A 57,671-nucleotide genomic window follows, 5' to 3' on the forward strand; every position below is an offset into this window, starting at 1 on the left:
TTATAGTAACTAAAGTAACTGCAATGAATCCCGATAGCTATCGGGAGCAGGGTTTTAACCTTTAACTTGATAATAAAAATGCCATTTGTGCCTTTTGAATAAAGTGTCACAATTCGAGCAATTTCTGATTGAAAATTGCTCGAATTGCAATCAAATCAGGTTTTGGATTCAATGAATAAAAACATACAACAGATTAAAAAAATTTAATAAAACATCAAATTAAAATATTATGTATTTATACAACGGACATTTTTGGGGCATGCACCTAATATGGTGGATTATATGGATCATCCTTATTGCATGGATATTCTTTATCCCAGTGGATATTCCATATCAAAAAACAAAAAAGGACAGCCCACTGGACATTCTTAAAAAACGCTTTGCTAAAGGCGAAATATCCAAGGAAGAATTTGAAGAATCAAAAAAGATTTTAAACTCGGAAAAACAATAATTAAAAACCTAATAGTATGAATAACTTCGGCGGGATGCATTTTATATGGTGGATTATCTGGTTCATCTTTTTGGTCTGGATATTTTTCATTCCCACAGACATCCCTTATCAAAAAACAAAAAAGGACAGCCCACTGGACATTCTTAAAAAACGCTTTGCTAAAGGCGAAATATCCAAGGAAGAATTTGAAGAATCAAAAAAGATTTTAAACTCAAAAAATTAATTTTAAAACTAACAAATTATGTATCGATTAAACGTAAAAAAATTTGGTTTCGCCATGGGGCTTACGGGCGCTGTGATTTATCTGGGCTGTATGATCGTTATTGCTACCGCTGGACAAGAAGGTGCCATAACATTCTTTAACAGCCTGTTGCACGGATTGGATATTACAAATATCATCAGGATGGATGTTCCCCTATTGGAAGCGCTTATTGGCATCATACAGATTTTCATTTTGGGATGGCTTATAGGTGCCTGTATAGCGGCATTTTATAATGCACAACTAAAAAACAAATAAGTTATAACAGTTTAAAAGGGCCATGGCAAAAGTAAAGATCATATTCATTCATTTATTATTGGGAGCAGGCGTGTTCTATTTTCTGGTGCACCCATTTACCATGGTACTGTATTGGTTTGAATATAGCCATACGCCCTTTTCGACGTCACTTTTTTTAAAAATTTTAAGCAGGCGCTTTCTGGAATCATTCAGTTTTGATATGAGGGGAATGGGCGGCCTGCTCACCATTTTTGGAACTGTACTGGGGCTGTTCTCCGGATTGGTCTGGATCCATCTCAAAAAGAAAAATAGCCTTATTGGCACACAACGGCGCTTATTGCAAAAAGATATTGTCCATCTCATAGAAAATGGCGAAAATGAGCGGGTAGAATTCAAATCATCCATTCGCTATGATTATTTCAGAAAAACCACCAACCGCGATCTGGAGCTGGTCATTGCCAAAACCATTGTAGGCTTTATGAATGCAAAGGGCGGAAAATTAATTTTGGGCGTTGACGATGATGGGAATACCTTGGGGCTAGAAAACGATTTTAAAACACTCAAGCATAAAAACAAGGATGGCTACGAGCGTGAAATTTTCAGGATCATATCAACACAAATAGGTCACGACGCCTGTTTCAGCAATCATATTTCTTTTTATGTTGTTAATGAAAAGGAAATATGTGTCATAGACATTGAACCTTCAAAAGAACCGGTTTATGCAAATGATGGAACGAGCACGACCTTTTATGTGCGCACAGGCAATGCCACCTATCCGCTTACAGTAAAGGAAACCGTTGATTATTTAAAAACACAAAAAACATAAAATTATGCAATACGTTTGGTTTATTTGGTCCCTTATCATTCTCGCCCTTTGGGCAGTAATTTATTTGTACAAAAAAGGGTTTAGGAAAGAAATGCTCAAAATGAGCCTGATTACCATGCCCTTTGGTTTAACAGAGCCCTTGTTTGTACCGGAATATTGGTTGCCACCATCGCTGTTTGACTTGGCCGAAAAAACAAGGTTTGATATTGAGAGCCTTATCTTTTCATTTGCCATAGGCGGCATTGGTACGGTACTCTACAATATCATTTTTAAAAGGAGCCTTGCAGAAATACCCCATAGCGAACGCAGCCACCAAAGGCACCGTTTGCATATTTACATACTCTTTATACCAGTGCTCGTATTTATCATTCTGGCGCTTTTTACCTCGCTCAACCACATTTATTGTGGCATCATAGCTTTGTTCATTGGTGGCTTGGCAACACTTTACTGCCGTCCCGATCTTAATGGAAAGATTTGGGTTGGGGGAATCCTGTTCACGGTACTTTACTTCGTTTATTTCGGGAGCATCCTTCCGTTTTATCCCCAATATGTGGAGCTGTACTGGAACCTTGGCAACCTGACCCATATTCTTGTCTTGGGCATCCCCATTGAAGAACTGCTCTTTGCCTTCACTTTTGGAATGTACTGGTCTGGCTTGTACGAACATCTCTATTGGCGAAAACTCATAAAATTAAATAAAGCCCGTAATTAATGTAAAACTATATAAAATGGAACAAATCCCTTCAAACCAAAAAAACAGCAACGCACAAGTCGTTGCTATCAAAGACCCAGTGGAAAAAATTTACCGATTGTCAATTTTTGTATTGATGCTTTTATTGCTGTCGCTATCGCTACTATCCTGTTCAAACAAGAAAAAAGAACCTGCCGGAAGCGCATCGCAAGCAAACATTGAGGCATCCATAAATACAGATGGAGCAATGGCTTCTGCCCAAAACCATGAAATAGTTCCCAACAAAAAAGTGTGCATGGTAAACGACACGTTTATGGGCATAGACCAAATACCTATTGACGTCAACGGAATTACCTACTACGGTTGCTGTAAAGATTGTGTTGAAAAACTACAGAAAAATTTGGACAATGCCCGCTTCGGAAGCAATCCTCTTTCAGATGATAAGGTTGACAAGGCATCCGCTGTTATCGTACAAGACAAAAGCAACGGAAGTGTTTTTTATTTCGCTTCCAAAGAAGATGCCCAGACATTTATAAACAAGAATAAAGTATAGAACACCCTAATTATGAAACGGGCATCTTAAGAACCTTATCACTCCGAGGAATGATCAATTACGAACAGGCCCGAGGGATGACCATTAAAAAACAATAAATATCAAAGACATGAAACTTCCATAACGAATCCCGATAACTATCGGGACGATACCTAAGGGAATGATTATATGGAAGTCCCGATAGATCGGGATGACCGATAAAAAACAATAAACATAAAGACATGAAAATAGTATTAGCAATAGACGGCTCGGACTTTAGTAAAGTTGCCGTTAATGAACTTGGAAAACTGCCTTTACCGCCCAATTCTGAAGTGTGCGTTTTAAATGTATATGAATATCCTATAGTGTGGGCTCCAGACCTCCTTACGGCGGAAACCGTTAACACCTACTACCAAGAGACTATAACCAATGCGGATGAATGGGCAGAGAAATCGGCAGGGAAAATTGTTTCCGAAGCTGCTGATGCATTGAAAAACAAAAATGACACGCTTAAAATAACCACCAGCGTGATTAGTGGCCTTCCAAAAAGGACCATTTTAGAAAAAGCGGAATCTTTTGGCGCCGATTTAATTGTGGTAGGTTCTCAGGGACACGGGGCATTTACACGCTTTTTATTGGGTTCTGTGTCACAATATTTAGCAACACACGCCAACTGTTCAGTACTGATTGTGAAAGAAAAAAATGAGAACTAAGGTTTGGATGGCACCAACGCTCTAAAAAAAGTTATAAAATCTAAATTAAATATGGGAGATAACCACTTAAATAATAATATAACAGAATCTGATTGCAAGATAAACGATAAAATCTGCTTACTAGATTCTAAATTGCCGCGCGTGGTTATCATTGGTGGTGGTTTTGCGGGTTTAGCCTTAGTTGAAGGCTTAAAAAGAAAAGATGTTCAAGTAGTGCTTATAGATAAAAATAATTTTCACCAATTTCAACCATTACTTTATCAGGTTGCCACAAGTGGTCTGGAACCGGATAGCATTGCCTTCCCTTTTAGAAAACAGATTTCTGGCTATAAAAATGTTAGTTTTAGATTAGCAGAAGTAGAAGAAATCAATACGGAATCAAAAACCATTTATACCAATAAAGGGGCATTAACTTATGATTATTTAGTGTTAGCTACAGGAACAACTACCAACTTTTTTGGAATGAAAGCGGTAGAAGAAAATAGCTTGGGGATGAAAAATATTAGAGATTCTTTAAATATACGCCACATGATGCTTCAAAATTTGGAGCAAGCAACAATAACCTGTGATGATGATGAGCGCGATGCACTTACAAATTTTGTGATTGTAGGTGGTGGACCAGCTGGAGTGGAAATGGCGGGTGCATTAGCAGAATTTTGCAAACATATACTCCCAAAAGATTATCCTGAGTATCCAGCATCTATAATGAAAATTTATTTAGTGGAAGGATCAAATAAGTTAATAGCAGCCATGTCTGATAAAGCTTCAACACAAACCCTGAAATATTTAAAAGAACTAAATGTAAATGTGCTATTTAATGAAATTGTAACAGATTACGACGGAAAGGTAATTACCACCAAAAAAGGTACACAAATTCATGCCAAAAATTTAATTTGGACTGCAGGAGTTAAAGGTCAATTGCCCAAAGGAATTGATAAAGTACATGTAGTAAACGGTAATCGTTTAAAAACGAATGAAAATTTGCAGGTTGAAGGATTTAATAATGTTTTTGCAATGGGAGATATTGCTGCTGTTATAACCAACGAAACACCAAAAGGGCACCCACAAGTAGCCCAACCCGCAATTCAACAAGGAAGATATTTATCAAAAACGTTGATAAATATAATTAATAAAAAACCAATAAAGCCTTTTAAATACAAAGATAAAGGATCGCTTGCTACTGTAGGGAAAAGACGTGCAGTAGCCGATTTAGGTAAATTAAAATTCACAGGATATTCAGCTTGGTTATTATGGTCGTTTGTGCATTTAATGTCCATAAGTGGCTTCAGAAATAAATTGTTTGTGGGTCTTAACTGGACTATAAGTTATTTTAGTTATGAAAAAAGTAACAGACTAATTATAAGGAATTTTAAACAAAAACCTTCAACTGAAAACACGAAAAAATAGTTTAAAGATGAAAAATACCACAAGCAAAACCAATAAGCTTTCCCTAATAGGCTCCATATCCCTTGGTACCGGCGTAATGATCGGTGCCGGCATATTCGTCCTTATGGGGCAAATAGCGGAGTTGGTGGGCGATCTGTTCCCTATTGCCTTTATTGCAGGTGCCATTGTGGTAGGTTTCAGCTCATATTCCTATGTAAAATTCTCAAATGCTTTTCCATCCTCTGGAGGGGTTGTCAAATTTTTCAACAAATCTTACGGACCGGGAACCACAACCGGTGTCTTCTCCTTGTTGATGTATGTGTCAATGGTGGTCTCGGAAAGTTTGGTAGCGGGTACTTTTGGTGCCTATACGCTTCGGTTGTTCCCAGAAAGTTTTGCCGGTTATGCATCCATTCTCGGCATCCTACTGTTGGTAACGGCCTTTATCGTGAATGTTTTAGGCAACAAGGTTATTGGCGCAACGGCAACATTTACAGCAATCATCAAAGTGGCAGGTATTGCATTGCTAGCTATTGCTGGCCTTATAGCTTCCGGGTTTGCAGATATTACTGGAAAGTATATCCCTCAAAACACGGAAGCGTTACCACAGGGATTTGGATTTGTGGCCGCATTGGCATTGGCAATCCTTGCCTATAAAGGGTTTACAACCATCACGAATCAAGGTGGGGATATTAAAAACCCAAACAAAAACCTTGGGAAGTCCATTATTTTTTCCATTCTTATCTGCACGCTCATCTATGTGGCCCTGGCACTGGCCGTGGCAGGAGGTTTAAGCATCCCAGAAATAATCAAGGCAAAGGACTATGCTTTGGCGGCCGCTGCAAAACCCGTCTTCGGCGAATGGGGTTCCTGGATTACCATAGCAATAGCTATCGTAGCAACTTTTTCAGGTGTTATCGCCAGTGTGTTTTCGGCATCACGCTTATTGGCGATGTTAAGCAATATGAAACAGGTACCCTCTTTAAAAAGACTGGGGAATTTTAAAAATCCCGCGCTCATATTCACGGTTTCCCTCGCTATTTTACTGACCGTGCTGTTCGATTTAACCAGAATCGCTTCCATAGGCGCTATTTTTTACCTCATTATGGACATTGCGATCCATTGGGGGCTTTTCCGCCACCTAAAAAAAGAAGTGAAATTTCAACCCATCATTCCGTTAATAGCTATTGTAATGGATATTGCAGTACTTACCGCATTTCTTTATATAAAATATCTGAACGATCCATTGGTACTTATCGTAGCAGCAATTGGGATTGTTTTAATACTTGTTGCGGAACGTTTTTTTATGATCTCGCATACAGACGATGAAGGTAATATGCCCATGGGAATGGAAACCAAATCAAAGCAATAAAAAGTAAAAAACATGATAACACTAACAAAAACAATAGACAAGGCACTTGTAAAAGCCTTTTTGAAAAACATAAGCGATCAAACCTTTACGGTTGTGTTTTGGGACAAGGAATCCTATAAGTTTGGGGAAGGGGAATCCAAATTTGAAATCGTCATCCATAACTTTCCCCACAAGAAAGAACTGTTTGCCAACCCCAGCACCGCATTGGCCGAAGCCTATATGGCCGGTGATATAGAGCTGGTGGGCAACCTACAGGACATCGTGGAAAGCATCATGCGCCATAAAAACAGCTTCTTGAACGAAAGCAAATTGTTGACGATGTTGGGAAAATGCAGACCTGTTGGAAAAAGGACATCGGAACGTGACATTGCCCATCATTATGATATAGGCAACGATTTTTATGCACTATGGCTGGACCCGACCATGAGCTATTCCTGTGCCTATTTTAAAACAGGATCGGACAGCTTGTACGAAGCACAAATGAACAAGATACACCATATACTAAAAAAGCTCAACCTAAAGGAAGGCCAAACCTTGTTGGACATCGGCTGCGGCTGGGGATACCTCGCTATTGAAGCCGCAAAGAAATACAAAGTAAAGGTACTGGGCATTACGTTAAGTAAAGAGCAGCTAAAAAAAGTAGAAGAACGAATTAAGCATGAAGGCCTGCAGAATCTGGTGACCGTAAAATTAATGGATTATAGGGACTTGGAAAAGTCTGGCCTCAAGTTCGACCGTGTGGTAAGTGTGGGTATGGCCGAACATGTAGGGAAAGCCAATTTGCCCCTCTATTTTAAAAACGTGAATGCCATATTGCGAGAAACCGGTCTGTTTTTATTGCACAATATTACCGATGTGTTGGAAACCGAAGTTGATGGGTTTATTTCAAAGTACATCTTTCCGGGCGGGTACATACCGTCGTTGAGGGAAGAACTGTACATCGCCGCAGAGTTGGGGTTCCATACCATGGATATAGAAAGTTTAAGGCTGCACTACATGAAAACGCTGATGCATTGGGCTGAACGTTTTGAAGGCAACATGGATAAAATCAGGACCATGTTCGACAACAAGTTTATACGAATGTGGCGTCTTTACCTAAACGCCTGTGCCGCAGCATTCCATTATGCCAAGGTAGATGTCCATCAAATACTATTGGTAAAAGGCAACAACAACCAATTGCCCTTAACACGGCAGTACATGTATGACATGCCCAGTAATAGATTTACACCCAAACCATAAAGAACAAGAAAATAAAAACAAGAAAATTAATTATAAACATTTAAAAATCAAGATCATGAAACAACAAGTAGCAATTAAAGGAATGAGCTGCGGAGGGTGCACCCAAACCGTTGAAAAAGCACTGAAACAGGTAGCAGGTGTAAAAACGGTAACAGTAAGCCTGGTGCCGCCGCAGGCCGTTATACAAACAGACCAGGTTATCGGCAATGCACAATTGCAGTCCGCTTTGTCTAAAGTAGGAAATTACAGAGTAGCCGGAAACGTCGCAGACAACGAACCAAAAAAATCGGGTGGTTCCTGTTGTGGCTGATCAAAACCTCATACAGATTTACATAAATGAATAAAGTGGACATACAGATGGAAAAATATGATGTTATTATCATTGGGGCGGGACCTGCAGGCCTAAATTGTGCCAAACAGTTGGGTGGTACCCCATTAAGGGTATTGGTTGCCGAAAGGAACAACGTTGTGGGTCCCAAGGTCTGTGCCGGAGGCTTAACGGGCAAAAGCATACAAAGTTTAGAACTACCCGATGAATTGATAGAATTCAATTTCAATAAAATCCATCTGAACCACAAAAACAAACTGTTCTATCTGAAAGACGACGAGGACTTTACCTACACCATAGACCGTAAGGAATTGGGGCAATGGCAATTGAAACAACTGGAAAAATTCGATAATATCGAGGTAAGGACAGCATCGGCCGTATCAAAGATCACAAAGGAATACGTGGTCCTGAACGGCCAGAAAATGGGTTATAAACATTTGGTCGGGGCCGATGGGGCCAGTTCGCTGGTAAGAAGGTACCTAAAATTGCCTTCAGGGAAAGCGGAAATTGCCATGCAGTATATTATTCCCGAAACCAAATATAAGGATCTTGAGGTATATTTTGATTCGCAATTATTTTCGGCCTGGTATGCCTGGATTTTTCCCCACAACCATTATGTATCCGTTGGCTGTATGGGCAACCCAAAAGAAATCTCGTCCAAACAGTTGACAAAAAATTTTTCCGCATGGCTCAAAACATATAATATCGACGTAAGCGATGGAAAATATGAGGCATTCCCAATAAACGGGGATTTTAAGGCGTATCGGTTTGAAGGGAATGTTTATCTGGCAGGCGATGCCGGCGGGTTTGCTTCAAGGTTGACGGGCGAAGGCATTTACCAGGCCCTTGTTAGTGGCGAGGAAATAGGGAAAATCATCCTGGACCAAAATTATCACAGCAAAAAAATAGATGCATTGATCAAGCTGCAAAACAGGCATAACAAAATACTGGGCACCTTGGTCGCTTCCGGAAAATTCAGGCCTTTATTGATAGAGGCGGGCAAATATTTTTTAAGATCCAAATCCATCAGCAAAAAAGTGATAAAAACAATAGCATAATATAACAGACCTTTAACATTAAAAGAAAGCGAAATGGGTATCTTTAGGTGCAGCGGATTTAAACCGTTACCAAAACAAAAAGTGTATTTATTAATTAATTAAAATGAAAAAAAATGAAAAATGTAGGATTAGTAGGGTATGGAGTTATTGGAAAAAGAGTTGCCGATGCCGTTAACGCACAAGATGACATGAACTTTGTGGGAGTTTGCGATGTTATCAGTGATTGGCGCATACAGAACGCCGTGAGAAAAGAGTATGATATCTATGCGGCAACCACCGAAGCCGAAAAACAAATGAAGGCTTCCGGCATTTCGATAAAGGGCAGTTTGCAAGACCTGTTGGATAAAGTGGACCTAGTGGTTGATTGTACCCCAAAAAACATTGCGGCAAAGAATGTGGAAATATATAAAAAACAAGGCATAAAATTCATTGTCGAGGGGGGCGAAAAACACGAAACCACTGGCCATTCCTTTAGTGCCGAAAGCAATTATAAATCGGCGTTGAATCTAAATGCAACACGGGTGGTTTCTTGCAACACCACCTCTATTTTAAGAACATTGACCGCTTTAAAAAGAGCCGATTTATTGGATTATGCCAGAGGAACACTATTGAGAAGAGCTACCGATCCATGGGAAAGCCATTTAGGTGGTATTATGAACACCATGGTACCCGAAAAAGACATCCCGAGCCATCAAGGGCCCGACGCACAAAGTGTAGATCCCGAATTGAATGTGATCACCTCGGCGGTAAAAGTTCCGGAAACCTTGAGCCACATGCACTATTGGAACGTGAAGTTAAAAAAACAGACCACGAAGGAAGACGTGCTGAAAGCCTTTAAAACGTCCAGCCGTATTAAGCTGATCCGTTATGACCAAGGCTTGGTTTCCAACAATACCATTAAGGAAATGTTCCTGGATATGGGAAGGCCTTGGGGCGATATGTACGAGGTGGCTCTTTGGGAAGATATGCTGAAAGTGGTGGGCGATGAACTTTTTTATGCTTATGTGGTCGATAATCAGGCAATCGTAATCCCAGAGACCATCGATGCCATTCGTGCACTTACCGGCATGGAGACCGATGGAGCAAAATCCATCTCTAAAACCAATAAAAGTTTAGGGATCAAATAAACCATTCTGTAATGAAATGAGCATACCTAACCTAACCTGTTCGATTAAGACCGGGACGGTTAGGATGCGAATTCGACCTGCCAGCCCCATGGCACGGCAGGTCCCACAGATATAAACAAATAAATATAAGCAGATGAAAACACATGAAAACATAGTGGAACAGTTAGGGGACAAAGCGTCTTTCTATCTGGATCATGTAAGCGAAAAAATTACCAAGGATGAATTACAGTTGCCCGACAAAAACTTTGTCGATAAGGTATTTGTCCATAGCAACCGAAACCCACAGGTGCTGCGGAGCCTTGCCCAATTGTACGGACATGGCAACCTGAAAGACACGGGGTATTTAAGCATCCTGCCCGTTGATCAGGGTATTGAGCACAGTGCAGCCTTTTCTTTCTATAAAAACCCAGACTATTTCGATCCTGAGAATATCATAAAACTTGCCGTGGAAGCAGGGTGCAATGGTGTGGCTTCCACCTTTGGGGTTTTGGCACTGAACGCCCGTAAATATGCACACAAAATCCCGTTTATTGTGAAGATCAACCACAATGAACTGCTTACCTATCCCAATAAATATGACCAAACATTATTTGGCAAGGTAAAAAATGCTTGGGATATGGGAGCCGTTGCCGTGGGTGCCACCATCTATTTTGGTTCCGAAGAAAGCAACCGGCAGCTCAAGGAAATTTCCGAAGCTTTTGAAGAAGCCCACAATTTGGGAATGGCTACCATTTTATGGTGCTATCTGCGCAATGATGGATTTAAAACAGAGAAAGAAGATTATCACGCAGCGGCAGATCTTACAGGGCAAGCCAATCATTTGGGCGTGACCATTCAGGCGGATATCATCAAACAGAAACTGCCGACAAACAACTTTGGTTTTAAAAACATAGGTTTTGGCAAATATGATGATGATATGTACGAAACACTCACCACAGTCCATCCCATTGACCTATGCAGATTGCAAGTGGCCAATTGCTATATGGGCAAAATAGGATTGATCAATTCCGGTGGTGGATCTAAAGGGGAGTCCGATTTGGTTGATGCGATAACTACTGCGGTAATCAATAAAAGAGCCGGCGGTTCCGGATTGATAATGGGACGAAAAGCGTTTCAACGCCCTTTGAAGGAAGGGGTTGAATTGATCAAGGCTGTTCAGGATGTCTATCTGGATAAACAGATAACAATTGCATAACTTAAAATAAAAAAACAACGTTTTAACTAAATGCACAGCACAAAACCAAAAAAAAAAGCCATCCTAAAATTCAGCAAAATGACCTTATTGATTTTTCTTTTATTACTTATCGTTCCAATTGGATCTATTGCTGGCTATGAGTATTTCAAAGTTATTAACGCACCAAAATACAATCCTGAAACCATGGCATTAAATTACGAAATTGTGGGTTCTGGCAACAAAAAATTGGTGTTTATACATGGTTTGACAGGGTCTAAAAATTATTGGAAAAGAGAGCTGGAAACCGTTAGTAAAACACATCAGCTGTTATTGGTGGATTTACTGGGATTTGGTGATTCTCCAAAACCTAATAGCGATTATAGTCTCAACATCCAACTAAATGCCCTGGAAAAGATAATTACCAAAGAAAATTTTAATGATGGCAATACTGTAATTGTAGGGCACTCCATGGGAGCCATTATCTCCCTGGCACTGCTTGCAGAACATAGCAATTGGTTTGAAGGGGCCATCATTACAGGGCTTCCTATTTATAAAGATAGAAATGAATTTAGGGAAATCATGTCCGGTCATGCCGTTTTTGATCGATTGGCATCGGGAAAATATGGGACACTTATTTGTATGCTGCATCCCATTTTTATGACTGATTATTTTAAGCCCGATAATTTAACGGACGATGTGTATGAAGATGCAAAAAAACATACCTGGCAAAGTTATGCCAACTCCTTAACTGAAGTGGTGATCAAACCCGATCTATACGCCTTTTCAAAAGCCATTAAAGACAAAAAGATTGTCTTTATACACGGAGCGGAGGATACTTCCGCACCTTATGAAACTGCCAAAGAATATGCTGAAACATTTTCCAACGCCAAATTTATAACTATCAAAGATGGCGATCACCAATTATTTTTAAAAGAGCCCAACATACTGTGGCGGGCCATTCAAGATTTTTCTGTTTCTGAAGATACCATCATAGGAACAGTTGGGCCAAAGGCCTTAAATATCAGTAAAAACGAACAAGCACTCAACATTAAATGAACACTAAAATCAAAAGCGAAAGCATATAAAAACGAAGATGAAAAAACTGGTTATTTTTGATTTGGACGGCACCCTGGCCGAAAGCAAATCTTCGCTCGATGCCGAAATGTCTGCATTGCTGCAGGACTTGCTCAAACGGGTAAAGGTGGCTGTTATTTCAGGTGGCGATTGGCCGCAGTTTGAAAAGCAACTGCTTGCTAACTTCCCAGTAAATGGCCTGCTAGACAACCTTTCTATACTGCCGACTTGCGGTACCAAATTTTATAAATATGCCAATGGATGGGAAAAAATATATGCTGAGAACCTATCAATAAAGGAAAAAGAGAAAATAATTCATGCGCTCAAAGAGGCGTCCAGCACCGTGGATTTTAAGATAGGAAAAACCTGGGGCGAAGTTATCGAAGACCGTGGAAGCCAGATCACTTTTTCGGCATTGGGCCAAAACGCTCCGTTGGAAAAAAAGAAAACGTGGGACCCTGATTTTGCAAAACGCAAAAAGATAAAGGCTATTCTCGATCAACGCATTCCCGAATTCTCGATCAGAATGGGAGGCACCACCTCTGTTGACGTTACAAAACCTGGGATAGACAAAGCTTATGGAATCAACAAACTAAAGGACATCTTGGGAATTGAACTATCTGAAATGATTTTTATCGGCGATGCCTTATTTCCAGGAGGCAATGACTATCCGGTAAAACAGACGGGGGTGGTTTCTATCAGTGTAAGGGATCCCCACGAAGCGAAACGGATCATCGAAACAATAAACGCATGTCTATGAAAAACCAATTAATTAGTATATCAATGAAAAAGCCATTATTGATTTTTAAACATACAGGGCAATGCCATGCTTTGGTTTGCTTGGATGCAAGCTTCCCAAACGGCACATTAACTAACAAACATTTTAAATTGTAAATATTAGAATTTATGAAAACAAGCAATATCAATGTACACGACATGCTATCAGTTTGGAGTGTAGAAGAAGTGGAAAAACACATTAGCGAGGTACCGGGCGTCGAAAGTGTTACAATGAATTACGCTACGGAAACCGCCACGGTTCGCTACGACGAAACCCGTCTGGATGTTGCGGATATCAAATCCTCTGTACGGCAAAGAAGCCATGAGTCCTTTGCACAGGAGCATTCGGCAGATAAACCTGCAGAAGAGAAAGATGAAGACCCGGCAACACCGCCTTCATCCGAAATCCAGGAAAAAAATGCCAAACCTGAAACCATATCTCCGGAAAAAACGGAAAACCCTGACGTGACTCCGCCGACCGGTACGGCAGGCAAACCCGAAAAAGAAAAAGAAAACGAAAAGTCATCTGCAGCAGTACAGCCGAAAGAAAAAGACAAAGCTGAAACCAAACCAACAGCAATTGGAGAGAAGAAAGAGGAAGATAGTGCCGGCATTGACCACAGTAAAATGGACCATTCAAAGATAGACCACTCGAAAATGGAAGACCCAAAATCGGACGACCACAGTAAGATGGATCACAGTAAGATGGACCACAGTAAAATGGACCACAGTAAAATGGATCATTCAAAGATGGAAGACCCAAAATCGGCAACGTCCCCTACGGGTAAAAGCCATGAAGGGCACAAGACCCAGGGCGACCAGCCCACGATGTCTGAACAAATGGCTTATGAAATGGGGCATGGCGGCCAGGATATGGCGGCTATTGTACGCGATTTACGCAACCGCTTTTGGATCTGCCTTATTTTCACGATACCAATCTTTATCTATTCCCCTATGGGAGGGCTTTTCGAACCGCCACAACCACCGTTTGGGCTGGACCTGAACCTGTGGCTGTTTTTCTTGGCAAGTGCCGCAGTGCTTTATCCAAGTTGGCCATTCTTTGTCTCTGCTTGGCGTGCCCTAAAAAAAGGTATCCTAGGCATGGCGGTGCTGATAGTTCTGAGCGTAGGAACGGGATATCTCTTCAGCATCATCAGCATATTTTTCTTGGAAGGGGGCGACCAGTTCTTTGAGGCCATAGCCGTTCTGTTGGTTTTCATCCTACTCGGTCATTGGCTCGAAATGCGCGCCCGTGCAGGAGCATCATCGGCCATAAAGGCATTGATGGACCTTACGCCAGCAAAGGCATCGGTAATCCGCAACGGTGAGGAAATAGAAGTGCCAACGGCCGAAGTATTGCAAGACGAGATCGTCGTAATGCGCCCGGGTGCCAAGATTCCCGTTGATGGAACGGTGGAGAGCGGAGAATCCTTGGTTGACGAGTCCATGCTCACAGGAGAGTCGATGCCTGTGAAAAAAGGGCCCGGTGACACGGTCATCGGTGCAACCATTAACAAGACCGGTAGCTTTCGCTACAAGGCGACGAAGGTCGGGGCCGACTCGGCACTGGCACAGATCGTAAAACTGGTACAGGAGGCCCAGAACTCCAAGGCACCGGCACAACTATTGGCAGATAAGGCAGCACAATTACTGGTGATTGCCGCAATCGTCATTGGCCTTGCAACCTTTTCGGTTTGGTTTTGGTGGATTGGGGCACCGCTAATGTTTGGACTGACCCTGACCATTACAGTATTCGTAATCGCCTGTCCGGACGCCCTGGGCCTTGCTACGCCAATGGCGGTCATGGTAAGCACCGGCCTAGGAGCCAAGAACGGTATCCTGTTCAAGAATGCATCGGCACTGGAAGACGCTACAAAGTTGGACGTCATTGTCTGCGACAAAACCGGTACACTTACCGTGGGCCAACCGGAGGTAGTTGAGATTGTTACCGCAAAAGGTGTTACCGAGGATCAATTGCTTACTGCTGCCGCTGCCGTAGAGCAGGGATCGGACCATCCGCTGGCCCAAGCAATACTGCGCAAGGCAGAGAACCTAACCGTGAAGGCACCCACAAAATTTGAAAGCCTTGACGGGATGGGGGCACGTGCAGAGACCGCCGCCGGAACGGTTTTTCTTGGCAACCGCCTATTAATGGACACCCAGAAACTCGCACTCGATGGCCTGGAAAATGAGGTTACCCGGATGCAGGAAGACGGTCGGACCGTTGTGCACGTAGCACAGGCTGGCCGCGTGATAGGGCTAATCGCCATCGCAGATGCCATAAGGCCATCGTCCAAGGCAATGGTAGAAAAATTGCGTAAGCGCGGTATTGAAGTGGTTATGCTTACCGGCGACAATGAAGCTACAGCAAGACGAATTGCCAAGGACCTTGGAATCGACAACGTCATGGCCGATGTGCTTCCGGCCCAAAAAGCCGAAAAAGTGAAAGAGCTGCAGGCGCAAGGAAAGAAAGTTGGCATGGTCGGAGACGGCGTTAATGATGCTCCCGCACTAACACAGGCCGAAGTAGGGTTTGCCATTGGCGCCGGCACCGATGTTGCCATGGAAAGCGCAGACGTGGTACTCATGAAAAGCGATCCTTATGATATCGTTGGTGCCATAGAGCTCTCTCGCGCCACCGTGCGCAAGATGCACCAAAACCTTTGGTGGGCCGTAGGCTACAATGTGTTGGCATTTCCGCTTGCCGCAGGGGTTCTGTACCCTTTTGTGTTGAGCCCCGAAGTGGCGGCACTTTCAATGTCCGGCAGTACCCTCATCGTTGCTGTCAATGCGTTGCTGCTGAAGTTTATCAAACTGGAAGGCATTCACAAACTGGACAAAAAAGCGGCCTAAAATGAAAAATAGTCCAATTAAACATATAGGCGTATTTACCTCGGGAGGCGATAGTCCTGGAATGAACGCTGCATTGTATGCCATTGCAAAGACAGCAGAGACAAAAGGCATAAAAGTGAGCGGTATCCGCAAAGGATATGAAGGGTTGATCGATGGCGATTTTATACCATTGGAAGCCCATGAGTTGCAAAAATTGACCCAAAAAGGTGGCACCATCCTAAAAACGGCGCGTAGCAAACGCTTTATGGAATTGGAAGGTCGTAAAAAAGCGTTGCAAACCCTTAAAGCGAACAGTATTGATGCTCTGGTTGCCGTTGGTGGCGATGGTACTTTTAAAGGGTTATTGGCTTTTTCTGAAATATGTGACATCCCATTTATAGGCATTCCGGGAACTATTGACAACGATATTTCAGGCACCGATTACACCCTCGGTTTTGATTCTGCAGTAAACACAGCCATTGAAAACATCGATAAAATAAGGGATACTGCCGAATCCCATAACCGCGTGTTCATTGTGGAAGTGATGGGAAGGGATTCAGGTTACATTGCTATTCATTCGGGTTTAATGTCGGGGGCAGATGCCATACTTATTCCCGAAAGCGGTAAGGATTTTATTTACTTATTGGACAAGATTAAAAATTACAATAGTGAAGATGCCTTTCTAATCGTGGTTTCCGAAGGCGATGAAATAGGAGCTGAATTGGTCGCGTCCAAAATAAAGGAAATGAACAAAGAGGTCGATTTACGAATCACGAGGCTGGGTCATGTGCAACGTGGTGGCAATCCATCTGCTTTAGATAGAATGTTGGGAATTAGGCTTGGAGTAGCAGCTGTAAATGCTCTTTTACAAGGTAGAAAGAATATAATGGCCGGTGTATTAAACAATCAATTACATTTTACCCCTTTTGAAGACGTGGTTAAACAACATCAAGTAAATGAGGAATTAATGAAACTTTTAGAGCTTTTTGGTAAATAATTGCAAGAAAAATGAAACCACTATGGATTGGAAATCCATAGTTTTATATTGGCAGACTGAAAGTCTGCTTCGTGAAATAGCCGATTAAGTAAGGAAAAAAACACATAATTATTTGTGTTCACTATAGCTATCGGGACGTGGCTAAAACATTTATAAAACTAAAGTAACTGCAATGAATCCCGATAGCTATCGGGAGCAGGGTTTTAACCTTTAACTTGATAATAAAACCAAACAAAGAAGAAAGAACTTGGAGGAACCTTTGAACGTTTTACCATAATGGGATAAGCACCGTAAAGATATCTTTACGGTTAACACAAACGAAGAGTGCATCAAACCAAAACAGCCAATGCTTCCGTAAGTATGCTTGAAATGGCTTTGATATTGTTGGCCTAAGGACAAATACAAACAGGGAAAACCAAAATAAATACAGCAACATGGAACATAAAAATCAGAATAATAACATAATATCCATAGAAAAAAAAGGAATACTCCTAAGCCCAACAATAAAACCTTTTGAAAGCAACGGCGTGCTCAATCCCGGAATATTCCAAGAGGGTGAAGAGGTGCATATATTTTATCGTGCGGTAGAAGACGGCAACTTTTCCACCATTGGATATGCCAGATCCGACGGGCCGACCAACATTGTTGAAAGACTTAAACGCCCTTTTATTACCCGTGATTTTGATTATGAAAAACACGGTGTTGAAGACGCTCGAATCGTTAAAATCGAGGGTATCTTTTATTTGACATATACAGCATACGATGGCGTGAATGCCATAGGGGCTTTGGCAACCTCCAAGGACATGAAACATTTTGAAAGAAAAGGCATCATTACGCCTCCTATAGATTACAAGGAATATAAATTTCATTTAGAACATTGCAATCAGGATAAACTCAATCCAAAATATTTCTATTACTACAATCTTTTTGCCGAATTGGGAATTGTAGAAGAGAAACATAGGTTATTGAAGGACAAGGACATTGTACTCTTCCCTAGAAAGATAAACAATAAGTTTGTAATGCTACACCGTATATGGCCCGGGATACAAATAGTGCAGTTTGAAAAGTGGGAAGATCTTACCAAGGAATTTTGGGTAGATTACATAAAGAACCTAACCGATCATATCCTTTTGGATCCATTGTACAATTTTGAAGTAAACTATCTGGGTGCGGGATGCCCACCCATAGAAACAGAAGATGGTTGGCTAATGATCTACCACGGCGTTTGTGAAACCAACATCGGAAAAACGTACCATGCGGCCGCTGCGCTCTTGGATATTAACGATCCCACAAAAATAATTGGGAGATTGCCCTATCCCCTATTCTCCCCTTCAGAAGATTGGGAATTGAAAGGCGTGGTTAACCATGTGGTATTCCCTACGGGAACCGCTTTGTTTGATGATGACCTGTATATTTATTATGGGGCAGCAGATAAGCATACCGCAGTGGCCAAGGTCAGCCTTAAACAATTATTGGATGAACTAAAAAACCAAAAACATGAAAAAGTTTAAAATTTTATTTATCTGTTCCTATCCACCCCGGCAATGCGGCATAGCGACCTTTTCACAGGATCTTATAACATCCCTTAAAAAGAGCTTTGGTGCTTCCATGGACATTGAGGTATGCGCACTGGAAAACGAATGTTGCAACATTGATGATTATCCCACAGAAGTCTCGTACAGGATAGATGCCCGAGAAGTGGATTCCTTTTTCAAGGTGGCCGATAGGCTAAACGAAAGGGAGGATATTGGAATGGTATGCGTACAGCACGAGTTTGGGCTTTTTGGAGGGGAATACGGTAGCCATTTGGTGGCTTTCCTGCTCCGTCTTAACATCCCCATCTCCTGTGTGTTCCATACCGTGCTGCCCAACCCGGATTTGAAGCGGATAAAAGTAATGCAGGCACTGGCCGACCTGAGCGAAAAGCTCATTGTACTCACCAATAGGTCTGCCGAGATACTGGAAAAAGATTATTCCATAGAAAAAAGCAAACTAAACGTTATCCCACACGGAACACATATTGTTCTGTGGAAAGAAAAACAAGCCCTTAAAAATAAGTACGGGTTTCAGGATAAGATGGTGCTCTCCACCTTTGGCCTGCTAAGCAAAAACAAAGGAATAGAAACAACGCTTCGCGCATTGCCCAAAGTGATCGACAAATTCCCAGAAACTCTCTATCTTGTATTGGGCAAGACCCACCCAGAGGTGGTAAAAAACGAAGGCGAAACCTACAGGGAATCGCTTATGGACCTGGTAGGTCACTTGGGGCTCAATGACAACGTTATCTTTATCAACGAATATTTGGAACTCCAAATATTGTTGGAATACTTGACGCTTTCAGATATTTACATATTTTCGTCAAAGGATCCCAACCAAGCGGTAAGCGGCACTTTTGCGTATGCCATGAGTTGCGGAAATCCCGTTATATCAACCCCTATCCCCCACTCCAGGGAATGTCTGGACCCCAGCACCGGTATTTTGTTGAACGGTTTTGAGGATTCTTTGGAATTGAGCAATGCCATCATCAATTTGCTGCAACAACCCGCTTTAAGGGCCTCTATGGGCAAAAATGCCTTTACCAAAATGCGCGCTTTTAGCTGGGAAAATGTTGCCCTATCTTATTCTGATATCTTTCAGGACTATCTAAAAAAGCAAAACCCATTGGAATTTGTGCTGCCCCCCATTAAAACTGACCATATTGAAAATATGACCACTGACTTTGGCATCCTCCAATTTTCAAGTTTTGATGAACCGGACACCTCCTTTGGCTATACGCTTGACGATAATGCAAGGGCCTTGATTACCATGCTGATGTATTATGAACAGCATGCTTCGGAAAAAATTCTTCAATTAATAGAAATTTATTTGGATTTCATGGCCTTTTGCCAGCAAGAAAATGGGGAATTCTACAATTATGTAGATTACAGCCATCATTTTACAGACCAAAACACCGAAGTAAACCTTCAAGACTCCAACGGTAGGGCTATATGGGCACTTGGGTATTTATTGTCGGGCGCAACACAACTTCCTGAACATTTGGTGGCCAAAGCAGAGAACTGCTTTAAAAAAGCCATCCCAAACGTAACCAATTTTGAATCGCCACGAGCCTTGGGCTTTGTGCTAAAGGGCCTTTATTTTTATCAAAAAAACAATACAGACAAAACCTACACTGCCATAGCCCAAAAATTGGCCGATGAGCTCTTGCGCATTTTCGATATAAGTACCGATAACCAATGGGAATGGTTTGAAGACTACCTTACCTATGCAAACAGCGTCTTGCCCGATGCCCTGCTATATGCTTGGCGAATTACCAAAGACCACAGGTATAGGGAAGTTGCGGAAATTACTTTCGACTTTTTGCTGTCGCAGTATTTTATGAAAGGCCAGATTAAGGTCGTCTCCAATGATGGTTGGTTCCATAAAAGGAACAAACGTGTTTTTTATGGGGAACAACCCATAGAGGTTGCCTACACCATTCTTTCATTGGACCTTTTTTATAAGGTAACCCATAAAAAGAAGTATGCCCAACAACTGCATACGGCGTTCAGCTGGTTTTTGGGCAATAACCACCTTAAACAAATTATGCACAATCCGGTAAACGGCGGGTGCTATGATGGTCTTGAAAGAGAGAACATCAATATTAACCAAGGGGCAGAGTCCAGTATATGCTATTTGATGGCCCGCCTTATTGTTGAACAATATCCATTAGGGACAAAGCACGCCATAATGCCACCCAATATTAAAACCTGGAATGAGTTGGGCACAATAAAAAAAAGAAAGAAAAGCTCAACAAATAAAAGCGAAGCTGTAAGTGAAAAATAGTGCAGGCAAGCCTTTGAACATGCGGTTTTCCTGTAGAAATCCAATAAACAGTTTAGGTTACATTAATGACAGAAGCCTTAAAAAATATCAACCCATTTATGCTCGGACTGCTCATCAGTCTGGGCATTGGCCTTATTCTTGGGTTGGAACGCGAATACGACAAACTGAAGGAAGAACAAGGCTTTGCAGGCATAAGGACCTTCCCCATTGTGGCTATTATTGGTTTTATCTTGGGGAATCTTTCCATTACCTACACGCCTTGGTTGGTCATTATCATTGCGGCGGCGTTCCTTTTGTTTTTGTCTTTCAGCCATCTTTCCATAGTCCAAAAACATGTAATGACCGGTATCACCACCAATATGGCATTGTTCGCTACGTTAATTTTGGGGGTTATGGTCGCCAATCATTTACATAAGGAAGCAGTTGCTACCGCAGTGGTCGTGCTTACTTTGTTGTCGTTGAAAACAACTTTTAATACCTTTATAAAGAACATCACGTCAGAAGAACTTTTCGCTTTTATTAAGTTTTCAATTATCGCCCTTCTTATTTTGCCTTTCTTACCAAATCAGGACTATGGTCCAGAAGGTTTGTTGAACCCCTTTGAGATTGGAGCCATCATAGTGATTGTATCCTTTTTAAATTTTATTGGCTATTTCCTTGTAAAATATGTAGGATCCAAACGAGGGATTTTGCTCACGGCAATTTTGGGCGGATTGATTTCCAGCACCGCTGTTTCTTGGATCTATGCTTCCAGAAGCAAGGAATCGCCAGAGCTTTCAAAAAAATATGCTGCCGGCATCATTATAGCTTCTGCCATCATGTTTCCAAGGCTTGCGGTATTGGCATATATTTTCAACAGTGCCATACTTTCATATCTGGCCATACCCTTTACTATTCTTATGCTTATCTGTTTAATTAGCGCTCTTGTATTTATAAAGAAAGACACCGATGTTACCAATACAGCCATCAACCTTGGCAATCCGCTCAATATCTGGAACGCTCTTGGGTTTGGGGGGATTTATGTAGCAATTCTATTTGCTGTTTTTTACGGGAATGCATTCTTTGGCGAAAGCGGTTTATACTATTCGGCGCTCATTGCAGGATTGGCCGATACAGACGCCATAACCATAAGTATGGCAAAATTTGGGTCTTTGGAAGACAAACTCACACTCGCTACCAATGTGATTATTACCGCAACCATAAGCAATATGATAGTGAAACTGGCCATTACCTATTTTAAAGGTTCCAAAAAAACAGGAAAACTCGTGATGCTTATATTCGGAACAGTGGTCATTGTGGGCATAGCCTATATTTTAATACAGTTATAAAACCAAAAAAAAAAACAGAAAGATGAAAACAACCGTATTCAGTACCCACAAATTTGAAGAGCCCCATTTGGTATCCGCAAATAAGGGCAAGCACGAGCTTAACCTACTTGAAGTACGGTTGACCGAAAAAACGGCCTCCTTGGCACAGGGCTCCGAGGCCATTAGTTTGTTCACAAGTGATGATGCCTCGGCAAAGGTGCTGGAAAAATTAAGTGCCTTGGGCGTTAAGTACATTGCCCTTCGTACCGCGGGGTATAACAACGTAGCCATTGAAAGAGCAACCGCACTGGGCATAAAAGTGGCCCGTGTACCTGCCTATTCGCCTTATGCCATTGCCGAACATACCATGGCGTTGATACTGGCGCTTAACCGAAAATTGATCAGGGCCCACAATAGGGTAAGGGATATGAATTTCTCGTTGAACGGCCTAACGGGTTTCGACCTTAACGGAAAAACCGCAGGCGTTATTGGAACAGGAAAAATAGGTGCCATCCTTATAAAAATACTGCATGGCTTTGGTTGCAAAATACTTGCCCAAGATGTAAACGAAGATAAAAACCTGATAAATTCGTACGGTGTTCACTATACAGATTGCGAAACCATCTGCAAGCAAGCCGATATTATAAGTCTGCACATTCCTTTAGTACCTTCAACCAAACATTTAATTGATAAAGCGCATATTTCACTTATGAAACCGGGCACAATGCTCATCAATACCAGCCGCGGGGGATTGGTGGACACCAAAGCCGTTATCCAAGGATTGAAGACTAAAAAGATTGGCTATTTTGGGATGGATGTTTATGAGGAGGAAGAAGGATTGTTCTTTGAAGACCATTCCGATGAAATTTTGCAGGACGATGTCATTGCCCGCTTAATGACCTTCAACAATGTACTGATAACCAGCCATCAAGCATTTCTGACAGAAACAGCGTTGACCAACATTGCTGAGACCACCATGTATAACCTGGATTGTTTTGGAAAACAAATACCTTCTGGAAATGAAGTTGCCATGAATTGATTTATAAAACATAAAATTATACAAAATGAAACGCCCATGGCTACATTTTATCCACACAGGGAAATGATTATCAAGGCGTTCCATCTGACCTATAAAAAACAATAAACATAAACAGATGAAAAACATACTTGTATCTACCACGTTTTCCGAAAATTGCACGCATGCTGTAGATTTAGGAATAAAATTAGCGAAGCACCATAATGCAGAAATACATTTTTTTCATTTTATTAAAACACCTGTGGATTGGTTGGAAATTTCTAAAACTAAAGAAGATAAATACCCAGAAACACTTAAACAAATTGTAGATGCCAATAGTAAACTAAAGGATTATGAATTAATGGCAGAAAATGAACATTTAAAATGCAAGACCTTTATTGAGTTTGATGCAAGCCCAGAAAATATAATGCAACACTCCAATAATTTTCACCACGATTTTATTGTTACCGGGAGCGAAACAAAAGGAAATACACATGAACCCATAAAAAGTTACATCGAGCTTATTGTACGTAAAGCCAAAGTACCGGTACTAATTGTTGAAAAGAGCCATATAGTGTTCCCTTTTAAAAACATTGTTTTTATTTCAAATTTTGTAAATGATGTCGGTGATGCGCTCAACAAAGTGGTTTCAATAGCAACACAATGCCATGCAAAAATTCATTTATTGCAGATAATTCCTGAAACTGATCTTAAAAACAGCACTCGTGGTTTAAATCCTGTTGACCAACTTTTGCAAAAGTTTCCAAAATTTAAAAATTACACTTTAACGGTTTACAATGAGCCTTCACTGGAACATGGGATCACTACTTTTATTAAACAACACCCAGTGGATTTAATTGCCATGGTTACCCACGGTAAAATGGGTTTTTTAAGCCTATTCCCTAAAAGTATTACTGAAAATGTTACCAACAACCTACCCATAATGACCATAAATGTATAAACCATGAGCAACACAATAAACATAATAAAACATTCTGGCGACCTGGTTGCTTTTGATGTGGACAAACTCGTCAACTCCTTGAGGCGTTCTCAGGCAAGCGACGACATGATCAACCAAATAGTTGCACAAGTTGAAAATCAAATATATGAAGGAATTACCACCAAGCAAATCTATAAAATGGCATTTAAGATGCTCAAGAATACATCACGGGTAAGTGCTTCAAAATACAAACTCAAAAAAGCATTGATGGAATTGGGCCCTTCCGGCTATCCGTTTGAAAAACTGGTAGGAAAAATAATGGAACATGAAGGTTTTGAAACAAAAGTAGGCGTAATAGTACAAGGTAATTGTGTGCAGCACGAAGTGGATGTGATAGCCCAAAAGGACAATAACCACTATATGATTGAGTGCAAATACCACAGTGACCAAGGGCGGTTTTGCAATGTAAAAATTCCCTTATATATCCATTCAAGGTTTTTGGATGTTGAAAAACAATGGGAACGCCAAAAAGGCCATGAAAACAAATGGCACCAAGGTGGGGTTTACACCAACACACGTTTTACCACCGATGCCATACAGTACGGTGAATGTGTTGGCTTACTGCTTGCAAGCTGGGATTATCCAAGAGGAAACGGCCTTAAAGATAGAATAGATAAATCTGGCCTGCACCCATTGACGGCTTTAACAACCTTGACCAAGGCCGAAAAAACAAAATTATTGGACACAGGCATCGTGCTCTGTAAAGAGCTTCACGAAAACCCTGATATATTGGAACAAATAGGGGTGCCAAAACCAAGGCATAAAAACATTCTTGAAGATTCACGGGAACTATGTGGAATTCATTAAAATAACAAGATTCCTGCCTTCGCAGGAATGACAATTAATAATCCTAAAAACAATACAGATGAAACGAACATTAATAAATTTTTTACATTTTTTCACAAAAGGGAATGTATGAAATTTTTAATGTGAGAGCGTAGCGGTTACATACGTTCTCCATTTTTTGATTAATTAATATTCAGGTAATTAAAAAGATTTAAACGTATGAAAACAGAAGCATTGCAAAATAAGAGCAATATAGATTTAGAGCCATTTTACCAAGCATTGGAAGATGACCCTAAACTACTTGAAGAAGCCCTTGAAATATTATTGGGGATGGTAAACTTTGAACCAAAATCAATAAAGAAAATAGCACTTGTTATCAAAGAGGATTCCCGCAATTTGTATAATGAAATAGCGGAATTGTGCAAATCGGAACAAGATAAAGGAAACACTTCCTCCTGCTGTGGTGGGCACTAAATAGTGTCCGACTATAAAGTCCGATAACTGCGTTACACTCGTTTTAAAAACAGTCATTTACACTAGTGAACTCCTTGGTTTTAAAAACTTCGCAAACCTTGTTCTCGAACTTTCTAGCTCAGATACTCAACAGTATGGACAAACCCTAGGGTTTATTATGAAATAAAGTGAACAGAATTGGCGATAATATTTTGTGTATTGACTAGGCAAAAAACGTAGTTATAGCCTTAGCTACAGCGAGGCTTTTTAACGACGACAATACGCAAAAGAGCAAGTCAAAATGTGCAGGTTATTTTGTAACAAACCCCTAAACAGATTTTATAAAAATGGAAAACAACAAAATAAACATCCACTTTCTAGGAGCAGCAGGAACAGTAACCGGCTCAAAATATTTAGTGGATACAGGAGACAAAAAGATACTGATAGACTGCGGATTGTTTCAAGGACTAAAAGAATTACGTTTAAAAAACTGGGAATACCCACCGGTTGAAGTTTCAAAAATTGATGTGGTATTGCTTACCCACGGCCACATGGACCATACGGGCTATTTGCCTAGGCTGGTAAAACAAGGCTTTAATGGACCCATTTACGGTACCGGCCCTACATTGGACATTGCTGAAATCATATTGAACGACAGTGCCAAAATACAGGAACAGGAAGCCGAACGTGCCAATAAGGAAAGCTATTCCAAACACAGTCCCGCTGAACCATTGTACGATTTGAACGATGTTGAAAAAACCATCCCACATTTTAAAACCATCCCCCAATCCCAATGGATTCCATTGTTTGATGGTATCAAGGTGCGTTTTCAATATAGTGGCCATATTCTGGGCGCCACTTACATCGAGTTGGACGTGCACGGAAAACGTTTTGTCTTTTCAGGCGATATTGGCAGGACCCATGATTTATTGCTCTATCCACCCCTAAAACCTAAAAAGGCAGATGTGCTGTTCATAGAATCCACTTATGGAGGAAGGTTCCATCCTGACGAAGTGGAAGCCCTTCCGCAAATTGAAAAATTGGTGAACGACACCATCAATAGAGGTGGCAGCCTATTCATCCCAAGTTTTTCGGTGGAACGTGCCCAATTGATGATGCTTATCCTTTGGAGATTACTGAAAGAAAAGAAAATACCCAAAGTCCAGATGATAATGGACAGCCCCATGGGAGGAAATGTATTGGAACTCTTCCACCAAACAAGGGATTGGCATAGGTTGAGCGACGATGATTGCAACGAAATGTGCTCGCACTTTACAGTGGTAAGCAGTTATAGGGAAACCATGGAATTGCGAACCGATAATAAACCAAAAATCGTAATTGCAGGAAGCGGGATGCTCACCGGTGGCAGAATGCTCAACTATCTTGAAACACAGGCACAAAACCCGAACAACACCTTGCTTTTTGTGGGCTATCAAGCCGAAGGTACCCGTGGCAGAAAGTTGTTGGAAGGCGACAAGGAACTAAAAGTGTATGGAAAATGGGTGGCCTTTAAAATGGAAGTGGCCGAAATTGAAGGCCTCTCCGCACACGCAGACCATGCAGAACTAATGGATTGGATGGGCAAGATAAAGAATGGTCCAGAAAGAATTTTCATTGTTCACGGTGAAAAAGAAGGGGCCGAAGCCCTTCAAAAAGGAATAAAGGAAACTTATGGCTGGGAGGCTGAAATACCACAGCTCTATAGCATTGAAAATGTATAATTCCTTATCCACATAAAAAATGAACAAGAGAAAAACAAATACCAATTGGTATGTGATAACCGGTGGTCCAAGCACGGGAAAAACCACCGTAATAAACATGCTGGAAAAAAGAGGCTATAAAACTACCATTGAGCACGCAAGGCATTATATAGACACCATGCGTACCGGAGGGCAAACCGTTGAAGACATCAGGAACAATAAAAGAAAATTCCAATTAGGTGTTTTGGATATGCAAATAGAACAAGAAGCCGCCATACGGCCCAAAGATCTGGTTTTTTTGGATAGGGCCATACCGGACGCAATGGCATACTATCAATTTTTAATGCTGGACTATGACGAGAAATTACTGAGCGCGGTCATAAACACTTCGTACAGGAAAATTTTTATATTGGACCGATTGCCTTTTACCAAAGACTATGCTAGAACCGAAGATGAGGAAGATCAAAAGAAAATACATCAACTAATAATAGATGTTTATACGTCTTTAGGGTTTCCAATTGTTACAGTTCCGGTTTTGCCACCTAATGAGCGTGTAGAATTTATATTGAATAACATATAATAGCAATGATAATGCAATGACAGTGTATTTAGATTTACTTCCATAAATGAGTTGATAGCCATAAACAAAAAAAGACATTGAAATTTTAATTCTAAAAAACATACAAATGAAGCGTCAAAATAAAGATAAAACCTCACCACCCGACCTTACAGGCCATAGTATAGGAACTGGCCCAATAAGAACGCAACGTCCTGTATATGTAGATTTGCTCCCGCCATGTAACCATGCATGTCCAGCAGGAGAAAACATACAGGCATGGCTTGCACTGGCACAGGATAAAAAATTTGAGGAAGCTTGGCAAGTCATCATGCAAGATAACCCGATGCCCGCCATAATGGGGCGCGTTTGTTACCACCCCTGCGAAGATGGCTGCAACCGCACCGCCATAGACAGTCCGGTAAGTATTCATGCCATAGAACGTTTTCTTGGAGATGAAGCCATCCATAAAAATTGGAAAGTAAGGTTTGAAAAAAAACCAGAAGGTAAGCGGGTGCTTATCATAGGAGCTGGTCCAAGTGGCTTATCTGCGGCATACCATCTTACCAGAATGGGACATCGTGTTGAGATACATGAAGCTGGGCCTATTGCAGGTGGCATGATGCATTTTGGGATTCCTGCCTACAGGCTTCCAAGACATATATTGGACCATGAAATTCAACGCATTACAGCAATGGGAGTCAAAATCGTTCTTAACCATAAAGTTAAAGATGTCTTGTCTGAAAAAAAGACTGGAGGTTTTGATGCCGTATTTATAGCCGTTGGTGCCCATCTTTCAAAAAAAATTGATATTCCTAGTAATGATGCTGTGAAAATTTTTGATGCCATTACCTTTTTAAAACAAGTAGAACAAGGTGAAAAACCAAAAATAGGTAGAAGAGTTGCTATTTATGGAGGTGGAAATACAGCAATGGATGTGGCACGAACTGCGAAACGAATGGGAGCATCCGAAGCCATGGTCATATACAGGCGCGATAAAGAACACATGTCGGCACATGAATTTGAGGCAGAAGAAGCTTTGGAAGAAGGGGTTAAGATCAATTGGCTCCGTACAATAAAAGCAATGGATGAAAATACATTTAAGGTTGAAATAATGCGACTAGTGGATGGAAAACCAATACCCACAGGACAATTTGAAACACTCGAAGCAGATACCCTCATATTGGCAGTTGGGCAAGATACAGACACAACATTTTTAAAGCATATAAAAGGCATCGAATTTAAACAAGATGGAACCGTTATTGTTAATTCTGAGATGATGACCGGTTACGAAGGAATTTTTGCCGGAGGTGATATGATACCCAGTGAACGCAGTGTAACCGTGGCGATCGGACATGGTAAAAAGGCCGCGCGAAATATCGATGCTTTTTTGAGGAGAACACCATACCTTAAAGCTCCTAAACATCCTATAGTAGGGCCCGAAAAATTACACCTTTGGTATAAAACAAATGCTCCGCAAAAGGAACAGGCTTCCCTTGATGCCCAAAAGCGTTTGGAAGGCTTTGATGAAATAAAGGCCGGTTTAAGCGAAAAAGAAGTGATTTTTGAATCACAACGCTGCCTTTCCTGTGGTAATTGCTTTGAGTGCGATGGTTGCTATGCTGCCTGTCCTGAAGAAGCCATCATAAAACTGGGACCGGGCAAAAGATATGAGTATAACTTTGATCGCTGTACAGGTTGTGCGATATGTTATGAACAATGCCCTTGCCATGCCATAGAAATGATTCCCGAACCTAAGAAAATATAAAACAACAATCATGGAAGATCAAACAAAAATAGCGACCATAGATGGTAATGAAGCCGTTGCCTATGTGGCATACCGAATTAATGAAGTATGCGGCATCTACCCAATCACACCGGCATCCCCCATGGCCGAACACGCAGATGAGTGGTCTGTTAAAGGAGTGGAAAACATTTGGGGCAATATCCCGGATGTCATAGAAATGCAAAGCGAAGGTGGTGCGGCAGGTGTTGTTCATGGCGCCCTTCAAACCGGTGCTTTGGCTACAACTTTTACAGCTTCACAAGGGTTGATGCTCATGTTGCCCAATATGTACAAAATTGCAGGAGAACTTACTCCAACCGTTTTTCATGTGGCGGCACGCTCACTGGCTGCACAGGCACTGTCAATTTTTGGCGACCATAGTGATGTCATGGCGGCGAGGACAACCGGGTTTGCCATAATCGCCTCTTCTTCGGTTCAGGAAGCTCATGACATGGCACTCATAAGCCAAACGGTGACCTTAAGATCGAGAGTGCCCATCATGCATTTTTTCGATGGTTTTCGCACGTCCCATGAAGTGAATAAAATCAGACTTCTGTCCAATGAACAAATTAGGGACATGATTGATGATAAACTTATTTATGCCCACCGGAAACGAAGCTTAAACCCTGATAATCCCTTTATCCGGGGAACTGCTCAAAATCCTGATATTTACTTTCAGGCCAGGGAAACTGTAAATCCCTACTATTTAAATCTTCCAAAAATTGTTCAAAACGCTATGGACGATTTTGAAAAACTCACAGGTCGCAATTATAACCTATTTGAATATGTTGGCGACCCAAATGCAGATAGGATAATCGTAATTATGGCTTCCGGATCGGAAGTAACCGGTGAAACCGTGAAACAATTGGTTAAAAACGGTGAAAAAGTAGGAATGATCAAGGTAAAACTTTACCGTCCGTTTTCTTTACCACATTTTATAAAAGCACTACCCTTATCAGTAAAAAAAATAGCCGTGTTAGATCGGACAAAAGAACCTGGTGCCACAGGAGAACCCCTCTACCAAGACGTGGTTACTACATTGGCCGAAGCTTACCGCCTGAAAAAAATCACTGGTTTTCCAAATATTATAGGAGGGCGTTATGGGTTATCCTCTAAGGAGTTTACCCCTGGGATGGTTAAAGGTGTTTTTGAAGAACTGAAAAAAGCATCGCCAAAAAACGGTTTTACCATCGGTATCATTGATGATGTTACCCATACTAGCTTAAACTATGACCCTACTTATGATATTATTCCCGAAGGAACCATTAGTGCTGTTTTCTTTGGATTAGGTTCAGATGGTACTGTTGGCGCCAATAAGAACAGCATTAAAATAATTGGGGAAGGAACAAAGTTATTTGCACAGGGTTATTTTGTATATGACTCCAAAAAGTCCGGAGCCCAAACGGTTTCCCATTTACGTTTTGGTAAAAAACCAATTAATGCACCCTACCTTATTATGGAAGCGGACTTTATTGCTTGCCATAAATTCAACTTTATCGAAAAAGTGCAAATGCTACGTTTAGCGAAGAAAGGCGCTACCTTTTTATTGAATAGTCCTTATGGGCTTGATGAAGTTTGGAACCACCTTCCGTTTCCAATACAAGGGATAATTATAGAAAAGAAACTTAAATTGTATATCATTGACGCTTCCGGTGTGGCTCAAGCTGCTGGTCTAGGGGAAAGAATCAACACCATTATGCAAACTTGTTTTTTTGCGCTTTCCGAAGTATTACCTAAGGATGAAGCTATCGATAGGATAAAAATGTCTATTGAAAAAAGTTATCTCAAAAAAGGGAAGGCAGTGGTAGAGATGAATTTCCGGGTAGTTGATGCCGCATTGAAGAATTTATTTAAAGTTAAGATTCCTTCAAAAGTAACAAGTAAAATCCCTCTTCCTCCTACCGTATCTATTGAAGCACCTGAATTTGTACAACAAGTTACGGCCATGATGATGCGTGGCGATGGGGATGAACTGCCGGTAAGCAAATTGCCTATTGACGGCACCTACCCGAGCGCAACTACCCGTTGGGAAAAACGCAATATATCAGACATGGTGGCGCAATGGGATAAAGATTTATGTATTCAATGCGGCAACTGTAGTTTTGTGTGCCCACATAGCGTTATACGATCTAAATTCTATAACGAGGCCTATCTGGAACCGGCTCCTGCGGAATTTCCTTCTGCACCTATCAACGCCCGCGGATTTCCTGAAACACGCTATACCTTACAAGTGTACTTGGAAGATTGTACCGGCTGCAACCTCTGTGTGGAAGTTTGTCCGGTTACCGACCCTGATGATGAAAACACCAAGGCCATTAACTTACGTCCAAGGGTGCCCCTTCTAGAGCGGGAAAAAGAGAATATACATTTCTTTGAAAGCCTTCCTATGAACGATCGTTCAAAAGTTGATTTTTCTTCAGTACGAGGCACACAATTTCTTGAACCATTATTCGAGTTTTCCAGTGCCTGCGCAGGCTGTGGCGAAACACCCTATATAAAAGTACTTACCCAGTTGTTTGGTGATCGACTGATAGTTGCCAATGCTACTGGCTGTTCTTCTATTTATGGAGGCAACCAACCCGCAACACCTTGGACCGTTAATGAAGAAGGTAGGGGTCCAGCCTGGTCAAATTCACTTTTTGAGGACAACGCAGAATTTGGATTGGGTATGCGCATAACTGCTGATAACCACCTGTTAATGGCTAGAAAGCTGGTGCATTATTCACGCCATGTAATTGGGGAGAAGTTGGCGAAAAAACTACTTAATACTGAACAACTATATGAATCTGAAATAAAGGAACAGCGAGAGGCAATATCAAAATTGAAGAAAAAATTAGCCCAAATTGATCAAAATGAAGCTGATAAACTACTGTCGGTGGCAGATCATCTGGTCAGAAGAAGTGTGTGGTTGGTTGGTGGCGATGGATGGGCCTACGACATAGGTTCCGGAGGTCTGGACCATGTGCTTTCCACTGGTAAAAATGTCAATGTGTTGGTATTGGACACCGAAGTGTATTCCAATACAGGCGGACAGATGTCCAAAGCCACCCCAACGGCGGCTACCGCAAAATTTGCTAGTGGTGGAAAAAAAGTGGGCAAAAAAGACCTTGCCCTGCAAGCCATTTCTTATGGCAATGTTTATGTGGCACAGGTGGCCATGGGTGCTAATCCGCAGCAAACACTTTTGGCAATGCGCGAAGCCGAAGCTTATCCCGGACCATCGATTATATTGGCTTATAGTCAATGTATAGCACATGGGATTGATATGCGGAAAGGGATGACCCAGCAAAATTTAGCTGTTCAGAGTGGGTACTGGCCATTATTACGGTACAACCCAACTTTAAGAAAAGCAGGCAAAAATCCTTTTGTGCTTGATTCGCCCAGACCTACTATAAAATTTGAGGACTATGCGTATAACGAACTAAGGTACACCATTTTGAAAAAAACCAACCCTGAAGAAGCAGAAAAGTTACTTAAAGTAGCACAGGAGCTCATAAACCTACGATGGAAAACCTACGAGGACATGTCGGGATGGGCTGCAAAAGAGTTTACCCCTGTGGTTTAATGAAGAAGAGTTAAGTACATGACAAAATTTTAAATAATAAGTTCAAATCATTAAAAATGAGTTCCTTAATGATTCCTCCCCTTTTTTAAGGGGTAGAGCCTGTACCGATTTTTCGATATGCCGATAGGCGGAGGGGTCAACGATAGAAACTATTTAAATATCAACGAACTGTTTTTGTCATGTACTAAAGAAAAAGAGATATTGTATAAAATGTTAAGTGAAAATTAAATAACTTCTTATGAATTCTAAAACCGTAAACATTATTGGTGCCGGACCGGCAAGTTTGGTAGCAGCAATACAGCTTGCCAAAAATAATTATGCTGTTACTGTCCATGAAATGAAAAATGATGTTGGCACACGCTTTAATGGCGACTTTCAAGGTATCGATAATTGGTCAACCTATGAAGATGCCCATGATTTTTTAAAATCCATTGATATTTCCATAAACTTTAAGTTTGTGCCGTATAGCAATGGTGATTATTTTGATCCTTTGGCAAAAAAATATAACATAAAAACGTCTCGCCCACTGTTTTATCTAGTAGAGCGCGGTACCAATGAAGAGTCTTTGGACCAAGGATTAAAAAGGCAAGCCCTAAAGGCCGGCGTAGAAATTAAATGGAACTCGCGTATATCAAAAACCCCGGAAGGCAAGGTAATTATTGGTACGGGTCCCAAAGCAGCCGATGCCATAGCTAAAGGCATTGTTTTTGAAACCACCCATAAAAACTATTATGCAGGTTTTTTAGACGATAATATTGCTCCTCAGGCTTATGCTTACCTTTTGGTTAATGAAGGCAAAGCCACATTTGCTACCTGTTTATTTAAGTCTTTTTCCAATGCCCAAGAATATTACGACCGTGCTTATAAACGACTTATTGAAACTGTGGATATTGATATAATAAACCCTTCATCTTTTGGCGGCTATGTGAATTTTTTCTTCAATAAAAATTTAACCAAAGACAACCGAATTTATTACGTAGGCGAAAATGCAGGATTCCAAGATGCGCTTTGGGGTTTTGGTATGCGCTACGCTATGCATTCTGGTTATTTGGCGGCTAGAAGTATTATAGAAAACAGCTTCTATCCTGACCTTTGTAAAATACATATTATCCCTAAAATGGAAGCTTCCCTAGTTAACCGATGGATGTTTTCTAAATTAGGAAACTTTGGTTATAAAGAAGTGCTAAAAAGAATTTCGAAAAAGAAAGATCTTGTATCAATTTTAACTAAAAAATATAATTCAAACGGACTTGGCAAACGATTACTATTCCCCATAGCAAAGCTCTGGTTTAGACCTAGGTTGAAAGATAAACAGTGCATGCATAAAAATTGTTCATGTTTGTGGTGCAAACACGGTAAGCATGACTTTCAAGATGTTAAAACAGATTGTTAAAAAATATTGAAAGAAGCGGCCCGATTATTAAAACAAAAAGTATCAATTCTATTTTTATACCTTACAAATAGAAAAAACCATCAAATTCTGAATTGACAAAAGAAAAATATTGGATTTTAAATCATTATTATAGATAATAAAAAATATGAATAGAATAAAATTTACAAAAATTAAACAAATATTTAAAGTTTTCAAGTATTTATTATTATTTGTTCCAGCAATTTTAATATCTCAAAACGAAATGCTCATAAGTCAATTATCAGAGAAACAAGTAACCAGGGAAAATTTTGACAAGGATGGAAGCTTACTCAATAAACAGACTTTTAAAATAGGCAAAATAAAAACAGTAAAAAAATATTATGAAATTGAAGTTGAAACAGAGCTGTTTGATAAAAGTGGTAAATCTACCGATAAATATACGACCTCCTACCGTTGTAGACCTGAAGAATCCAGCACCATAGTCATGGTATTTCCATTTTATAACCCAAAAAAAATGGCTACCGAAATAAGTGTCAACTCAAGAAACTTTAAAGAACTTTATGATTTAAATAATCTTGTGGATCTAGAATTGGAAATAAATTTCGATTCAGGATTGTTGAATTTTTTTGGATCAAAAAGTAAAATAAAAATCTATGATAGGAATTTGGTAACCAACAATTCCACAAAAACCATTCGCTCCAAACTTAACGCTAAGGCTTATGCACTTGGTATAAGAATCAAAGAATTTGAATATGACGTAATCGAAACACTTAATGATAAAAATTTGTTGACCTTTCAGAAATTTACCGAAGAAGATGGCAGTTATTTCACAATGACCTATAAATAAATAAAGAAAAATGAAAAATTACGACACCCTTTCCGAAGCCATAAACGATTTACAGGCAACCGAGTATCCTTATGACTTCAACTTAAAGCCCGAATGCCTGGAATGCCCTTCCCTGAAAATTGAGATCCGGCCAGAAGATTTCAAAATAGATAAAACCTATCGCTTTGAAGGCATGAGCAGTACCGATGACAATAGCATCCTCTATGCCATTTCTTCCAAAAATGGGATCAAAGGGCTTTTGGTGGATGCCTACGGCGTTTATGCCGAAAACATTTCAGAAGCAATGCGAAAAAAATTACGATAACATTTAAATTAGAACATTATGAAAATCAGATCATTTATCCCACTGGCTTTTATAGCCATTATTTCCCTGTTCCTGATAAGCGGCACGACCCCCGTTCAGGACAGTGCAAAAAGTATTATTGAAAAAGCCGACAACAAAAGGCTTGGCAAGACCAGTTCCGCCACAATGACCTTAAATATCATCCGGCCCAAATGGACCCGCGAAATCGATTTGAAATTATGGACAAAGGGAAAAGACCTTATGATGATCCTTATAACCGCTCCGGCAAGGGACCAGGGAACGGCCTTCCTGAAAAGGGGGGACGAGATCTACAACTGGGTGCCCCGTATAGAACGCAGTATAAAGCTCCCGCCATCCAGTATGCTGCAAAGTTGGATGGGCTCCGATTTCACCAATGACGATCTGGTAAAACAATCTTCCATGGTCAATGATTACGAGCATACACTCATTGGAAAGGAAGATATAAGCGGCAGGCAGGCCTACAAGGTCCTTTTAAAACCCAAAGAGGAAGCCTCCGTGGTCTGGGGAAAGGTGGAAGCCTGGGTAGATGTGGAAGAATCCCTTTTCCTGAAACTGGCCTATTATGACGAAGAAGGCAAGTTGGTAAACACCCTGTTGGGCAAGAACATTAAAACAATGGGGGGGCGCACCGTAACAAGCCTGCTGGAGATAACCCCGGCCAAGGATCCCGGCAATAAAACCACTTTGGAATATAAATCTATTGAATTTGACCAACCTATGGACGATAGCTTTTTCTCTTTAAGGAACCTAAAAAACCTTAAATAAAATGATCATTAAACTATCTTGGCGAAACTTGTGGAGAAGCCGGCGAAGAACGCTGATAACGGTAGCTTCCATTGTTTTTGCGATCGTATTTGCCATTTTTATGGACAGCCTGCTCCTGGGCCTGAACAAACAGATGGCGGACAGCCTGGTGGGCGTGTACAGCGGGCATTTTCAAATTCAGCAGGAAGGGTATTGGCAGGATAAATCGCTCCACAATTCCTTTGTGCCGAACGACAGCCTGGATATGGCCCTTGAAGGCATGCGAGGAATAAAAGGCTTTTCATACCGCCTGGAATCCGTTGCACTGGCAGCTACCACCGAAGGGACCAGGGGCACTTTGGTAATGGGCATAGATCCCGATAAGGAGAAAAATATAACGGGTTTTGATAAAAAGATCATCAAAGGAAACTATCTTGGTGAAACCAACAATCAGGCTTTGGTAGGTAAAGGGCTGGCCGAAAAAATGAATATTTCGGTCGGGGACAGCCTGGTGCTGGTGGGCGAAGGCTATCACGGTGCCAGTGCTGCCGATAAATATGAAGTTTCCGGCATTATAAGGCTGGGTTCCCCGGACCTGGACAACAACATCGTAATAATAAAACTCGAGGATGCCCAATTTTTATATGGCGCCTATGACAGGATTACCTCCATTCCGGTCTTTTTAAGGCCAAACCAATCCCAGGAAGAGGCCATAGCGGCATTGGAACCTAACCTGAAAACTGGTTTTATTGCCAAACCCTGGCAGGAAATGTTGCCAATGCTCACCCAGTCCATTGGACTTATAGACGCATTTCGTGTCATAATAATAGTGCTGCTCTACGTGCTTATAAGTTTCAGCATTCTTGGCACCATTATAATGATGACCCACGAAAGAATGAACGAATTGCGCATCGTATTGTCCATTGGCATGCGAAAAACGAAAATGCAGCTGATGATCGTGACCGAAACATTCTTTATGGCATTGCTTGGCGCCATCCTGGGTTTTTTGGCAAGCTACCCCCTTGTAAGCTATTTTAAGGCACGGCCCATTGAAATCAAGGGAAAGGCGGCTCTTGGTTGGGAATCGTTTGGGATAGACCCCATCTTGCCGACCCTTGTCGATTTTGGTATTTTCACGAAGCATACCTTGATCATACTTGTCATTTCGATCCTATTGTCCATTTATGCCATTCGTCAGATTTCAACTTTAAAGCCTGTGGCATCAAAAAAATAATATAAACATGAAAACACTTTTAAAATTAGCCTGGAGGAACATCTGGAGGAACAGGACCCGAAGCCTGGTCGTGGTCGTTTCGTTGGCAATCGGTATCTGGGCCACGGTTATTATCCTGGCACTTTCGGACACGCTGCACAGTGAATCCCTAAAAGATGCCATCGAATATAAATACGGGCATATACAAATCCAGAACCCCGATTTTGTAAAAAACGAAAAATTGGCCCTGACCATCCCCGACGGGGAAAGGATATTAGGGGAGATAAGTAGGGATAAGGAAGTAAAGGCCGCTACGGCCAGGACCGAAGCATACGGGATTATTGCCTCTGCCGGCTATTCTTCCAATATCATCCTTATAGGGGTACTGCCCGGGGCGGAAGAAAAAACCACCCTGTTAAAATCAAGGCTCACTTCAGGGGACTACCTTTCCCAGGAGGTAAGGAACCCGATCATCCTCGGGGAAAAGCTGGCCCAAAAACTCAATGTAAAAACGGGCAATAAAGTCGTGTTGGGCTTTGAAGGCAAAGGCGGGGAATTGATATCCTCAACGTTCAGGATCACGGGCCTGTACAAGGCCACCCAAACCAGGGATGAGGAAACGTTGGTCTATGCCGACCTTGCGGATGTTACCCGGTTGGCGGGCATTGAAGGGCAATACAACAAGATCGTCATTAAGCTCAACGACCTAGATCAATTAGTGCCGTACCTCGCTTCCCTAAAGGCACGGTTCGGCCAGCCCGATGTGCTGATACGGGATTGGCGCGAGGCCAATGCAGATCTGGAGCTGCTCAGTACCTGGATCGATCAAATGGATCTTATCGTCACCATTATTGTACTGATCGCCCTGGCCTTTGGAATATTAAATACCATGCTGATGTCTATATTGGAACGATATAAGGAGCTGGGGATACTTATGGCCATCGGAATGAACAAACTGCGTATATTCACGATGATCGTGGTGGAAACCATCTACCTTTCTATTTTGGGCGGTGCCGTGGGGATGCTTATCGGGTTTATTACCATTTCCATCCTCAATTACTCGGGCGTCAACTTAAGCTTGTTCTCCGATGCCCTATCCGGTTGGGGGTTCAGTAGTGATGTTGTTTATCCGATCCTAGAGCCCAAAGTGTATGTTATGATTACCGTCCTGGTCATCATTACCGCAATAGTAACCTCTATATATCCGGCCGTAAAAGCCTTAATGTTAAAACCTAACGAAGCTATTAGCAAACAAAATTAATACAAAAAGCCATGAATGTCATAGAAACAAAAGACGTAAGCAAAATATACAATCCGGATACCATTCCGGTAAATGCCCTAAATAAGGTAAACCTCGATATTGAAAAGGGGGAATTCACCGCCATTGTTGGGCCATCGGGTTCCGGCAAGACCACCTTGCTCAATGTTATCGGTGGTTTGGATGATGCCAGTAACGGTTCGGTAATGATCGACGGTAGCGACATCCTGAAATTATCCGGGGGCAAACTGATCGATTTCAGGCTCAGGCACATCGGCTTTGTCTTTCAGGCCTATAACCTGATACCGGTGCTTTCGGCCAAGGAGAATATCGAGTTTATAATGCTGCTGCAAAACTGGCCTACAAAGAAACGTGAGGACCGAACAAACGAAATGTTGGAAGCCGTTGGCCTAAAGGACAAATCGGGTTCAAAGCCATCCCAGCTTTCGGGCGGGCAGCAGCAAAGGGTCGCCGTGGCAAGGGCCCTGGCTTCCAAACCCCGGTTTGTACTGGCCGATGAACCCACGGCAAACCTGGATTCAAAATCGGCGGAAAACTTATTGGATATTATGCTGAAATTGAATTTGGAGGAACATATCACCTTTATTTTTTCGACCCACGACCCACGGGTGATAAAAAGGGCAAGGCGGGTGATAACGCTCGAAGACGGCAAAGTGGTGTCCGACATACAACAAAATACTGACAAGGCTTTAACAGGACAATGAAGGTTTACCTCTATACCCTATTATTGATAGTGTTGTACAACAGCAAGGCCATGGCGCAGGCCGAGGAAAAAAAATGGGAACTGAACGGTTATGTAAAAGGGCTCCAGGCCACTTCCTTTACCGATCTGGATTCCATAACCACCAACTCCCTGCTCCATAACCGGCTCAACTTTAGGTGGTACCCTTCCGATAATTGGAAAGTGGGCATTGAAGTAAGGAACAGGCTGTTTGTGGGCGACCAAATTACGGCCAATCCATTGTTGACCGGTATTGAGGACGATGGGATAATCGACCTCTCGGCCAATATTGTGGAAAAAAAAGATGCCCTCCTAAATACCACACTGGACCGTTTTTGGGTACAGTGGCAGGGCACCAGTTGGCAGGTAACCCTGGGGCGGCAAAGGGTGAATTGGGGCGTAGACAGGATATTCAACCCCAACGACATTTTTAATGCCTATTCATTTATTGATTTTGACTATGAGGAACGGCCGGGCAGCGATGCCCTGCGGATACAGTATTTTAAGGATACGGACTATACCTTGGATATGGCGGTAAAGATCACCGATGACCCGGACGAACTGATTGCCGCGGCACTGTACAAGTTCAACAAATGGAATTACGACATACAATTGCTCGGCGGGGTCTATAAACGCGATATTGTGGCCGGGGCCGGATGGGCGGGAAATATCAAGAACGCCGGGCTTAAGACGGAATTCTCTTATTTTAGGAACTACCAAAACTTTGCCGGGGACCCCGGAACGTTTATTTCTTCGGTCTCGGTGGACTATGCCCTTCCAAATTCGCTGTACCTGTATGGAGCGTATTTTTACAATTCAGCAGGGGCGAATCAAAATGCCATTGAAAATTTGGTTTCAATAAATCTGGATGTAAAAAACCTGTCCCCGTTTACGCACAACTTTTTTGCCCAGCTATCCTATGAATTCAGTGCCATAACAAACGTAGCTATGAACATTCTGTATTCCCCCGCCGATAATGCGGTTTTTATAAACCCGTCACTGAATATCATAATGGGCGAACAATTTGATTTGTCAATTATTTCACAGAGTTTATTTGGAAATACAGATAATTATGATTTATTGTTCAATACAATATATACCCGCTTGAAATGGAATTTTTGAAAGGAATTAAAGGCACCTGGAGCGTCCGGGAACTGAAAAGGCAGATTGCCAGTCTTTATTATGAACGCAGCGGCCTTTCGGCCAAGCCTGAAAAACTGGCGGAAATGGTGCATCAAAAAACAAAGCCCCAGGACCCACCGGATATTATCAAAAACATCTACGCCTTTGAGTTCCTGGATTGGAAGCTAAGGGATGTCATTCAGGAGTCAGATCTGGAAACGGGCCTTATTGAGTTATGGAGATTTATTGTTCCAATCAATTGTATTGAACAAAACTTAGGAGATTATTATAAAAAAGATTATTTTTAATGTTTAATTGTATTTATTATGAAAAAGATTATTTCGATAGTTATAGTTTTTATGGGGTCGTTCATTTTGCTTTATGCCGGGAATACAGTATCCGGGAAATTGCAGGAAAAGGACGTGAATGAAATTTCAGTGTCCCAACTTCATAAAATGATGAAAAAGAAAGATTTCACATTGGTGAATGTGCATATCCCGTATGCCGGGGAAATTCCTCAAACGGATTTGTTTATTCCGTATAACGAAATTAGCGGGCATCTGAATGAACTGCCTGCAAAAGATAAAAAAATTGTGTTGTACTGCCGCACCGTATGAGCGGGATTGCCGCAGAGGTGCTTGTGGATGCAGGATACTCCAACCTTTATAATTTGAAAGGCGGGATGAAAGCATGGGAAGCAGCGGGATACAAGTTAATTGATAAGCAATAGCCATTTTATGGACAAAAGCAATGTGTCTGATTGGAACATTTTTGCCACTCTCCGCGATTTGGGTAAAATCCTTTCGCTTGATGGATGTTTGGCAAACCGGTCCGGCGGTGGCTTATCTTACCATATCGGAAGACGGCACGGATAGCTTTAAGTTTTCCGAAAAGCTAGGATACGGGAGAAATACGAATCGTTTAATAAATTAATTAATAAGGAGACATTAACATGGAATGGATAGTAGAAAATTGGTTTTGGATATTACTGGGTTTAGCTTTTATTGCTATGCACTTATTTGGTCATGGTGGCCATGGAAGCCACAGTGGACATGGTGGACATGACAGTCATGGTGGACAGGAAGATAACAGGAATGAAAAAGAGCCGCAAAAACGTTCAGACGTTGGTTCGGGTCATCAGCATCATAACAGTTAACAATTAATAATAAATAAAGGAGATATATCATGTTAAAAATTAAAATTGTAACCTGGTCGTTGGGAACTTTTACAGCCGTGAGTTTTATCGTTTGTATTATCTATGGCCTCGTAACTCCGGATAGCCTTCACATGCACACATTCCTCGAAACTATGCTGCCGGCTTTCCAATGGCTGACCTGGTGGGGCTTCCTCCTGGGGCTGGCAGAAAGTTTCCTGTATGGTGTTTATGCAGGTTTGGTGTTTGTTCCCATCTATAATTTCTTTCATAAAAGATGGGATAAATAGGAACAATCAACTAAATGGATTAATTTTATGGAAAGAGGAATTGAACATTCAGGGGCATGGGCGATAGCACTGATTGTTATCGTTATCGCGTCTTGGTTGTTATACCGTTATCTAGCCCCCAAGACGTGGCGGGAGTGGGTCGGCGCAGGGCTAATCCAGGCGTTCATCATTGCATTGTATGCGGAGATGTACGGCTTCCCGCTTACAATTTACCTGCTTGTCCGGTTCTTTGGCCTGGACCGCGGTAATCTTGATGCAAACCTCTGGTCCACTTTGCTGGGCATTGGTGAAACCGGCATGATGATCTCGATGATCGCAGGTTATGTGCTCCTCTTTGTGGGCTTTGGGATTTTTCTTCAGGGTTGGCGCGAACTCTATCGTGCCCGTAAAGAAAACCGGCTCGCTACCGGAGGGTTATACGGCCTGGTTCGGCATCCTCAATATACTGGGCTGTTCATCGGGCTTTTCGGAGAAGGTATTGTGCACTGGCCCACATTATTTTCGGTAGGATTGTTTCCAATTATAGTAATAGCGTACACCCTGCTTGCCCGCAGGGAAGAAAAAAAGGTAATTGAACAATTTGGGGAGGAATATCTCGAATATAGGCGGCATGTGCCTATGTTCCTTCCAATGAAAGGAAAATGGAGGCAGTTTATCGGGAGTTCCAATGAATCTTCGGACAATACGCAATAGCCAGGTTTATTTGGCTATGGGTTCGTTAAGAAATAACCTATACATTTTGACTTGCTCTTTTGCGCATTAACGTCGTTAAAAAGCCTCGTTGTAGCTAAGGCTATAACTGTTTTTTTGCCTAGTTAATTCACAAAATAACGGTGCCTATTCTGTACACTTTATTTCTTAACAAACCCTATGTGTAATGCAACCTCAATACAAGGTGTTTAAGCGTCCGGGAGTTGAAAAGGCAGATCGCCAGCCTCTATTATGAACGCAGCGGCCTTTCGGCCAAGCCCGAAAAGCCGGCGGAAAGGGTGCATCAAAAAACAACTCGAAAATTATATCAATAATGAACTCAACAAGCTCCGATAAATTTGGAGGAATTTTTAAAAACACACAATAAAAAACCTATGAACCCTAAAAACCATAAAAAAGAGAAAACCCAAACCAGCAAGGACAATGTAGCATATAAAACAAGCACTGGCAAGAGCTCTCCGCTCGGTGCAACGGTGTATCCAAACGGGGTTAATTTTAGCGTTTTCTCAAAAAACAGTGAAAGGGTGGAACTGTGGTTTTTTCGGAACGCAGACGATACCACACCTTTTCAGGTAATCCCCCTGGATGCCGAAAAAAACAAATCCTTTTACTACTGGCACGTTTTTGTAAAGGATTTAAAACCCGATGTGCTTTACGGCTATAAGGTTTTTGGAGAATACGATCCTTCTAAAGGCAATCGTTTTGATGGCGAAAAATTGTTGCTTGACCCTTACGCCAGGGCGGTGGTAAAAGGGGAAAATTACAGCAGGGCAGCGGCGGTGAATCCAGGGGACAATGCCCCTTATGCCATGAAGGGCGTGGTGATCGATCCCTATACCTACGATTGGGAAGGGGACGAACCACTATATCATCCGTATGCCCAATCGATTGTATATGAGCTGCACGTGAAAGGATTTACCAAACATCCCAACTCTGGTATTGAAGAAGACATGAGGGGCACCTATACCGGCCTGATCGAAAAGATCCCTTATTTGAAAGACCTGGGGATCACTGCCGTTGAACTGATGCCGGTATTTCAGTTTGATGAGACAGATGCGCCCTCTCCCCAGCTGCAAAATTATTGGGGCTACAGTCCGCTGGCCTTTTTTGCCCCACACGGCAGTTATTGTTACTGTGATGAACCACAAGTGAATGCAGATGAATTCAGGGATATGGTCAAAGCATTCCATAAAGCGGGTATCGAGGTTATACTGGATGTGGTGTTCAACCATACCGGCGAAGGAAATCAGACAGGCCCTGTCATTTCATTCAAGGGGCTCGAAAATTCGTTCTACTATATCCTTGCGGACAACCCGGAATATTTCGCTGATTTCAGCGGATGTGGGAACACCCTCAACACCAACCTATACATTGTTAGGAGATTGATCATAGATGCCTTGAAACGTTGGGTGACCGAGATGCACGTGGACGGTTTCCGTTTTGACCTGGCCTCTGTCATGTCGCGTGACGAACATGGAAACCCTATGGATAACCCACCCATTCTTTGGGAAATAGAATCCCATCCGGTCTTGTCAAGGACCAAAATCATTGCAGAGGCCTGGGACACTGGGGGCTTGTACCAAGTAGGATCGTTCATTGGCAACAAATGGGCGGAATGGAACGGAAAATACCGGGATGATACCCGGAGGTTCTTGCGGGGCGACAACGGGATGGTGCACGCTTTTGCCGCCAGCATTGCAGGCAGCCTGGAACTGTACAATAAACCTTTCAGGGACCCCAACCGCAGCATCAATTTTATTACCTGCCATGATGGGTTTACCCTCAATGACCTGGTTTCTTATAATACAAAGCACAACCAGGCCAATGGGGAGGGGAACCGGGATGGGTCCGACGAAAACCATAGCAGCAATTATGGCGTAGAGGGGGCCACCGATGATCTGGGGATAGAAACAATCAGGCTCCGGCAAATCAAGAACTTTTTTGTCGTCCTACTGCTTTCACAAGGTACTCCCATGATTTCTATGGGCGATGAGGTTAGACGAACACAGTCGGGAAACAACAATGCCTATTGCCAGGACAATGAAATAAGCTGGTTTGACTGGGACAAGGTCCATGAGAACCCCCAGTTGCTGGAATTTGTAAAACACCTCGTTCGGTTCCGTAAGGACCATCCCATTTTTCAATTGGAAAAATATTGGGCCATTCCCGATCCGGGGGAACCAAATATACTTTGGCATGGCACCAAACTGAACCAACCAGACTGGGGTTACTACTCCCACAGCATTGCTTACACCCTGCAGGACAAAGAAAGTGATTGTTTGTTTCACTTTATGATAAATGCCTATTGGGAACCTTTGCCATTTGAATTACCGGAAAACCGGGCGGGAAAAAATTGGTACCGTATTGTGGATACCCACTTATCACATCCCGATGATTTCAAAAGAAATGAATTACCTTTGGAACATGCAGGTTTCTATGAACTTAAGCCACGGTCCATTGTGGTACTGAAAGAAGGGGATGCAAGCAGTAAGGCCTAAAAAGTATCTAGCAAAGATTATTAAGTACATAACAAAAATTAATTTTGAGAAATAAACTACTCGCAATTTTCAGGATAACAAAGACCTCACAGGTTTTCAAAACCTGTGAGGTCTACGTAACGAAAAAGCCGTAATATGCTATATGTCTGTATTTTATAGTTCTATTTTAAATTTTTGTTATGTACTAAACAAAGATTATTAAAAAAATATTGAATAGATACTATAATTTTAACTAACCCATTAAAAATGATAGATTTAAATAAAATTTCGACCAAACCGCCCTCGAACACTTCAAAAAGCGAGACCAAAAAGAGCCTGGTCCAGTTCCGCAGTGAACTTTTTGAACTTCAAAATAGGTTTTATTCGGATGGAAGGTTTGGTTTACTTATCATTCTACAAAGCATGGACATATCCAATAAAGATTATACTACAAAACAAATATTTAGTAGCGCGAAGCTAAAAGTTGGAAAATTAAAACCATTTAAAAACCCAACGGAAGACGAATTAAAAAATTTCTTGAAACCAACTATCCTCGAGGCAGAGCCATAGAGGTATTTCGCCCGTTTCATTTTGACCTTGGGGTCAAAAGCCGAAATTTTATATTTTGCCCCACCCGGAATTGCGGAAAGGCAATTCCGACCTCCCCAAAGGAGAGGTAAATTCGGAAACCCCGAGGTAGAACCGTCGGGGAATTATTTAGATTAAGTCATGATTTTTATGTAAAAGACACCCTTATATCTTTCCAAAAGATATATTTTAGATATTTAATCGTTCTTATTATGAAGTTGCCCCTAATTAAAAATAAAAAAGATGAAAAAACCGAAAACAATATTGCTCTTAATTATAACTGTATTAAATACGGCAACTTTATTTGCCCAAAATGTGAGTATTGGTATTGATGCAAATAATGTGTATCAAACTATGGATGGTTTTGGAACTTCTTTAAGGGTATTTAACGATCCTCATATAATAGGAGGAACAACCTCTGCACCCATTACAGCAGGGTTAACAATTTCCACCGCAGAGGAAGATGGTATTTTAAATCTACTCTACAATGATTTGGGTTTAACACGGGTAAGACCTGCTACCGGCGAAGATGGGGCAATTGAAGACCCCAATGATAATAATGATCCAAATATTACAGACCCCAGCCAATTCGATTTTGGATGGAAAAAGATGGATGCCCATATAGATTATGTTTCCAGGGTTATTCCAAGAGGTGTGACTACTTTTTTCCCTTCTACCATAAAAATTGAGAGTTGGATGACTGTTGCAAATCCAGAAGAATATGCAGAATGGGCTTTTATGATAATTAAAAGATGGAAAGACCAAGGATATGAATTGTCCTATTATTCTATTATTAATGAACCTGGATATACCCGAGGTGGCATTTGGCCGGGGACCTACATAAGGGATTGCATAAAACTTTTAGGGCCAAAACTTGATGCTGCAGGAATTAACACAAAAATGGTGATACCAGACGACCTCAATGCAGATGAGGCTTTCACAAGGTCGCAAATTATATTGGACGATAGTGTGGCACGTTCCTATGTGGGCGCACTTGCCTATCATTTATATGGCGGTAGCAATGCCAATAAAACGGCTATGATGCAACTTGGACAGCAATACAACATCCCTATTTGGATGACGGAGTACTCTCGACCGGATGCCTTTGCATGGGGCAACCAAATACATGATGTGATTGCCAATTACGGGGTTTCCGCAGTGGACCATATGTGGGGCTTTTTTGGTCAACAAGAAACCAATGGCACCCAATTGATCCGTTTGAATTTTACCGGCACCAACTATACTGGCTACACCATAAACAAACAATATTATGTAACTGGGCAATATTCAAAATTTGTGAAACCCGGGGCACGACGTATAGAAAGTATTTCCTCTAATAATGATGTTCGCGTTACAGCATTTAGAGATGGCGTAAACGTTTCAATAGTCGTACTTAATAATCACGGCAATTCCCAAACGGTGGATTTTTCACTTAATGGACTAAACAATATTACGACTCTGAAAGCTGTGCGTACAAGTCTTACTGAAAATCTAAATAGTTTAGGCGATATAACGGTTTTAAACGATAGTTTTTCAACCATATTACCAGCAAATAGCATAACAACATTTTACAACGACCAATTACTGAGTGTTGTAGAAAATCCTACAAGTAATCCAGGTTTTACAATCATTTACCCAAATCCTGCTTCTGAGATCGTTACAGTAAAACTTACGTCAGTTTTTAATGGTGAAACAAAAATACAGATAACAGATATAAACGGAAAGTTGGTTTTGGCAAAAACAGTTCGTTTAAACAATCAAATTTCAGAAATACCAATTCGTGTCAATAATCTTAGCAACGGAATATATCTAATCAATATTCAAGCTGAAGGAAAACAGTATTCTAAAAAGCTACTAATACACCATTGATTTGATGCTGAAAACAATAAAATAACGAGCGTAACAATGTATAAATGCCATAGTGCCTACATTGCCCGAACAAAAGTGATTTTCAGCATAAACCGAAAATTTAATAAATGAAAACCGCTACTTTATTTATATTTGATGAAAACATAATTTTAAATAGAATAATAGCGCATTGTCATAAAATTATAAATACCTTGAAGAACATTTAAAAAAATAATCTAAGTACATGACAAAAATTGAAACACACATTTTAAGTTGTTAGTTATCAATAGTTTTTATGATTTTGAATGTTTCATTAACATTACTATCATTTAATGAAGGCTAAACTAATTTTTGTCATGAACTGAAAAAAAACAACCTAAAATATCCTAACAATTAAAAATAGAATACAATGGACAACCACAAAGATCACAAAAATAACAAGGACAAAAAAATGGACCATTCTAAAATGGACCACGACAAAGAGGACCATTCAAAGATGGGTCACAAAAAAGACGATCATTCAAAAATGGACCACTCAGAGATGGACCATTCTAAAATGAACCACGACAAAGAAGACCACTCAAAAATGGACCATTCCAAAATGAACCACGGAAGCGGAGACCATTCCGGTCATGACGGCAATGCGCCAATGGGAATGGCGGGGCACGATCACCATAAAATGATGGTGAAGGATTTTAGAAAACGGTTTTGGGTATCGTTGATAATTACCATCCCGATCCTGTTCTTCTCACCAATGATACAGGAATTTTTTGGGTATGACTTTTTACTTCCCGGCAATCCTTATTTCTTGTTTGCACTCTCTTCATTTGTCTATTTTTGGGGTGCATGGCCATTTTTAAAAGGTTTTTATGGCGAAATGAAAACAAAAGGCGCTGGTATGATGACGCTCATATCCATGGCCATTAGTGTCGCTTATTTTTACAGCACCGCAACCGTTTTTGGACTCAAGGGAGAAGATTTCTTTTGGGAATTAAGTACCCTTATCGTTATTATGCTCTTGGGGCATTGGCTGGAAATGAAATCGGTTTTAGGTGCCTCAAAAGCCTTACAGTTGTTGGTAAGCATGCTACCTTCCGAAGCACATAAAGTAGTTGGGGATACCATTCAAGATGTGAAGTTGGACGATCTTATGAAAGATGATATCATCCTGATCAAACCAGGCGAAAAAATTCCGGCAGATGGTGTGATAACCGAAGGTTCCAGTTACCTTAATGAATCCATGCTTACCGGAGAATCCAAACCTGTTAAAAAGGAACTGGACGATAAGGTTATTGGTGGCTCGTTAAACGGCAACAGTACCTTAAGAGTCAAGGTAGTGCATACCGGAAAAGACAGCTATCTCAACAAGGTCATCAAGATGGTTGACGAAGCACAACGCACTAAGTCCAAGATGCAAAACCTATCCGATAGAGCTGCGAAATGGTTGACTTATATTGCTTTGGCAATCGGTTTTGGTACTTTGGCAGTCTGGTTGATTTTAGGCTTTCCATTTGTCTTTGCATTGGAACGTATGGTAACCGTTATGGTTATTGCCTGTCCGCACGCATTGGGTCTTGCCATTCCTTTGGTAGTGGCCATTTCTACCGCAGTATCGGCACAAAATGGATTGTTGATCCGTAATAGAACCGCCTTTGAAGAATCACGTAAAATATCGGCCTTATTATTCGATAAAACAGGTACCTTGACCAAAGGGGATTTTGGGGTTACCCGTATTGAATCAGTGGATGAAAAGTACTCCACCGACGAAGTCTTAAGGCTTGCGAGTGCCTTGGAACAAAGCTCCGAACACCCTATTGCAGTGGGTATTATTAAAAAAGTAAAAGCAGATAAGGTGACTATTCCAAAACCCGAAAAATTCAATGCCATTACCGGAAAAGGGGTCGAGGCGAATGTAGAAGGCAAGGAGATAAAAGTAGTAAGCCCGGGCTATCTGCGCGACGAAAAGATCAGCATTCCCGATGATGCCTATAGCGATGCCGCCGAAACCGTCGTATTTGTGTTGATAGAAGGCAGATTAGCAGGTTATATTGCACTTTCTGATGAGATCAGACCAGAATCGGCCGATGCTATAAAAACCTTTAAAAAGAACCATATCAAAGTATATATGGCAACAGGCGACAATGAAAAAACCGCCAAAGCTGTTAGCGATAAATTAGGTTTAGATGGTTATTTTGCAGAAGTTCTACCGCATCAAAAAGTAGAAATTGTAAAAGATTTACAGAATAAAGGAGAATTTGTTGCCATGACAGGCGATGGGGTAAATGATGCCCCTGCATTGGCACAGGCCAATGTTGGTATTGCCGTAGGTTCTGGTTCGGATATTGCGGCTGAAACAGCCGATATTATTTTGGTAAATAGCAACCCAAAGGATATTGCCAATTTAATTTTATTTGGCAAAGCAACTTATAGTAAGATGATACAGAATTTAATTTGGGCAACGGGGTATAACGTGGTTGCCATTCCTTTGGCAGCAGGTGTTTTCTATGCTTCAGGTTTTGTATTGGGACCTGCGATAGCAGCCGTATTCATGAGTTTGAGTACGATTATTGTAGCCATTAATGCACAATTTTTAAAGCGTAAACTCGGAAAAAAATAATGAACAGAAATGAAAAACTTAACAGGATATTTTTGATCTTGTTGAGTTTATTTGTAGTGATGTTGGGCTATGGAATCTTACTTCCTGTCTTACCTTATTATACTGAAAGACTTGTACTCAAAGACAATTTTGATACTGATACAATCAATTTCCATATTGGCCTATTGACCAGTGTTTATCCGTTTTTCCAATTGCTTTTTGTTGTGGTCTGGGGGAAACTTTCAGATAAGTATGGCAGAAAACCCATTATCATTGTTGGGCTCATTGGATTCGTTATTATGCAGTTGTTTACGGGGCTTGCCACATCATTGACCATGCTGTATGCGGCACGGATTTTTGGAGGTATATTTTCATCTTCCGTAATTCCTGTAAGCAATGCTTATTTAAGCGACATGACTTCCCAAAAACAAAGAACAAAAATAATGGCTTGGTCGGGAATGGCTGTTAGCGCCGGGGTCATTTTTGGCCCTGTAATTGGCGGTTTTTTATCACAGTCAGATTTGCACTTTGCATATTCCTTTGGGCAATTACATTTTAATCGTTTTTCTGTACCTTTTTTCGCCGTGGCCCTTTTTGGCCTACTTGTATTGTTTTTGGTCCTAAAATGGCTGAAGCCATCAAAACGGACAAACACGGTCATTTTTAAGTTACCAAAACTAAAAATATCATTTTCTGCCCAATTTGTTGCACTGTTGCTACTTTCGTTTGTATTGCAGTTTTCGATAACTTTGTTCGAAACCGTTTTTTCAATTTTTGGGAAGGAGGAATTGCGATTTACCGTTAATCAAATAGCTATTGGTTTTATGCTATGTGGGTCGGTTATGGCAGTGCTGCAGCCTGTTTTTGCCAGTTATGGAGAAAAGGTTCTGTCCACCAACCAACAAATCGCTATCGGTTTATTGGTTTCTGGTATTTCATTGATTGCATTGCCTTTTTTAAAAGGCGAATTTACCGTGTACGGGCTGATCGTTGTTTATGCAATTGGAGGTGCCATGGTTACACCGAATCTGCTTTCGGGGGTCTCATTGATTTCTAAAGAAGATACGGGCAGGAATCTATCCCTACAAAGTTCCATGAACAGTATGGGCCAAATTTTAGGTCCGGTCATTGGAACTTGGCTGATTGCCGGAGGATTTTATTACCCTTTTATTACTGCGGGAACAACCGCTTTGGCCGCTATAGGGTTGGTTTATTTTTTGAAGCAACAATATAAAGAGGCTGATCGGGTTCTATTGGCCGACCAACATATAAATAAGTAGCGATGGGGCATAAACACACAAATAAAAAATATAGTGCAGCGACATTTCAGAATGTTGCGGACAATTCAAAATATATTGATTTGGTGCATTCGGGGGAAGACTATTTTGTGCGGTTAAAAGAAATAATTGATAAGGCGGAAAAGGAAATCCATTTACAGACCTATATATTTGAAAACGATGAAACGGGAAACCTTATAGCCAAATGTTTAAAAGAAGCCGCGCAACGAAAAGTAAAAGTATATGTTTTATTGGATGCCTATGGCAGTGCGGCACTTCCCGATAGTTTTGTAGAGGATATGGTACAGCATGGAATCCTGCTCCGGTTTTTTTCTCCTTTGTTTTCACTGAACAATTTCTATATCGGCAGACGTATGCACCATAAAGTTGTTGTGGTCGATGGAAGCATCGCATTGATTGGGGGAATCAATATCGCAGATAAATATCATGGAACTGCAACATCGGAGCCCTGGCTTGACTACGCAGTACAATTGGATTGTCCCGCTGCAGAAAATCTGCAGAAACTATGTAACGATTATTATTTCAAAAAGGGAAGTTCCAGAAAAATACTGCCTGTTTTACATTCTGCAGGTAACGCACTTGTGGGAATTTTACAAAACGACTGGCTACGGCAAAAAACAGAAGTATGTGATGCCTATACGAACGCCATCCTCCACGCCGAAAAGGAAATAGTTATCGTAGGCTCGTATTTTTTGCCCGGAAGCAGATTGGCAAAAGCATTGAAAAAGGCCTGTAAAAAAGGAATAAAAATAAAAGTTATCTTGGCAGGGATTAGCGATGTGCCTTTGGTGCGAAGGGCAACCGAACATTTGTACGCCTCCTTTTTAAAACATCATATAAAAATTTATGAGTGGAACAGATCCGTAGTGCATGGTAAAGCCGCGGTGGTTGATAACAAATGGGCTACCGTAGGCTCATTTAACCTGAACAGCCTTAGCTGTTATGGAAGCATTGAGATGAACGTAGAAATCCAATCAGTCGAATTTGCCAAAAAACTTCAAGCTGACTTTGAAAAGGTGATAGGTGAGTGTAGCGAAATTACCTTGGAGACCCTCAAACAAAGAGCAGGTATGCTCAACCGGTTGGCCGATTGGGTTTCCTATCAAATGGTACGCATCTCTATGCTCTTTATTACCTTTCTGCCACATTTAAGGTTTTTGAAAAACTATAGGATATAAGATACTGGACACCAAGGCGTTCACTTTTAAAAATTTTGAAATACCGCTTTAAAGACTTATTCTTGAAAAGTAAACGGTAGGCGGTCTGCCATTAAAAAAAAATACCCACAAGTGGTCCAGAACCAGAAAATTTACTTCTCAAAGATTGCTTCACGACCCTGAACGATTCCAAAAGAATCTCAAAAGAATCTCAAAAGAATCTCAAAAGACACATAAAATACCGCTTGGAAGAGTTGATTTTCCTAACTTTATCAGCGGTTGTCAGCGGTTTCCACTCTACAATCTATCTTATTACGTCATCCTGGTATTCCAATGCCTAGATAAACAGCTTTTCCTCTAACAGGAAAGTCTTATATCAGGGCGCGTTCATAAAATCCTTTGAGGTCAAATCCCAGTGGATATGTAAGAATCAGTCAATACTTAAAAATGCAAACTTGCCTTGCACCTTATTGAAAAATTCATCCTTAAGTCTTCTATATTTATCCAAATGGTACAGATAACTTCTTCGGTAGCTTTCATGTTCCTTAATAAAAACCATATCACATTCGGTGTCTTCACACTCCATTATATTGGATCTGGAATTTGAATACTTATGAAGTGCGTTTAACAAAGTCTCGTTTTCAACTTCCTTTTTATGAAAACGTTCAACGACACTATCGTCGCCCAATTTATATTTTAGGTCTTTACTACATATACTTATTAGATTGACCAATTCCTTCTTTATGTATTTTAAATGATTGATCCAATTATCCAACTCCATGGTGTTGATTTTGTGCGCAACATCAACATCTGTATCGTGATCGAATATTTCGGTATTTAAATTTGTCATAGCTTCTTATTTTATATTACCGTATCCATACCACTAAAAGTTTCCTCTTGGGTAACTTCTACAATTTTAATGTGCTGTTTACCTTTGGGAAATTCCCATTCTATGGTATCGTCTTTTGAATAGCCTATGAGTGCAGACCCCATGGGTGTGAGAATGGAAATTTTATTCTTGTTCATATCCTTATCCATCGGAATGACTACCTGCACCGTTTTTTCTAAATGGTTATCAAAAACCACAGTAACCTTGCTGTTAAATCTTATAATATCTTGCGGCATTTCTTTGGCATCCACTATAATTGCCGTTTTTAACTCTTCGGACAATTTCATCAAAGACTTTTGGGTTTCGTGGTCTCCGGCATAGCCAGATATATTGAGTATGCGTTTGAGATATACATACTCCTTTTTTTCTAATATTAAACTCCCGTATTTCATCTTACATGTTTTAAATTATTTTTAAGGAAATATTCCTCTTTGAACATAGGCTTTTTCTATGCGTTCAATGGCAATGCAATAGGCAGCAGTACGCAAATCAAGAGCTTCTTCCCTTGAATAATCATATACTTTATCAAAAGATTCTTTTAATTTTTTATGAAGCTTCGCCATAACTTCATCTAATTGCCAAATCTCTCCATTGCGGTTTTGCAGCCATTCAAAATAACTCCCGATAACCCCACCAGAATTGCATAAAATATCGGGTATAATGGTGATGCCTCTTTCCAGCAGCACCTTCTCTCCTTCAACATTTGTAGGTCCATTGGCACCTTCAGCAATGAGACTTGCCTTTATTTCTAGGGCATTTTGTTTGGTAATTTGATTGCCCAATGCAGCAGGAATACAGATATCACAATCTAAAGCGAAGAATGTATTCCCATCCACAAACTTTGCATTTGGAAAATCCGCGATACTGCCATCGTTAATCTGACTATATTTGAACAAATCGTCCACTTTTATTCCCTTTTGATTTTGAATACTGCCGTAAGCATCTTGTACGGCAACTAATATGGCGCCATCTTTTTCTAAAAAATGGGCAGCCCAATAGCCCACATTCCCAAAACCTTGAACGATGAATCTCTTTCCTTCTAAATTTTTATTGTTCTTTTCCGACCAAAATTTGATCGATAAATAAACCCCGTATCCTGTGGCTCTATCACGCCCTTCTAGCCCACCGCTACCCGCAGGCTTTCCGGTAACCACATGTTGGTTTGCTGTTCGTTCTGCTGGTGGGCGCGTACTCATATAGGTATCTGCCATCCACGCCATGGTTTGGCTATTGGTGTTGACATCTGGCGCCGGAATATCGTGTTCTGGTCCAATATTATCTGCTAAAGCGAAGGTAAAACGTCTTGTTATGCGCTCTAACTCCCCTTGTGAATATTTTGAAGGGTCTAATTTAATGCCTCCCTTTCCACCGCCATAGGGCAGTCCTGCCAATGATGTTTTCCAGGTCATCCACATCGCCAAAGCTCTTGCTGCATCAATATCAACTGTTGTATGGTAGCGCAAACCACCTTTATATGGGCCTAAGGCGTTGTTATGCTGTACCCTGTATCCCGTAAATATTTCAACGGCGCCATTATCCATTTTTACTGGAAAATTTACAATTATTTCATTGTTTGTAATGCTTAATATTTTTCTAATGTTTGGATGCAAACCAATCTGATCTGCGGCACTGTTAAACTGCTCCATCACATTATCCATCATACCTTTTAAGGGCTGTTTTTGGATGTTGTTATTTACTTTTTCTGTTTTAATCATTACTTTTAATTTTTAGTGGTATTATAACCCCAATCATATTTTATAAATGATTTTTATGATTGGGGTTTAATATTTGTTATAACCTAATTTCGTTAGTTGCCAAAGCATCTTCAAAATTGATGGTCACCGTGCTTACCGTGTTAAAAAACCTTTTGCCGTCCTTGTGCTTTACATCAACTTTTGTAATCCCGTTTTTGGTGGTTTTTACATCGGTTACAATGACTTCATCGCCCTGAACAGATTTATAATTGGCTATGCCCCCTCTTTTGATTATAAAATTTGCCCGTGGGAACTTAATGTGCTTATATGTACTGGTTGAAGGATGTCCAATTTCTATAACATCTCCTTTTTGTACGGTCATTGATCTGTTTATTGATTCTTGGGCATTCATGCTTAAAATCCCTATGGCCATAAAGCCAGCTAATACATACTTTTTCATAATTAATTGTTGTTAAGATTAAACCAGTTCTTAAACGAAAAAATCAGCTTTCGTTTTCTTTTTTGAAATCCGTTACTATGGGTATCAAACATAATCTATTTTTAAATTGTTATACCAATCGTTTATGATATCTGCCATTGTTTGAAAATTTGTAAGGACTTGTCCTAATGGTTTCAAATATTAATTTGCCATCGCTTATCCTTCTAGTTGTGAATGTGCTTGAAAGTGTTTTAAAATTCATAATGTTCTTTTTTATTTTATAATTATACCAGTGCTGCAAGAGACTGGTTTCTTTAAATCTGTTGTTTTGTTATTTGTGTGCGTATTTAAGGCTGCTATCTAAAATACCGGTTGACAATAGATCTTTCGTGATATTTCTCAATCATGTATTTATGTCTGGCTGTTCTGTCCTTAAGCTTTTTGCCTATGGAATGTCGAGCCATTATTGCCACTATCAGTGCATTAAAAATCATGATCTTTGGTATTAAATAATTAAAATAATCTCAGTGTCCTTTTTCGCTGTGTTCTAGTTATTGCACTGTCTCTAAATTGTATTTGCTTGTGATTTCTTCGTCAAACTCGCTACAAGACCAAACTTTATCTTTTTGTGTTGTCAATACACATGTGTTGCGATGCATACAACCCGGACAGATATTAAAGTGATTCATAGTAAAAACTTATTAATGTTATACACATACCAAAAAGCAATCCCTATGCCAGAAGGATTTAAAAATTGCCCATAAAACCAGCAAACCCTTATAAACAAAGGGTTTGCGGTAGCGTATAATTAATGTTTTTTTTAAACGGACTGGTACAAAATTTCCCTGTTGGGTAAAGATGTATCAGTTAAAAATGTTTAATCCAAAAGTTTTTGCCGAATGGTTTTTCGGTCTATTTGAAGAATTTCTGCTGCTTTTGTTTTATTGTTTCCTGTGGCTCGCAATACTTTTCCAATGTATTGTTTTTCCATAACCTTTAGTGGCACCAATGCTTCCGAAGAAAAGTTTAACGTATGTTTTAAATGCCCAGGCAAATGGGCAACATCTATAATCTTGTCGCACATAATAACGGCACGTTGAATGCTATTTTCCAGTTCCCTGATGTTTCCCGGCCAATCGTACCGCTCTAGAACAGCCAACGCTTCCGGTGTAATCGTTACAAAACGATCTTTGTACTCAACGCCATATTTAAAAAGGAATTTATCAACCAATAATTGAATATCATCCCTTCGTTCCCGCAAGGGCGCAATTTCAATTTCAACTACAGTCAATCGGTAAAACAAATCTTCCCTAAAGCTATGTTTTTTAATCATGTCGTGCAAATCACTGTTGGTAGCAGCTATAATACGTACATCAATCTTTTCAGCTTTATTTGAACCGACCTTAACCACTTCTTTTTCTTGAAGCACCCGCAACAACCGCGATTGAACCGCAAGTGAGGCATTACCTATTTCATCCAAAAAAATAGTGCCTCCATTCGCAGCCTGGAAAAAACCTTCCCTATTGGTTTCGGCACCGGTAAAAGCACCTTTTAAATACCCGAACAACTCTGCCTCTAGAAGATTTTCTGGGATGCCTCCACAATTAACCGCAATAAATGGCGCTCTTGAAAACTTACCTTGATAATGTATGGCACGAGCCACCAACTCTTTACCCGTGCCACTTTCTCCTTTAATAAAAATGGTGGCTTTATTATCCTTTACACGCTCGATAATTTGAATGATATCGTTAATTTTTTCAGACTTCCCAATGATTTCGCCATAGGCCTTATTTTTTTCTACAGAAGAATTTTTGGATTTAGTTATAGTTTCTTCGGAAGCAACCA

The 57,671-nt window shown here is 40.9% G+C and carries 53 protein-coding genes (1 of these 53 running past the window's edge); 48 read left to right on the top strand and 5 right to left on the bottom strand.

Going from position 1 to position 57,671, the window contains the following annotated elements:
- Positions 1 to 229: 229 nt before the first annotated feature.
- The 48 genes from ACU1LP_RS03755 to ACU1LP_RS03990 all read left to right on the top strand — a co-directional run bounded on the left by ACU1LP_RS03755 (position 230) and on the right by ACU1LP_RS03990 (position 52,825).
- Positions 230 to 451: an SHOCT domain-containing protein gene (locus ACU1LP_RS03755; protein WP_445734078.1), complete on the top strand. Its 222-nt coding sequence runs from the start codon at positions 230 to 232 to the stop codon at positions 449 to 451.
- Positions 452 to 467: 16 nt separating this feature from the next.
- Positions 468 to 674, top strand: a complete 207-nt coding sequence (locus ACU1LP_RS03760; RefSeq protein WP_445731906.1) for an SHOCT domain-containing protein — start codon at positions 468 to 470, stop codon at positions 672 to 674.
- 18 nt (positions 675 to 692) lie between these two features.
- Positions 693 to 968, top strand: a complete 276-nt coding sequence (locus ACU1LP_RS03765) for a DUF5676 family membrane protein (protein ID WP_445731905.1) — start codon at positions 693 to 695, stop codon at positions 966 to 968.
- 22 nt (positions 969 to 990) lie between these two features.
- Positions 991 to 1,773 carry an AlbA family DNA-binding domain-containing protein gene (locus ACU1LP_RS03770; RefSeq protein ID WP_445731904.1) on the top strand — a complete coding sequence of 261 codons (783 nt, stop codon included), beginning with the start codon at positions 991 to 993 and terminating at the stop codon, positions 1,771 to 1,773.
- A 115-nt stretch (positions 1,774 to 1,888) separates the two neighbouring features.
- A complete protein-coding gene (locus ACU1LP_RS03775; protein WP_445734085.1) occupies positions 1,889 to 2,485 on the top strand; it encodes a lycopene cyclase domain-containing protein in 597 nt (198 codons plus the stop codon).
- Positions 2,486 to 2,501: 16 nt separating this feature from the next.
- Complete coding sequence (locus ACU1LP_RS03780) at positions 2,502 to 3,017, top strand: hypothetical protein (RefSeq protein ID WP_445734079.1); 516 nt, start codon at positions 2,502 to 2,504, stop codon at positions 3,015 to 3,017.
- A 221-nt stretch (positions 3,018 to 3,238) separates the two neighbouring features.
- Positions 3,239 to 3,709, top strand: a complete 471-nt coding sequence (locus ACU1LP_RS03785) for a universal stress protein (RefSeq protein WP_445731901.1) — start codon at positions 3,239 to 3,241, stop codon at positions 3,707 to 3,709.
- A gap of 51 nt (positions 3,710 to 3,760) precedes the next feature.
- Positions 3,761 to 5,116, top strand: coding sequence for an NAD(P)/FAD-dependent oxidoreductase (locus ACU1LP_RS03790; RefSeq protein WP_445734086.1), 1,356 nt, complete (start codon positions 3,761 to 3,763; stop codon positions 5,114 to 5,116).
- A gap of 7 nt (positions 5,117 to 5,123) precedes the next feature.
- Positions 5,124 to 6,467 (top strand): APC family permease, encoded by a 1,344-nt coding sequence (locus ACU1LP_RS03795; RefSeq protein WP_445734080.1) that lies wholly within the window; start codon positions 5,124 to 5,126, stop codon positions 6,465 to 6,467.
- A 12-nt stretch (positions 6,468 to 6,479) separates the two neighbouring features.
- Entirely contained in the window at positions 6,480 to 7,706 is a 1,227-nt protein-coding gene (locus ACU1LP_RS03800; RefSeq protein ID WP_445734081.1) for a class I SAM-dependent methyltransferase, read from the top strand.
- A complete protein-coding gene (locus ACU1LP_RS03805; RefSeq protein ID WP_445734082.1) occupies positions 7,669 to 8,016 on the top strand; it encodes a heavy-metal-associated domain-containing protein in 348 nt (115 codons plus the stop codon). The genes ACU1LP_RS03800 and ACU1LP_RS03805 overlap by 38 nt, the downstream gene beginning before the upstream one ends.
- Before the next feature lie 26 nt (positions 8,017 to 8,042).
- Positions 8,043 to 9,092 (top strand): FAD-dependent oxidoreductase, encoded by a 1,050-nt coding sequence (locus ACU1LP_RS03810; protein WP_445735607.1) that lies wholly within the window; start codon positions 8,043 to 8,045, stop codon positions 9,090 to 9,092.
- Positions 9,093 to 9,205: 113 nt separating this feature from the next.
- Positions 9,206 to 10,219, top strand: coding sequence for a type II glyceraldehyde-3-phosphate dehydrogenase (locus ACU1LP_RS03815; protein WP_445735608.1), 1,014 nt, complete (start codon positions 9,206 to 9,208; stop codon positions 10,217 to 10,219).
- A gap of 133 nt (positions 10,220 to 10,352) precedes the next feature.
- Positions 10,353 to 11,414: a class I fructose-bisphosphate aldolase gene (locus ACU1LP_RS03820; protein WP_445734835.1), complete on the top strand. Its 1,062-nt coding sequence runs from the start codon at positions 10,353 to 10,355 to the stop codon at positions 11,412 to 11,414.
- A 30-nt stretch (positions 11,415 to 11,444) separates the two neighbouring features.
- Positions 11,445 to 12,449, top strand: a complete 1,005-nt coding sequence (locus ACU1LP_RS03825; protein WP_445735609.1) for an alpha/beta fold hydrolase — start codon at positions 11,445 to 11,447, stop codon at positions 12,447 to 12,449.
- 37 nt (positions 12,450 to 12,486) lie between these two features.
- Positions 12,487 to 13,227 carry an HAD-IIB family hydrolase gene (locus tag ACU1LP_RS03830; protein ID WP_445735610.1) on the top strand — a complete coding sequence of 247 codons (741 nt, stop codon included), beginning with the start codon at positions 12,487 to 12,489 and terminating at the stop codon, positions 13,225 to 13,227.
- Positions 13,228 to 13,373: 146 nt separating this feature from the next.
- On the top strand, positions 13,374 to 16,097 hold the full coding sequence (locus tag ACU1LP_RS03835; RefSeq protein ID WP_445735611.1) for a heavy metal translocating P-type ATPase: 2,724 nt from the start codon (positions 13,374 to 13,376) through the stop codon (positions 16,095 to 16,097).
- A gap of 1 nt (position 16,098) precedes the next feature.
- Entirely contained in the window at positions 16,099 to 17,073 is a 975-nt protein-coding gene (locus ACU1LP_RS03840; RefSeq protein ID WP_445731586.1) for an ATP-dependent 6-phosphofructokinase, read from the top strand.
- 434 nt (positions 17,074 to 17,507) lie between these two features.
- On the top strand, positions 17,508 to 18,584 hold the full coding sequence (locus tag ACU1LP_RS03845; protein WP_445731587.1) for a glycoside hydrolase family 130 protein: 1,077 nt from the start codon (positions 17,508 to 17,510) through the stop codon (positions 18,582 to 18,584).
- Positions 18,571 to 20,895 (top strand): glycosyltransferase, encoded by a 2,325-nt coding sequence (locus ACU1LP_RS03850; protein ID WP_445735612.1) that lies wholly within the window; start codon positions 18,571 to 18,573, stop codon positions 20,893 to 20,895. Before ACU1LP_RS03845 ends, ACU1LP_RS03850 begins: the two co-directional genes overlap by 14 nt.
- Before the next feature lie 65 nt (positions 20,896 to 20,960).
- The gene (locus ACU1LP_RS03855; protein ID WP_445731589.1) at positions 20,961 to 22,223 is read left to right on the top strand and encodes an MgtC/SapB family protein; all 1,263 of its coding nucleotides are present in this window, start codon (positions 20,961 to 20,963) and stop codon (positions 22,221 to 22,223) included.
- 22 nt (positions 22,224 to 22,245) lie between these two features.
- Positions 22,246 to 23,241, top strand: coding sequence for a 2-hydroxyacid dehydrogenase (locus tag ACU1LP_RS03860; protein WP_445731590.1), 996 nt, complete (start codon positions 22,246 to 22,248; stop codon positions 23,239 to 23,241).
- A 115-nt stretch (positions 23,242 to 23,356) separates the two neighbouring features.
- Positions 23,357 to 24,178: a universal stress protein gene (locus tag ACU1LP_RS03865; protein WP_445731591.1), complete on the top strand. Its 822-nt coding sequence runs from the start codon at positions 23,357 to 23,359 to the stop codon at positions 24,176 to 24,178.
- Between the two features lie 3 nt (positions 24,179 to 24,181).
- Positions 24,182 to 25,024: an ATP cone domain-containing protein gene (locus ACU1LP_RS03870; RefSeq protein ID WP_445731592.1), complete on the top strand. Its 843-nt coding sequence runs from the start codon at positions 24,182 to 24,184 to the stop codon at positions 25,022 to 25,024.
- Between the two features lie 198 nt (positions 25,025 to 25,222).
- On the top strand, positions 25,223 to 25,477 hold the full coding sequence (locus ACU1LP_RS03875) for a hypothetical protein (protein WP_445731593.1): 255 nt from the start codon (positions 25,223 to 25,225) through the stop codon (positions 25,475 to 25,477).
- A gap of 326 nt (positions 25,478 to 25,803) precedes the next feature.
- Positions 25,804 to 27,177 (top strand): MBL fold metallo-hydrolase RNA specificity domain-containing protein, encoded by a 1,374-nt coding sequence (locus ACU1LP_RS03880; protein WP_445735613.1) that lies wholly within the window; start codon positions 25,804 to 25,806, stop codon positions 27,175 to 27,177.
- 19 nt (positions 27,178 to 27,196) lie between these two features.
- Positions 27,197 to 27,736: an AAA family ATPase gene (locus ACU1LP_RS03885; RefSeq protein ID WP_445731595.1), complete on the top strand. Its 540-nt coding sequence runs from the start codon at positions 27,197 to 27,199 to the stop codon at positions 27,734 to 27,736.
- 106 nt (positions 27,737 to 27,842) lie between these two features.
- Positions 27,843 to 29,480: an NAD(P)-binding protein gene (locus ACU1LP_RS03890; protein ID WP_445735614.1), complete on the top strand. Its 1,638-nt coding sequence runs from the start codon at positions 27,843 to 27,845 to the stop codon at positions 29,478 to 29,480.
- Between the two features lie 10 nt (positions 29,481 to 29,490).
- Positions 29,491 to 33,063 carry a pyruvate:ferredoxin (flavodoxin) oxidoreductase gene (gene nifJ, locus ACU1LP_RS03895; RefSeq protein ID WP_445735615.1) on the top strand — a complete coding sequence of 1,191 codons (3,573 nt, stop codon included), beginning with the start codon at positions 29,491 to 29,493 and terminating at the stop codon, positions 33,061 to 33,063.
- A gap of 238 nt (positions 33,064 to 33,301) precedes the next feature.
- Complete coding sequence (locus tag ACU1LP_RS03900) at positions 33,302 to 34,456, top strand: NAD(P)/FAD-dependent oxidoreductase (protein WP_445734502.1); 1,155 nt, start codon at positions 33,302 to 33,304, stop codon at positions 34,454 to 34,456.
- A gap of 145 nt (positions 34,457 to 34,601) precedes the next feature.
- Positions 34,602 to 35,282: a hypothetical protein gene (locus tag ACU1LP_RS03905; RefSeq protein ID WP_445735616.1), complete on the top strand. Its 681-nt coding sequence runs from the start codon at positions 34,602 to 34,604 to the stop codon at positions 35,280 to 35,282.
- A 10-nt stretch (positions 35,283 to 35,292) separates the two neighbouring features.
- Positions 35,293 to 35,586, top strand: coding sequence for a phosphoribosylpyrophosphate synthetase (locus tag ACU1LP_RS03910; RefSeq protein WP_445735617.1), 294 nt, complete (start codon positions 35,293 to 35,295; stop codon positions 35,584 to 35,586).
- An 18-nt stretch (positions 35,587 to 35,604) separates the two neighbouring features.
- On the top strand, positions 35,605 to 36,372 hold the full coding sequence (locus ACU1LP_RS03915; RefSeq protein ID WP_445735618.1) for an outer membrane lipoprotein-sorting protein: 768 nt from the start codon (positions 35,605 to 35,607) through the stop codon (positions 36,370 to 36,372).
- Between the two features lies 1 nt (position 36,373).
- Positions 36,374 to 37,585 carry an ABC transporter permease gene (locus ACU1LP_RS03920; RefSeq protein ID WP_445735619.1) on the top strand — a complete coding sequence of 404 codons (1,212 nt, stop codon included), beginning with the start codon at positions 36,374 to 36,376 and terminating at the stop codon, positions 37,583 to 37,585.
- A gap of 7 nt (positions 37,586 to 37,592) precedes the next feature.
- Positions 37,593 to 38,825: an ABC transporter permease gene (locus ACU1LP_RS03925; protein ID WP_445735620.1), complete on the top strand. Its 1,233-nt coding sequence runs from the start codon at positions 37,593 to 37,595 to the stop codon at positions 38,823 to 38,825.
- Between the two features lie 11 nt (positions 38,826 to 38,836).
- Positions 38,837 to 39,547, top strand: a complete 711-nt coding sequence (locus tag ACU1LP_RS03930; protein WP_445735621.1) for an ABC transporter ATP-binding protein — start codon at positions 38,837 to 38,839, stop codon at positions 39,545 to 39,547.
- A complete protein-coding gene (locus ACU1LP_RS03935) occupies positions 39,544 to 40,686 on the top strand; it encodes a hypothetical protein (protein ID WP_445735622.1) in 1,143 nt (380 codons plus the stop codon). The genes ACU1LP_RS03930 and ACU1LP_RS03935 overlap by 4 nt, the downstream gene beginning before the upstream one ends.
- Positions 40,674 to 40,994: a hypothetical protein gene (locus ACU1LP_RS03940; RefSeq protein ID WP_445735623.1), complete on the top strand. Its 321-nt coding sequence runs from the start codon at positions 40,674 to 40,676 to the stop codon at positions 40,992 to 40,994. Before ACU1LP_RS03935 ends, ACU1LP_RS03940 begins: the two co-directional genes overlap by 13 nt.
- Positions 40,995 to 41,012: 18 nt before the next feature.
- The gene (locus tag ACU1LP_RS03945; RefSeq protein WP_445735624.1) at positions 41,013 to 41,303 is read left to right on the top strand and encodes a rhodanese-like domain-containing protein; all 291 of its coding nucleotides are present in this window, start codon (positions 41,013 to 41,015) and stop codon (positions 41,301 to 41,303) included.
- A gap of 392 nt (positions 41,304 to 41,695) precedes the next feature.
- Positions 41,696 to 41,842 carry a hypothetical protein gene (locus tag ACU1LP_RS03950; protein WP_445735625.1) on the top strand — a complete coding sequence of 49 codons (147 nt, stop codon included), beginning with the start codon at positions 41,696 to 41,698 and terminating at the stop codon, positions 41,840 to 41,842.
- Between the two features lie 29 nt (positions 41,843 to 41,871).
- On the top strand, positions 41,872 to 42,129 hold the full coding sequence (locus ACU1LP_RS03955) for a DUF5676 family membrane protein (RefSeq protein ID WP_445732744.1): 258 nt from the start codon (positions 41,872 to 41,874) through the stop codon (positions 42,127 to 42,129).
- 27 nt (positions 42,130 to 42,156) lie between these two features.
- Positions 42,157 to 42,822 carry a methyltransferase family protein gene (locus ACU1LP_RS03960; protein WP_445735626.1) on the top strand — a complete coding sequence of 222 codons (666 nt, stop codon included), beginning with the start codon at positions 42,157 to 42,159 and terminating at the stop codon, positions 42,820 to 42,822.
- 392 nt (positions 42,823 to 43,214) lie between these two features.
- A complete protein-coding gene (glgX, locus tag ACU1LP_RS03965) occupies positions 43,215 to 45,338 on the top strand; it encodes a glycogen debranching protein GlgX (protein ID WP_445735627.1) in 2,124 nt (707 codons plus the stop codon).
- A 246-nt stretch (positions 45,339 to 45,584) separates the two neighbouring features.
- Positions 45,585 to 45,887 (top strand): hypothetical protein, encoded by a 303-nt coding sequence (locus ACU1LP_RS03970; protein ID WP_445732747.1) that lies wholly within the window; start codon positions 45,585 to 45,587, stop codon positions 45,885 to 45,887.
- Positions 45,888 to 46,148: 261 nt separating this feature from the next.
- Positions 46,149 to 47,774, top strand: coding sequence for a T9SS type A sorting domain-containing protein (locus ACU1LP_RS03975; RefSeq protein WP_445735628.1), 1,626 nt, complete (start codon positions 46,149 to 46,151; stop codon positions 47,772 to 47,774).
- A 475-nt stretch (positions 47,775 to 48,249) separates the two neighbouring features.
- Positions 48,250 to 50,370, top strand: a complete 2,121-nt coding sequence (locus tag ACU1LP_RS03980; RefSeq protein ID WP_445735665.1) for a copper-translocating P-type ATPase — start codon at positions 48,250 to 48,252, stop codon at positions 50,368 to 50,370.
- On the top strand, positions 50,370 to 51,629 hold the full coding sequence (locus ACU1LP_RS03985) for an MFS transporter (protein ID WP_445733785.1): 1,260 nt from the start codon (positions 50,370 to 50,372) through the stop codon (positions 51,627 to 51,629). The genes ACU1LP_RS03980 and ACU1LP_RS03985 overlap by 1 nt, the downstream gene beginning before the upstream one ends.
- Positions 51,630 to 51,631: 2 nt before the next feature.
- The gene (locus tag ACU1LP_RS03990) at positions 51,632 to 52,825 is read left to right on the top strand and encodes a phospholipase D-like domain-containing protein (RefSeq protein WP_445730950.1); all 1,194 of its coding nucleotides are present in this window, start codon (positions 51,632 to 51,634) and stop codon (positions 52,823 to 52,825) included.
- A 409-nt stretch (positions 52,826 to 53,234) separates the two neighbouring features.
- Here ACU1LP_RS03990 and ACU1LP_RS03995 read toward each other — a convergent pair whose 3' ends face one another.
- From ACU1LP_RS03995 to ACU1LP_RS04015, 5 genes are all read right to left on the bottom strand, one after another.
- Positions 53,235 to 53,654 carry a hypothetical protein gene (locus tag ACU1LP_RS03995; protein ID WP_445730949.1) on the bottom strand — a complete coding sequence of 140 codons (420 nt, stop codon included), beginning with the start codon at positions 53,652 to 53,654 and terminating at the stop codon, positions 53,235 to 53,237.
- Between the two features lie 11 nt (positions 53,655 to 53,665).
- Positions 53,666 to 54,085 (bottom strand): GreA/GreB family elongation factor, encoded by a 420-nt coding sequence (locus ACU1LP_RS04000; protein ID WP_445730948.1) that lies wholly within the window; start codon positions 54,083 to 54,085, stop codon positions 53,666 to 53,668.
- Positions 54,086 to 54,106: 21 nt separating this feature from the next.
- Positions 54,107 to 55,408 (bottom strand): Glu/Leu/Phe/Val family dehydrogenase, encoded by a 1,302-nt coding sequence (locus ACU1LP_RS04005; RefSeq protein WP_445730947.1) that lies wholly within the window; start codon positions 55,406 to 55,408, stop codon positions 54,107 to 54,109.
- Positions 55,409 to 55,484: 76 nt separating this feature from the next.
- The gene (locus tag ACU1LP_RS04010; RefSeq protein WP_445733784.1) at positions 55,485 to 55,847 is read right to left on the bottom strand and encodes a hypothetical protein; all 363 of its coding nucleotides are present in this window, start codon (positions 55,845 to 55,847) and stop codon (positions 55,485 to 55,487) included.
- 856 nt (positions 55,848 to 56,703) lie between these two features.
- Positions 56,704 to 57,671: the 3' portion of a sigma-54-dependent transcriptional regulator gene (locus tag ACU1LP_RS04015; RefSeq protein ID WP_445733783.1), read on the bottom strand. Its footprint extends 361 nt past the window's final position; 968 of the gene's 1,329 nt are visible here — the last part of the coding sequence; the start codon falls outside the window, past its right edge; the stop codon is at positions 56,704 to 56,706.

Source organism: Mariniflexile sp., from assembly GCF_052728615.1.

Coding starts and splice junctions, on each gene's coding strand:
- ACU1LP_RS03910 (WP_445735617.1), top strand. CDS start 35,293: ATGAAAAATTACGACACCCTTTCCGAAGCCATAAACGATTTACAGGCA.
- ACU1LP_RS03845 (WP_445731587.1), top strand. CDS start 17,508: ATGGAACATAAAAATCAGAATAATAACATAATATCCATAGAAAAAAAA.
- ACU1LP_RS03985 (WP_445733785.1), top strand. CDS start 50,370: ATGAACAGAAATGAAAAACTTAACAGGATATTTTTGATCTTGTTGAGT.
- ACU1LP_RS03995 (WP_445730949.1), bottom strand. CDS start 53,654: ATGACAAATTTAAATACCGAAATATTCGATCACGATACAGATGTTGAT.
- ACU1LP_RS03820 (WP_445734835.1), top strand. CDS start 10,353: ATGAAAACACATGAAAACATAGTGGAACAGTTAGGGGACAAAGCGTCT.
- ACU1LP_RS03955 (WP_445732744.1), top strand. CDS start 41,872: ATGTTAAAAATTAAAATTGTAACCTGGTCGTTGGGAACTTTTACAGCC.
- ACU1LP_RS03880 (WP_445735613.1), top strand. CDS start 25,804: ATGGAAAACAACAAAATAAACATCCACTTTCTAGGAGCAGCAGGAACA.
- ACU1LP_RS03855 (WP_445731589.1), top strand. CDS start 20,961: ATGACAGAAGCCTTAAAAAATATCAACCCATTTATGCTCGGACTGCTC.
- ACU1LP_RS03935 (WP_445735622.1), top strand. CDS start 39,544: ATGAAGGTTTACCTCTATACCCTATTATTGATAGTGTTGTACAACAGC.
- ACU1LP_RS03760 (WP_445731906.1), top strand. CDS start 468: ATGAATAACTTCGGCGGGATGCATTTTATATGGTGGATTATCTGGTTC.
- ACU1LP_RS03885 (WP_445731595.1), top strand. CDS start 27,197: ATGAACAAGAGAAAAACAAATACCAATTGGTATGTGATAACCGGTGGT.
- ACU1LP_RS03810 (WP_445735607.1), top strand. CDS start 8,043: ATGAATAAAGTGGACATACAGATGGAAAAATATGATGTTATTATCATT.
- ACU1LP_RS03915 (WP_445735618.1), top strand. CDS start 35,605: ATGAAAATCAGATCATTTATCCCACTGGCTTTTATAGCCATTATTTCC.
- ACU1LP_RS03860 (WP_445731590.1), top strand. CDS start 22,246: ATGAAAACAACCGTATTCAGTACCCACAAATTTGAAGAGCCCCATTTG.
- ACU1LP_RS03780 (WP_445734079.1), top strand. CDS start 2,502: ATGGAACAAATCCCTTCAAACCAAAAAAACAGCAACGCACAAGTCGTT.
- ACU1LP_RS03890 (WP_445735614.1), top strand. CDS start 27,843: ATGAAGCGTCAAAATAAAGATAAAACCTCACCACCCGACCTTACAGGC.
- ACU1LP_RS04000 (WP_445730948.1), bottom strand. CDS start 54,085: ATGAAATACGGGAGTTTAATATTAGAAAAAAAGGAGTATGTATATCTC.
- ACU1LP_RS03900 (WP_445734502.1), top strand. CDS start 33,302: ATGAATTCTAAAACCGTAAACATTATTGGTGCCGGACCGGCAAGTTTG.
- ACU1LP_RS03990 (WP_445730950.1), top strand. CDS start 51,632: ATGGGGCATAAACACACAAATAAAAAATATAGTGCAGCGACATTTCAG.
- ACU1LP_RS03945 (WP_445735624.1), top strand. CDS start 41,013: ATGAAAAAGATTATTTCGATAGTTATAGTTTTTATGGGGTCGTTCATT.
- ACU1LP_RS03950 (WP_445735625.1), top strand. CDS start 41,696: ATGCACTTATTTGGTCATGGTGGCCATGGAAGCCACAGTGGACATGGT.
- ACU1LP_RS03840 (WP_445731586.1), top strand. CDS start 16,099: ATGAAAAATAGTCCAATTAAACATATAGGCGTATTTACCTCGGGAGGC.
- ACU1LP_RS03920 (WP_445735619.1), top strand. CDS start 36,374: ATGATCATTAAACTATCTTGGCGAAACTTGTGGAGAAGCCGGCGAAGA.
- ACU1LP_RS03980 (WP_445735665.1), top strand. CDS start 48,250: ATGGGTCACAAAAAAGACGATCATTCAAAAATGGACCACTCAGAGATG.
- ACU1LP_RS03960 (WP_445735626.1), top strand. CDS start 42,157: ATGGAAAGAGGAATTGAACATTCAGGGGCATGGGCGATAGCACTGATT.
- ACU1LP_RS03795 (WP_445734080.1), top strand. CDS start 5,124: ATGAAAAATACCACAAGCAAAACCAATAAGCTTTCCCTAATAGGCTCC.
- ACU1LP_RS03925 (WP_445735620.1), top strand. CDS start 37,593: ATGAAAACACTTTTAAAATTAGCCTGGAGGAACATCTGGAGGAACAGG.
- ACU1LP_RS03850 (WP_445735612.1), top strand. CDS start 18,571: ATGAAAAAGTTTAAAATTTTATTTATCTGTTCCTATCCACCCCGGCAA.
- ACU1LP_RS03815 (WP_445735608.1), top strand. CDS start 9,206: ATGAAAAATGTAGGATTAGTAGGGTATGGAGTTATTGGAAAAAGAGTT.
- nifJ (WP_445735615.1), top strand. CDS start 29,491: ATGGAAGATCAAACAAAAATAGCGACCATAGATGGTAATGAAGCCGTT.
- ACU1LP_RS04010 (WP_445733784.1), bottom strand. CDS start 55,847: ATGAAAAAGTATGTATTAGCTGGCTTTATGGCCATAGGGATTTTAAGC.
- ACU1LP_RS03835 (WP_445735611.1), top strand. CDS start 13,374: ATGAAAACAAGCAATATCAATGTACACGACATGCTATCAGTTTGGAGT.
- ACU1LP_RS03770 (WP_445731904.1), top strand. CDS start 991: ATGGCAAAAGTAAAGATCATATTCATTCATTTATTATTGGGAGCAGGC.
- glgX (WP_445735627.1), top strand. CDS start 43,215: ATGAACCCTAAAAACCATAAAAAAGAGAAAACCCAAACCAGCAAGGAC.
- ACU1LP_RS03940 (WP_445735623.1), top strand. CDS start 40,674: ATGGAATTTTTGAAAGGAATTAAAGGCACCTGGAGCGTCCGGGAACTG.
- ACU1LP_RS03930 (WP_445735621.1), top strand. CDS start 38,837: ATGAATGTCATAGAAACAAAAGACGTAAGCAAAATATACAATCCGGAT.
- ACU1LP_RS03970 (WP_445732747.1), top strand. CDS start 45,585: ATGATAGATTTAAATAAAATTTCGACCAAACCGCCCTCGAACACTTCA.
- ACU1LP_RS03825 (WP_445735609.1), top strand. CDS start 11,445: ATGCACAGCACAAAACCAAAAAAAAAAGCCATCCTAAAATTCAGCAAA.
- ACU1LP_RS03765 (WP_445731905.1), top strand. CDS start 693: ATGTATCGATTAAACGTAAAAAAATTTGGTTTCGCCATGGGGCTTACG.
- ACU1LP_RS03870 (WP_445731592.1), top strand. CDS start 24,182: ATGAGCAACACAATAAACATAATAAAACATTCTGGCGACCTGGTTGCT.
- ACU1LP_RS03830 (WP_445735610.1), top strand. CDS start 12,487: ATGAAAAAACTGGTTATTTTTGATTTGGACGGCACCCTGGCCGAAAGC.
- ACU1LP_RS04005 (WP_445730947.1), bottom strand. CDS start 55,408: ATGATTAAAACAGAAAAAGTAAATAACAACATCCAAAAACAGCCCTTA.
- ACU1LP_RS03865 (WP_445731591.1), top strand. CDS start 23,357: ATGAAAAACATACTTGTATCTACCACGTTTTCCGAAAATTGCACGCAT.
- ACU1LP_RS03805 (WP_445734082.1), top strand. CDS start 7,669: ATGACATGCCCAGTAATAGATTTACACCCAAACCATAAAGAACAAGAA.
- ACU1LP_RS03790 (WP_445734086.1), top strand. CDS start 3,761: ATGGGAGATAACCACTTAAATAATAATATAACAGAATCTGATTGCAAG.
- ACU1LP_RS03775 (WP_445734085.1), top strand. CDS start 1,889: ATGCCCTTTGGTTTAACAGAGCCCTTGTTTGTACCGGAATATTGGTTG.
- ACU1LP_RS03905 (WP_445735616.1), top strand. CDS start 34,602: ATGAATAGAATAAAATTTACAAAAATTAAACAAATATTTAAAGTTTTC.
- ACU1LP_RS03800 (WP_445734081.1), top strand. CDS start 6,480: ATGATAACACTAACAAAAACAATAGACAAGGCACTTGTAAAAGCCTTT.
- ACU1LP_RS03755 (WP_445734078.1), top strand. CDS start 230: ATGTATTTATACAACGGACATTTTTGGGGCATGCACCTAATATGGTGG.
- ACU1LP_RS03975 (WP_445735628.1), top strand. CDS start 46,149: ATGAAAAAACCGAAAACAATATTGCTCTTAATTATAACTGTATTAAAT.
- ACU1LP_RS03785 (WP_445731901.1), top strand. CDS start 3,239: ATGAAAATAGTATTAGCAATAGACGGCTCGGACTTTAGTAAAGTTGCC.
- ACU1LP_RS03875 (WP_445731593.1), top strand. CDS start 25,223: ATGAAAACAGAAGCATTGCAAAATAAGAGCAATATAGATTTAGAGCCA.